Genomic DNA, 57,671 nt, shown 5'->3' with positions numbered 1-57,671 from the left:
TTTAAATCGTTGGGTGAAAGATTCGCAAAAAGCGAGTACATTGATCGGTGGTTCCAAGTTTGAAAAAGTCGATGACTACACAGTGAAGATGACTGCTAATGAAGCAGCATCAGATATTATCACTGTGCTTGCGAATCCGATTATGTTTGCGGCGATTTACCCTGCGGAAGTCGTAGAGGAAGCTGGAGAAAAAGGGATTAGTGAATACATTGGAACCGGTCCTTATAAATTAACGAAGTGGAAGCAAGACCAATTTATTCAATTGGATAAATTTGATGACTACAAAGTCAGAGAGAATGCGACGACTGGTCTAGCGGGTAAAAAAACAGCGGCTACAAAGACGCTGACTTTTGAAATTGTAACAGATGCGTCAACCCGAATCGCCGGTGCGAAAAATGGACAATATGACATTGTGGAAGAGATTCCACAAGATAATTATGAAGAGCTGGAAAAAGCGTCTAATCTAAAACTGGACGTGACTAAAGGCGGAACACTGAACCTGTTTCTTAATACGACTGTTGGAATAATGGAAAAACAAGAGATGAGACAAGCTATATTAGCAGCACTTAATATGGATGATATTCTTCTGGCAAGCTATGGAAACAAAAAGCTTTATGAAGTAAATCCAGGCTGGTTCGACCCAGAGGATAAACAATGGGGCAGCGATGCTGGGAAAGAATACTACAATCAAAATGATTCTGAAAAATCAAAAGAATTGTTGAAGAAAGCTGGCTACAATAATGAGAAGCTGGTCATGGTAACAACTCAGGACTATCCAGAGATGTATAATGCTACATTGGTCGTACAAGAGCAGCTTAAGAAAGTAGGAATAAACGCCGAAGTAGAAAGCTATGACTTCAGTACGTTCATGGAGCATCGTGCGGATCCAAATCAAAACAGTATGTTCATCACCAGCAATGCCTATAATGTTTTTCCAATCCAATTAACCGTACTTGATAAGACTTGGGCTGGGATGGACAGACCAGAGGTTACTGATGGGATCAAGGCAATGCGTTTTGCGGATTCCCAAGAGGACGCGAAAGCAGCTTGGGACGATTTGCAAGGATACATCTATGAATATGGCGGCGCAACAGTCCTTGGTCATTTTACTGGAGTGAATACGGTCAGTAATGACGTAAACGGCTACGAATATATGAGATTCCCGATTTTCTGGAATGCAACGGTCTCAAAATAAAAGATAGACGCGGTGAGATGCGACAGCGGCTCGCCGTTTTTTTAAAGAAGTATAGTTAAAAAGGAGCACATTATGTTTTCTTATATAGTAAAACGAATACTATCATTGATTCCAGTCTTGTTTATCGTATCGCTCATCACCTTTCTAATTGTCTATCTGACACCTGGAGGACCAGCTACTGCTATTCTTGGGATGGAAGCGACGCCTGAACAGATCAATCAGATGAACGCACAGCTTGGGTTTGATCGGCCGTTTCTCGTTCAATACGTTGATTGGTTGGGCGGGATTGTTAGAGGGAATGGAGGGGAATCCTATTTTCTGCGACAATCAGTGATTTCTGCAATTAGTGAGTATTTTGGACCAACGCTGAGCTTGGCGATTATGGCTCAAATTTTTGCGGTGATTATTGCGATTCCCCTCGGTATATTAGCTGCTTATAAGCGGGGAACTGTCATCGATGTAATGGCGGTATCTGTGTCGCTACTTGGCTCAGCCCTTCCTGGTTTTTTATTGAGTATGTTTTTGATGTTGGCATTTAGCGTCTATAATCAATGGTTCCCCGTAGCGGGTTATGTCGATATTTCTTCAGGTATAGGGGAGTATTTTAAATACCTATTTCTTCCGGCGTTGTCATTAGGCATCGTACAAGCAGCCTATCTTACACGAATGATAAGATCTTCCTTATTAGACGTTCTACATAAGGGTTTCATTCAAACTGCTCGTGCCAAAGGATTAAAGGAAAAGAGCATCATCTTGAGTTATGGGCTGAAGAATGCTGCTCCGGTCATTTTAACTGCGATTGGTCAATCTTTTGGCAGTCTGATAACAGGAACAATCGTTACCGAAACACTGTTTAACATTCCAGGACTTGGGATGCTCACGATGTCCGCTATCAATCGGCGGGATGTTTTTGTGATTCAAGGAGTCGTTCTATTTGTGACGTTACTCTATGTCTTGATTAATTTGTTAGTAGACGTTTTATACGGATTTGTGGACCCAAGGCTTCAGCCGGGGCGTAAATAGGAGGTGAGAGCATGTATTTAACCAGGAAAAGTATATCTGAAGCGGGCGTGGCAATCGTCAAAGAGCAAAAGCAACTTCGCAAGGAAAAACTACTGACAAATCCAGCGCTTATCATTGGACTGGTTGGTTTTGCCGCAATCTTTGCCGCTGCAATGATTATTCCGATGTTTAATTCAACAGATCCTAATGCAATGGCCGTTACGGAACGTTTCAACGCGCCTAGTAGTCTTCATCGGTTCGGTACGGATAAATTTGGCAGGGATATTTTGATTCGCTTAATGTATGGAGCCAGAGTTTCGCTGTGGGTGGGCGGTTCTGTAGCTATATTTTCTTGCGTGATCGGGACGATTATTGGGCTATATGCCAGTTATTTCAAGCTGCTGGATCATTTCCTGATGCGGATTTGTGATGCGTTGATTGCAATTCCCGGGATTTTATTAGCGATCTCTTTCATTACGGTTTTCGGTACCTCCAGCTGGAATGTGGTATGGGCGCTCACCATCGTATATACACCAAGTGTTGCCAGGACTGTTCGGGCTAGCGCGATGGTGATTAAGGAGCAGCCGTATATCGAGGCTGCTAAAGTACAGGGCTTCAGTAGTTTCAAAATTTTGCGGAAGCTGATTTTACCTGGGGTTATTTCCCCACTGACGGTTCAAGCGTCATTTATTTTTGCGCAAGCGATTATTTCTGAGGCAGCCTTGAGCTTCTTAGGAGCGGGGGTACCAGCACCAGCGGCAAGCTGGGGAAATATGCTACAGGATAGTAAGCTAATCTTTTCGAAAGCCCCATGGACAATGATTGCTCCAGGGATTACAGTAGTCATTTGTGTGCTGAGCTTGAATCTTTTAGGTGATGGGATTAGAGATTACCTTGATCCAAGAGTCAAAGGAGGTAAAAAATAGTGGCTAAACAAGAGGTTGAAGCTAAAGAAATTCTAGAATTCAAACGTCTTAAAGTGAAATTCGCTATTCATAAGCAATGGCTTCCGGTAGTAGACGAGGTAGATCTAAAGATTCATGCGGGTGAGATCATTGGGATTGTTGGGGAGTCAGGTTCGGGGAAAAGTGTCATGGCGCAATCTGTTTTGCGGCTACGCGATCATGATACAGCCGTAAGATATGAAGGGGAGATTCTTTTTGAAGGTAATGATTTATTACAGAGTTCCCTTTCGCAGATCAGAGATATTCGCGGGAATAAAATTTCAATTATCTTTCAAGATTCATTGAATTCGCTAAGTCCTGTGCATACTGTTGAGAAGCAGCTAAGTGAAGTGATTACTCTTCACAAGCAGGTGTCAAAGAGTGAAGCAAAAAAACAGAGTATGGAAATGCTGCATCTGACCGGTATTCCTGATCCCTCAGGCTGCTTAAAAAAATATCCCTTTGAGCTGTCAGGCGGTATGCAGCAACGGGTAATGATTGCGATGGCACTGGCTTGCGAACCCAAACTCTTGATTGCAGATGAACCAACGACTGCATTAGATGTAACGATTCAAGAGCAGATTTTACGTCTTATTAAGAACCTGAACGAAACGATGGGAATGTCTGTCCTTTTTATTACACACGATATGGGCGCTGTTTCTAAACTCTGCCATCGCATTAAGGTGATGTATTTAGGTCAAATCGTTGAAGATGCTGAAACTGAAAAACTATTTGAAACGCCGTTACATCCTTATACCAAAGGGTTGATCGGTTGTATTCCCCATCTGAAAACCGAACGTGGTAATCCTCTCCCTACAATTCCTGGGACGGTTCCGGCGCTTTCTGAGATCCCCAAAGGCTGCCATTTCTGTACTCGATGTACCTATGCAGAGGAATGTTGTTTTCAAGAACAGCCGCCGATGATCGAAGCCAAGCAGGATCATTTTGTAAAGTGCTGGAGATATGGCAAATTCGCGGATTTAAAGGAAGATTAGTGATGGGAAATAATTTATTAGAGATTAGAAACCTTAAAAAATCATTTCCTATCCGCAGACAAAAGTTAGGCCTTTTTGGCCAACGTGAACAAATGCTGGCAGTCGATAACTTGTCATTCACGATAAAAGAAGGCGAAACATATGGACTGGTGGGAGAATCAGGCTGTGGCAAGTCAACGACAGGACGAATGCTCGTTGGGTTGGAGAAACCCAACAGCGGATCTATCATGTATGAGGGGAAAGACCTGAGTACGCTGAATGATAGAGAATTTTCCCCATTGAGAAAAGAGCTGCAGATGGTCTTTCAGAACACATTGTCTGCACTAAACCCAAGGCAAAGAATTGGCAGTATTCTTGAAGATATTTTAAAAGTACATGGCGTATCTGATGCCCGTGATCGTCGAGATCAAGTGGTTGACGTTTTAGAGAAGGTGGGATTGTCGGAATATCACTATTTTAGATATCCTTATGAGTTGTCAGGCGGGCAAGTCCAAAGGCTGGGGATTGCCGGTGCTTTGGTGATCAAGCCGCGCTTGATTATCTGTGATGAACCAGTATCCGCGCTGGATGTTTCAATTCAGGCGCAAGTTTTGAATACCTTGATGGCGCTGCAGCAGGATTTACGGCTGAGTTTACTCTTCATCTCGCATGATATCGGAGTGATCCGCTATATTTCTGACCGAATAGGAGTCATGTACCTTGGCACTTTAGTCGAAGAAGCGGAAACCGATGAGCTTTTTAAAAATCCACTGCATCCATACACAAAAGCGTTGTTTGCCTCCGTACCAGATCTTTATATCTGCCAAGAGACCGTTCCCGAGTTTAATGGAGAGCAGCTGGTTAGAACTGATACGTTTAAAGGCTGTGCCTTTTGTACCAGATGCCCTTATGCGATGAGCATATGTGCTGAGAAGACGCCGGAGTTTTTAGAACGATCTCCTGGTCATCGAGTGGCTTGTCACCTGTATGATAGCATGGAGTAAATTGATCTATGTAGGATAGTACCAAAAAAGAGGGATGTTAAACGTAACTGAAAAAGGGACTATTCGATGACTTGAAAAGGGGTTAAAAATCATTTTAGCCAATTCTCCGTATCTTCCACGTGGAAAGGTGAGCAACTAAGATTCAATACAGGGGCTCGATGAGCCGAACGGTCCACGATGGCCGCTGTAAGTATTGGATCTTAAAGGTTTTTTCTCATCAATTAAAGGAAAGATTAGTTGTAATAATCATCGAATCAGCAGCTGTTCGATTGGAGCGTAGATTAAAAAGAATCTCGCTCCAACTTGATCAAATGATATGTAATCAAGTTCATCCAAAATAACCAATCGTACTTTCCAAAACGTCGTTTATAAAAATGGAGTTAATTGGCGCTCATCGACTCTTTCAATTCAATGACTAGATTCGGAATATTTGTAAATAAAACACTTTTTCCTGAAAGATAAGCTTCCATTCCTAAGACAGTCGCTAAATGTGTTTTTCCATTACAAGTATCTCTCATTAGAATGAGCTTCTCTTTTTGTTCAATAAAGCGTAATGTCTTCTAAATGGATATCTATATAGCCGTCAGAAGCGGTTTTACTTGGTAGTTTTGATTGATGTATCAATGTTTGAATTCGCTTGTTTTGTCGCTGTTTAATCTATGCAAAAAATTACTTGTTTTTAGTGGATGATGCTTTTAAAGAGTTAGGGATGAATGTATTTTGGAGTGTCTTATTTTTCGGTTTTATTATCGTTAGTGTGGACATTCTCTGTATTATTTATATGTATACCAGTTTCTTGGCGCTTGTTTTGTATCCACTGTGTATTTTACTCGGGCCAATTATCGTCATTGTGGCAGCTTATTCATTGTATCTCTTAGTCAGAATAATGAAAGAAAGGAAACAGATGGCATATCCTCGCAAATAAATGACTCAATGAAAGGAAGAATGAATCATGATGAACAGAGTGGTACTAGTAGGACGTTTAACCAAAAAACCAGAGTTACGCTATACGCCAGCAGGTGTTGCTGTAGCTACATTTACGTTAGCGGTAAATCGTACATTTACTAACCAACAAGGAGAACGAGAAGCAGATTTTATTAATTGTGTTGTTTGGCGCAAGCCAGCAGAAAACGTGGCTAATTTCCTGAGGAAGGGAAGTATGGCCGGTGTGGATGGACGTGTTCAAACGCGTAATTACGAGGGGAACGACGGTAAAAGGGTGTATGTCACGGAAATTGTGGCAGAAAGTGTACAATTTTTAGAACCAAAGAGTGTCGCAAATGGTGGGGCTAGAGCTTCTTTTCCAGATGAACGTTCTGCCCCTCCTGAAAAAGAAACGAATCCAAGTTCGAACAATCCGCCAAGCAAGCCTTTGGAAGGAAGAAAGGGACCGATAACTGTTTCGGATGATGATTTACCATTTTGATTTATTGATAAGGTTAAAAATGTAGAAAGATTGTCAAAACAGCTCCAGATTTGTTATGATGTAACTGAAAAGAGAGCCATGCGCTAACATGATTCTCTCGTAGCAGTAGCACCGCGTAAAGACGGTAGCCATTGGTATCTAAATAGAAGTAACTATCTCCTCCCTCTCTGAAAGTGGTTTAGATGGTTACTTCTTTGGTTTATTAAAGTCTAATATCAGCACAATCAATGAGGCAAAAGCCGACATTAAAGTCATTGCTTCAAATACAGACATGCTTTATTTCTTTCTAGGAGTAAAACCTTTGTAAACCATAGGCATCACTCCCTAAATGGGATTTAGCCACCATCTTTCCACGATTACTACTGCAGTTATTATTGATCAAAAAGGAAAAAAGACAAATGTTGCAAAACAAGTCATTCGTGCTATAATAGAGTAGAAGATAGCAAGTCCATCTGGACACCCAAACACCCTAGTTGCGGTAACAGCTAGGGTGTTTATTTGGGGTTAGAATAAAGTATCGTCTACTTGTTGTTATTACGCCGATCTTCTAACATGTGTTTGAAAAACGCAATTGCGCATCCAACCACAACCGGCGCAATAATTGCTGAAAATAGCAAATCCATACTGTTCACCTACCTTCAGACTAGATGTTCGTCTGAAGGTAGACGACTTCATTATTATAGCACGTGCCTTTAAATTAGAGGGCAATTTAAAGGATAAATAATAAATTAAAACAATTAGTTGAATCTAACTTGATGGCATTGAGTTGGATTCGCCATTCATAGGCATTCTAAGAGAGAAGACAGATTTTTGGTCTTCTCTTTTTTGTAGCGCTGGATCTTAATGACTATTATAAGAACCTGATGTTGTATAAAATTGGGAAAACTATTTTTCAGGAAAAGGAGTGACAAACAAGTAAATAGAACATAGCTTAGATGAAGTAGGAAAAGCTTGCAAATAGAAAAGCAGGAATCGTTGTATAGAGCTATTGAAAAAGATAGCGGATACAAGTTTTTTAAAGTTATTTTTCTATAGATAACACCAAACGTCTGGAAGAGCACATGAAACGTATTTTTATAGTAGCTTAGTAAAAAATAATAGGCATGTGATAGCTTATTATTTTGAATGCTAGGAAGGAAATAGAAATTGAGGTTTTCGAGGAAAGAAAGAGAACAAACACAAAAAAATTGGCGTATGTGGAAAAAGGAAAACAGTGGCTTTGTGGGGCTGCTTTATTTTTCACAGTCGTTTCATCACCAGGTATGCTGGTTTTAGCAGATGAAGTAAATTCCAGTGATGCAACAGAGGTAATAGCAGGAGAAGAGGCGCCTCCTCTTTCAGAGGGATCTACTGAAAATGAGGTGGAAGGAGAAACAGAGGAAGATGGGACGTCTTTCTCTGAGGTTGTAAATCTGAATCAACAAGAAGAAAATACACCAAATACAACGGAGAATAACGAAGCGAAGGTTGAGGGAGGAAAGAAGGAAAGACCGAAGCAAGGGAGACTCATCACGACACCAACAGCAATCAGTGATATCTTTCCAGATGCTAATTTAGCAGAAGTAATACGAGTTCAATTAAACAAAGCTTCTGTTAGCGACTTGGTAACACAGAGTGATTTGGATAGTATTACTTATCTCTCTGCAACAACAAACAAAAACATTGCTGATATCAGCGGAATGGAAAACTTGACAAAAATGCAGATCCTGAATCTGAATGGTAATCAGGTAAGTGACGTAAGTGACGTAAGTGCGTTAGCTAGTCTGGTAGACCTAAAAGGCTTGACGGCGAGAGCGTGTCCCCAGTTAAATATTGCTAGCGTTAATGGCATAGCAAGTCTGGTCAGCTTAGACTTGAATGATAACCCACAGTTAAACGATGTAAGTTTGAATAATATGCCTGAGCTGAAGACCTTTAGTATGGAAGATACTTTCAATAATACCTCAGGAGGAAGTTTACGTTTAAGCAATATGCCTAAGCTAACGACTTTGGACTTGAGCACACAGAATTTAAGTGAAATTAACGTATCTAATCTATCATCCTTGACAGTGTTGGATGCAGAAAGGAATCATTTTAGCAATGTAAGCATAAGTAATATGTCAAGTTTGAGCACCTTGGACCTAGGGGATAACCAGCTAAGTGATATTAGTAATATATCAGACTTACCGAATTTGAAAACTTTGGTCTTGAATAATAATCAGCTAAGTAATATCGATAACATACAGAGCTTCCCTAATCTAGAAAGATTATTTTTGAGTGAGAATCAGCTAAGGGAGCTCAGTGGTGTACTAGGCATCCCGAGTTTGAAAAGCGTGGAAGCAACAGATAACCAGTTAAGTGATGTTAGTGATATATCTATATCAAGCATGCCGAATTTGTCTTTCGTGAACCTGAATAACAATCATATAAGAGATGTGTCCTCACTAGTAGGCTTTCTAGATAATACGGAGCAGTATTATGGTGGGGTATTGGTAGATAATCAAAGCATTGTCTTGCCTGAAATAAATTGGTCTCCCTCGCTAGAGATACCAGTTACAGAAACAAATGGGCAAAATGCAACTAATGTATCAAATATCTCTAATGATGGACAGTTCGCAGATGGTGCAATTACGTGGACAAACTTAGCTAATGCTGAGCAAGAGCTTGATTATTCGTGGAGCTCAAGGTACCAAAATGGTAATAGTAATAATGGTGGAAGTGTTAGTCATAGTGGGAAAACGACTGTACGTGTGACCCCTGTTGCGGTAAAAATTCTAGTAGATAGTGATGGAGATAGTCAAACAACTGGAGATCAAACGTTATTAGCGGAAGAATCAGATGATACATGGAATTCTTTAGAAGACATGTATAATTACGCAAAAGATCAATTAAATGGAACAGACTATGGGTTGATAAGTATTGCTCCAAATAGTGATGGAGAGTATGTCATTCTGGTATCCAAAGTAGGCTCGCTGAAAAAAGAAGATGCTAGTGGAACTGCTGTAGGAACAGACGTACCTTATACACCAACCTATACTGTTACAGGTACAGGAGATGATGCAGAACTTGTTGTTTCCTATGACGAAGTAGTGATTGATGCCCCACCAGCAGGCTATGTGTACATCTATGAGAAAGGGACGACACAAGAAGCTCGTTATACTGCTGATACATCAATTGCTATTCCGCTTACAGATACAAATGGTAATGGGATACCTCAATGGAAAGAAGATTATACGGTAAAGCAGTATAAAAAAGCAGGAGCTCTACATCCATCTATTCCAGGTGGAAATCTGGAAGTGATTGGCGTACCGGATGATGCCGTAGGCGGAGATATTGTGACGATACCGCCAGATACGATTACCGGATCAGATGGGAGAGAATATATTGTAGATCCAAGTATCGATATAGATCCCGATACCCCAGGAGTACAAATTACATTGACGGATGATGAGCAAGATATTCCATACCTTGATGTACTTTTATCTGAGAGTGAATCTACATCTGCATCGTTGAGTGAAAGTGAGTCTATGTCACTGAGTGAATCGGAATCGACATCATTGAGCGAAAGTGAATCCTCTTCCTTGAGTGAATCGGAATCAATCTCGCTGAGCGAGTCGGAGTCCATCTCGCAAAGCACATCGGAATCGATTAGTACATCGGAGTCCATTGAACAAAGTGAAAGTGAGTCCGGGTCTTCGACAACTGGAACGAATGCATCGGAAGTAGATGGAGCGAATGTGGAAGGAAGTAATCCACCTCTTCTAAATCCAGCACAAGATGGGAAACTAGCTAAAACAGGTGATACAAGTATGTTATCTCTACAAGGAATAGGGGCAGGATTATTAGCGTACCTATCCGGACTGTGGTTATGGGCAAGAAGAAAAAAGAAAGCATAAAGAAGTAAGATAGAAACACGAAAAATAACCAGGAACTGTCTCAAAAAGGGGGAGCTCCTGGTTGTTTTTTATGAATGTCTGTTAATATTAATGAGGTTTTCAACTGGCAGAATAATTAATAAAACGAACAAATGAATCTAACTTAATGACATTGAGTTAGATTTGCATACATAGCGTGAGTTATTGCCGTTTTATGAGAGAAGCCGATTTTTTTTGTTCTCTTTTTTTCATAGTGTTTGAATTTAAAATTCACTATAAGAACTGGTATGGTGTAAAAATGAAAATGTCTTTTTTTAAGAAGAAGAGTGACAAACGAGTAATTAGAATAAAGCTTAAATAAAGTAGGAAAAACTTGTTAATAGAAAAGTAGGAATCGTTGTATAGAGCTATTTAAAAAGATAGTGGATATGAGATTTCTGCTTGTTTTGATGTATTTTTCTAAGTTATTTCTATAGATAACAACAAACGTACGAAAAAGTGCATGAAATGTATTGTTAAGATTATGAAACACGAGATAATTTTATTGGCGTAAGCTAATTTTAAGAGGCAGGCGTGAGCTCAATGAAGGATAAAATAAGGATTTCTAGAGATTAATTAGATAAATAAGCGACAAAAGTTCTCCCGTATTTACAGTTATAAGAAAAAAAGACATTGTTTTGGTATATACAATATGCTACATTTCAGTTGTGTTATTTTGCTAGTAGCAATGATAACAAAGGGCAGGAATTATCGAATAAGCCGTATGAAGTATACAAAATAAACAACCCTAATTTCGCTAATACGGAGAATTACTATGTTAGGATAACGGCTTATGATGCAAATGGTGACACTATAGCGCTTCAAAACGCATCTCGATTCGCATTAGGTGATTCGAAGTTCCTGACTTTGAGGCGATAACAAATGAAGAGCTTGGTATTAAAGATGGTGATTACAATAATGAAGAAATGGAAGTAGTGGAGAAAATATATACTGCAGTGGAAGAAATTCCTGAATCTATAGTCAATAGTGGGGAGAGTAATACCATTGAATGGTTGGAAGAGGAGACAGGATATCCAGTTGCTGTTACAAATGATGAACAGTTACAATTCTATTGTACAAGATCCTAATCAAATAACGACATATGGCGCTATTGGGTGTGCTATAGCAATAGGTACAGCGATTGTTGCATTTGGTTTTCCGGCAGCTAAGATCTTAAAATTAAAAGCAGTTATGAAAGCCTTGGGTGGTGCTATGAAGTTTGCCAAACAATTTTATAAATCGTATAAATACTACTCAAAAAATAGGGGAAAGGGAGCTGCGCTTAAAAAGACGGTCAATTCAATAGGAAAAAAACTAAAGGCTAATATGAAAAATGCTTTGTTAGATTTACTGGGTATAGGGGCCATAATTGATCAGTGTAGGTAGCCTGCGAAAGGGGATAGTATGAAAAAAAGAAAAAAGAATATGATTTTTTTATATATGCGCTGATACTGATTACTGGTGTGTTATATCATCATGGTTTGAGCCACTGATAGGTGAAACAACTGTAACAGTAATACAAGCCATACTATTTTGCATATGTGCCCCTATTATCATATGGATGAGATGGCAAAATAGAAGGATGGATAAATAAAATGAAGATAAATAAAATCTTGTTACTATCAAATTGTATTATGTTGATTTTTATACTTGGAGCATGTGATGAAAAAGATAATTACGGTTTAGTAGAAGTAGAAAAGGAGAAGGAAATAGTTTCGTTGTTGGATTCGACAGAAACTAGTGGTGTTCATTATGTTTATTTCGGTAGACCGACTTGTCCAGAGTGTAAGGTATTTCAACCGAAACTAGAGGAAGTTCTTGATAGTAAGAAAATAAAAGTATTACAATACAGATACGTTCAAGGAGTCAGATACGTTCTTTAAGACTATTAGTATGTTTAATGTCTCATCAGTACCAAGCCTAGTTCGAATTGAAAATGGAAAAGTACAAGTGTACAACATCTTGTTTGAAGTAGGAAGTGTGGTGTCGTTTTTTCGTTAATGTAAGGTGCCTAAACCACCTTTTTCTGCTATTATTCCTCATTTTCCAACTATTGAAAACCAGGTATCTTAAATCATTGAGCAAGTGTGTTATAGCTGCTTTCGCATTTTTGATAAATTCCCATCACTTGTTTTTTAAATTCATCATCTCATCTTAGCTGATTAAAATACACTTCTAGAGTTAGGATATTTGTCTGGTCCTAGAGGTGTAATACGAAGCTGGTCTCTTTTAATATAAAAAGCCGAAGAGAAATTATCTCGTCGGCGATGTCATAATCGAATAAAATCAATAAGACTATTCGATTTATATTTAGAAGGGATGAATTTAAAATATATTGGCGGGAATGTGTGGGAATCGAACCCACCTAAGAAGCTCTTAACTCCTCATGCTGGTTTTGAAGACCAGAGGGAACACCAGAACCCATCCACTCCCAATAACTACAAAAATAACTTTAACATTGAACGCGGTAAAAATCAATTGTTAAATTTTATAGAGCTTCAATTGTCGGTTACTAAAATGTTTGATTTTATTAAAAAAATGATATAGTTTCCAATTTTTAAAAGTTGATGACTTCTGTATATTTTAATTTTTCAAGAAATCTTATTCTATTAATTATGATATATCTAAAGATTATGCATCTATTACGCTTTTCAATACCTTTTTTACCCGTCATGTCAAAAGGAAGTGTGGGTTAAAGAATGGTTTCAAATGTATTAAAACTAGCACTAAACGCACTGAGAATAAGAAGGGATATGGAATAATTAAGTGATATATATTTGAAAAGATAGCTTTGGACCCACACTGGGATTATTCTGACACTTAATCGTTATTCCTAAATTATTCGTATTTTAGAATGATAATGAAATATATTAATTTGTTTCTTGATGCTTTCTTAGCTAATGCTAACAATAATATTTTTTTGTGAAAATACGAACAAGAACATGAAAATGACTGTGATTTTCTTAACGACCATGTAAATAGTATTAATACACAGGATATTGAATTTGTTCAGGGGCTATTAGCAGAAAATACTACATTTATTTTCACTGATAAAAATTTGTGCAACTACGGAAAGGATTAGTACAGGTTTTAACTCCATTTGGAAAGATTTTTGTATTGGTAATACGAATTGTTTTTCAACAGTAATTCCTTTTTTATCAATTAAAGCAACTTCGTTATTCCGTTTACCAACATCAATACCAATAAAGAACATTAAATCAAGTTCTTTTGAGAATTTGTCAGATAGTGGTTATCATCCTCTCTACTCTTGAATGATGCAGCCTCGTTAGATATTCAAAAATATGATTTTATCTAGCTCATTCATATACTAGCTTCAAGAGAAGAAGCATCAGTCTTTCGAAGGAAGACTAAGGTGATGTATGACCTCTGCCTGCTTACTACAATTCTAAACCACATAGTGGTTTGAATATATAGAATCATTTTAATAAATGTTCTAAATACTAATATACGAGGAGGTGATAAAATGACAAATTTTCAAATACCATTAAAACAACATGTTGGTGCGCCGTGCAACCCAGTTATTGCCATTGGTGAGTATGTGGAAAAAGGGCAGTTGATTGCTAAACCGGCAGGGCTTGGAGCTAATATTCATGCAAGCGTTTCCGGTGAAATCATTGCCATTTCAGAAACGGCAATCGAAATTCAATTAGCTGAAGTTCAGTCTGATACTTTTGTACCGATTGCCGAGCAAACTGATCATTTAGCTATGATTGAGGAAGCGGGGGTTGTTGGTGCTGGTGGAGCAGGTTTTCCTACATATGTGAAATTATCAACAAAAATTATTGGCGGCTATTTAATTGCTAATGCAGCTGAGTGCGAACCGTTACTAGCACACAATATTAAGCAAATTGAAGAAAATGCTGAGCAACTTGTTCGGGGACTTAAGTATATGATTGAGATTACTGAAGCCAAGAAAGCTTATTTTGCGATTAAGACTAAATATCGAACAGCAATGTATGCTTTAGGGAAAGCTGTGAAAAATGAACCGTTGATTGAAGTTAAATACTTGCCAGATATGTATCCAGCAGGAGACGAGCGTGTGATTATCCGAGAACTTTTGGGGATTACACTTAAGCCGGGCCAATTACCGATTGAAGCGAATGCAATTGTCTCCAACGTTGAGACAATCAAGCATGTAGCAGAAGCCATTGAGTTGCGTAAGCCGTGTATTGAAAAGGATATAACTGTTTCAGGTCGGGTACAGCAAGGCTCGCACGTTTTTGAAAATGTTCCAATCGGTACACCAGTAAAACTATTGATTGATGCAGCAGGAGGCTATGTTGAGCCACATGGCGAAATAGTGATTGGTGGACCATTTACCGGTTCTAGTGGTGAAGAGGCGACACCAGTTAACAAAACAACTGGCGGTGTTTTAGTCTCTATGCCTTTTCCGCAAGAAAATCGAAAAATCGGTATCTTAATTTGCGAATGCGGTGGCGGAAAAGCACGTTTAGAAGAAATTGCACACAACATGGGGGCGGAAGTTGTTTCAGAACAACGATGCAAACGAATGGTAGAAGTAAATGGAAGATATAGATGTGACTTGCCGGGCGTTTGCCCAGGTCAAGCAGAAAAAGTAATGCAAATGAAAAAAGACGGTGCAGAAGTTGTTTTAACAGGCACTTGTCAAGATTGAACAAACACCGTTATGGGTGTAGCTCCTAGGTTAGGAGTTCCGGTTTATCATCATACAGATCATGTGCTACGGGCGGCAAGTCATAAACTATACAGACGATTGCCTACCAATTAAAAATTTAGGAGGTTTTGACTTATGTCAATTACAGTTGAAACTGCTAAAGAGCACGCAAGTGATCCAGCAGTATTATGTTGCCGTGCGGAAGCGGGCATTACAATTGAACCATCAAACTTAGAAGATCCAGCAATTTTTGCGGATTTAGAAGATTCTGGTTTACTAACGATACCAGATAATGGCTTGAAAATCGGCCAGGTTTTAGGGGCTAAATTATTAAAAACGACGGATGCTTTAGTACCTTTGACGGTTGATTTAGTAGAAGGTGTTCTGGAATCAGAAGAAGTAAGCGAATCCGCTGAACAAACAATAGTGGCAGAATCCAGTACGATGCAACCTGCTGCAACTGTCCAAGAAGGACAAGTGTTTTCCGGACAAACGATTAAAATTCACATTGAAGAAGGGAAAGGAATCAATTTAGAAGTCCCGATTCCAGCAATAGCAGCAGCTATGAAACCAACGACGGCATCGCAAGTACAAGCGACCGAAACCACAGCTTCTGTGACCGGTAATCTTGTGGGAGAAACTGCGCAGGAACAAAAAATTCGTGGTTTTATGCGTAAACACTTTAAAATTGAAAAAGTAGTTTTTGCAGAAGAAACGAAAATTGAAGGTACGACTTTATATCTACGAGCGGCAGAAGCTCTTTGTCAAGAAGCTGCAGCTACAGAAAAACTCGTAGAAGGAATGAAACTTGAAATTATCACACCGGATGCTTATGGTACGTACAGTGAGACAATTATGGATGTTCAACCGATTGCAACAAAAGAAGAAGGTGAAATCGGTGAAGGTGTCACACGTATTTTAGATGGCGTTGTTATGATTCTTACAGGGACTGATGCTAATGGCGTACAAATTGGGGAATTCGGTTCATCAGAAGGTGAATTAGACCGTAACATCATGTGGGGACGACCGGGTGCTCCAGATAAAGGGGAAATCTTTATTAAAGCACAGGTCACGATTAAAGCTGGTACTAATATGGAGCGAAGTGGTCCATTAGCAGCTCACCAAGCCGCAGATTATGTGACAGAAGAAATCCGCAAAGCGCTTAAACAAGCTGAAGAAACGCTTGTCGTTGATACAGAAGAGATTACGCAATATCGTCGTCCTAGTAAGAAAAAAGTGCTGGTGATTAAAGAAATCATGGGCCAAGGTGCGATGCATGATAACTTGATTATGCCAATCGAACCAGTTGGGACACTTGGGGCAAAACCAAATGTTGATTTAGGAAACTTACCTGTTATTTTAGCGCCTACCGAAGTGTTAGATGGGGGAATCCATGCGTTGACGTGTATTGGACCAGCATCTAAAGAAACATCGCGACATTATTTTCGCGAACCACTCGTGACGGAAGCGATGAAGGATGAAGAAATTGACTTAGTAGGGATTGCATTTGTTGGCTCTCCACAAGCGAATTCTGAAAAATTCTATGTTTCCAAACGGCTAGGCATGATGGTGGAAGCGATGGGGATTGACGGCGCGATTATTACTACAGAAGGCTTTGGAAATAACCACATCGATTTTGCATCGCACATTGAAGAACTTGGTAAACGTGGTGTGAAAGTGGTAGGAGAGAGTTTTTCAGCTATGCAAGGTGCTCTAGTTGTCGGTAATAAATATATGGAAGCCATGATTGATAATAACAAATCAAAACAAGGCATCGAAAACGAGGTATTATCAAACAATACATTGTGTAAAGAAGATGCAATTAGAGCGTTGGCAATGTTAAAAACATTGCTAGGTGGCGGACAAATTGATAAGCCAGAACGTAAGTGGAATCCTAATGTTAAACAAAGTAACATTGAGGTTATCGAAAAACAATTAGGAACAAAAATTGATTTGGTTGAAAATGAGCAAGTTCTCCCTAAAAGTGAAAAACGCCGAAAAATCTATGAAAAAGACGAAGCATAAGCAAACAAAAATGGAGATATGTTTGAGGTGTGTTTATGGAAGATAGAACAAATCAGTTGACATATATGTCAACTGAACGGATGTACGAAGGTATTTTAGTTGAGATTACAGATGCAAGTGTGACTATTGATATTAAAGGACGCTTAGGGCAATTTATGATTCCAAGGAGAATGATTATTTCAGCAGATCCTCTCCAATTAGGTCAAGAAGTAGGCTTTTTGCTATCTTATCCAGAAGTTTTGGAAGCAGAGCCGAACCAAAAGTATGTAGAGGCTATTCAGTCATATAAAGCAAAACAAGCAGAAATCAAAGCGAAATATAATCCAGAAAATAATTAGTTGAAAGGAGTTTTACCAAATGTCATTAACGGTATTTGAAGGTTTACAATCAGAGATTTTTGTACCAATTACACCAAAATCAATCTTTACACCTGTAAAAAAGGAATTAAAAGAAATGCGTGTTGCTCTAGCTACAGCGGCTGGCGTACATTTGAAAAGCGATCAACGTTTTAACTTAGCTGGAGATACTAGCTATCGTGAGGTCCCGGGAGATGCGCCGACTAGTGAGTTAATGGTATCACACGGTGGCTATGATAATGGAGATGTAAACAAAGATGTTAACTGTATGTTCCCGATTGACCGGTTACGTGAATTAGCGGAGCAAGGTTTTATTAAAGAAGTAGCACCTATTCATTACGGTTTTATGGGGGGCGGTGGGGACCAAGATGCATTTAGTCAAGTAACTGGTCCAGAAATCGCCCAGAAATTAGTAGAGGAAAATATCGATGCAGTTGTAATGACAGCCGGTTGAGGGACTTGTCATAGAACTGCCGTGATCGTGCAGAGAGCAATTGAGGAAGCAGGAATTCCTACTATTTTAATCGCAGCATTACCACCAGTGGTACGCCAAAATGGCTCGCCAAGAGCAGTGGCGCCACTTGTTCCAATGGGAGCAAATGCTGGTGAACCAAACAATATTGATATGCAGACTCATATCTTAAAAGATACTTTAACAGAATTAATTGCAATTGAAACACCAGGGAAAATTGTACCATTACCTTATGAATACATTGCACATATTTAATAATGCAATAAACTATGGGGAATTTTTCCCCATGGTTTATACGCTGTTTAGGTGAAAAAAATGAAAAAAAGTGAATTGGAAATTCGTACATTCCCTATAGATACAATAACAATAGCTGAACTGCCAATACTAACGTCAGGATGCCTAACCATTACACAAGCGCCACCTGCTGAGGTTGACTGGTTGGAAAAATTCACGGTGAAAATTATTTCACCAACCGAGCGTCATCAGCGAATCAATACGATTATGGATGTTTTACCAATTTCAACTAAGTCTTTAGGAGAGCTCGGTTATGGGATTACACATACGCTAACTGGTGTAAAAGTAGTACTTACTGGTGCCATCAAAAATGGTGAACAGCTTCATGAATTTGGTTCATCCGTAGGATTTTTAGATGAACAAATGGTATTTGGAAAAGCAGGGACACCGAATAATGCGGATCAGATTCTTTTGCTAGATATTTTAGTGAAAGAAGGAACAGTCTTTGATCGCAAACTATGTTTAAATGTATTTTCTTATGCGGATCAGTGGTTACAACCAATCCGAGAACAATTGAAAAAGCTTGAAATGAAACAAGCAAAAGAACGGCATTTTTTTAAAGCGAGCGATGCAAGTGGAAAACCAAAAGTTGTTTTGGTAAAGCAAGTTGCTGGGCAAGGCGCGATGTATGATAATCTGCTTTTTCCGAAAGAACCAGGTGGTTTTGCAAACGGAGTGTCTATTATTGATATTGGTAATATGCCGATTTTACTTACCCCCAATGAATATCGTGATGGAGCTATTCGAGCGATGGTTTAAGTGAAAATATGAACAAGTGAAGGTGATGATATGGGAATAGGACCATCTACAAAAGAAACAACGTTACACCACTTCCAAGATCCTATTGTTGCTGTATTAGGTGAAGATACTGATATTGATTTTCAAGGCATCTTAGTAGTTGGAACACCGCAAGATAATTATCTGAAATATTTGGTTGGTAAAAGAACAGCGGTTTGGTTACAACGCATGCAAACCGATGGTGTCATATTGTCAACGGATGGGTGGGGTAATTCGGATATTGATTTTGCCAATACGCTAGCCCAAATTGTTCAAAATGATATTTCAATCGTTGGTTTAAAGTTTATTGGTACACAAGCAGGTTTTGTTGTTGAAAACGAATATACAAAGATGGTTTTAGATATAAATAAATCGGAATCAGGGATAGAAACGCAAGTAGTTGGCGAAAATGCAGTTGATAAAATGGACGCAAAGAAGGCACTAGCTTTTATTAAACTAAAAATGCGCCAAAGTAAAAGTTGAAGGAGAGTGTAATAGAATGAAAGCAGCAAAAATGTTTTCGGCAATTGATACGCATACAGCAGGAGAAGCAGCACGTCTTATCACAGGGGGAATTCCCAAAATCCCTGGAAAAACAATGGCTGAAAAAAAACAATATTTAATGGAGCATAAGGATACATTACGGCAAACTTTAATGTTTGAGCCACGTGGACATAATGATATGTTTGGCGCGTTTATTTTGGAACCGACGACTGCAGAAGCGGACTTAGGTATTATTTTTATGGACACTGGTGGTTATCTTAATATGTGTGGGCACAATACGATTGCAGCAGTAACTGCAGCTGTAGAAACAGGGATGGTTGAAGTTAACGAGTCGGATCGGAAAGTATTTGTCACATTAGATACACCTGCAGGGTTAGTTCGAGCAACTGCATACTTAGATGAGCCGTTTCATGTTAAAGAAGTTTCTTTTGAGAATGTAGAGTCATTTCTTTATAAGCGTGATCAAGAAGTGGATGTTCCTGGTCTTGGAACAATAAAAGTGGATATTTCTTTTGGAGGTAGCTTTTTTGCAATCTTGCCTTCTAGTGTAGTTGGTTTAAAAGTAGAACCTAGTAATGTTGCGGAATTTGCTGCGTTTGGTGTTGAGATTCGCCAAGCAATTAATGAACAAATTACCATTCAACATCCTACGCTAACACATATTCAAACGGTTGATTTAGTTGAATTTTATGATGCGCCGACTAATCCTATGGCAACCTATAAAAATGTTGTTGTCTTTGGCAATGGACAGATTGATCGTTCTCCGTGTGGGACTGGAACAAGTGCTAAAATCGCAACGTTATTTGCTAAAAATGAATTGAAAGTAGACGAACCATTTGTTTATGAGAGTATTTTGGGGACCCTATTTATAGGACGTGTCAAAAGCGAAAGCAGAGTAGCAGATATTCCAGCAGTTATCCCTGAAATTACAGGGTCAGCTTATATTACTGGATTTAATAGCTTTCTGGTTGATGATAAAGACCCACTTAAGAACGGCTTTGTGCTGAAATAGAAAGGAAGTATATAAATGGCGACAATATTATTAGTAGTTTTAGGGGCTCTTACAATCTATTTTTTAAGTTACTTTATTAAAGATATCTATCGAAATAGGAATAATTTGGGCAAAGGAAATTATGTTGTTTCAATGGTTATCGGTTTTATTACGGACTTTTTGGATACCTTAGGGATCGGTTGCTTTGCACCGACCACATTAGCGTTTAAGCTTACCAAATATTTGAAATCGGATGCACTTTTACCAGGAACATTGAACATCGCGCATTCGATTCCCGTAATATTAGAAGCATTTATTTTCATTCGCGTCGTAGAAGTTTCGCCAGTTACATTAATATCACTAGTAATTGCAGCGATTATCGGATCTTTTGTAGGCTCTAGAACTGTAGTGAAATTGCCAGAGAAAAAAGTTCAAATGATAATGGGAATTGCTCTGATTATAACGGCAGTTCTCATGATATTGAAGCAGCAAGGCTTACTTGATGCTCTAGGTAAAGACAATACTGCATTAGGCTTGACTGGTATTCGCTTAGTAATAGGTATTGTTGGGAATTTTATTTTCGGAGCTTTAATGTCAGCGGGTGTGGGACTTTATGCACCTTGTATGGCGATGGTAGCATTGTTAGGATTAAATCCTCTTGTTGCTTTTCCAATCATGATGGCATCTTGCGCAGGATTGATGCCGGTTGCTGGTGTAGAATATATCAAGGTGGGTGAATATTCAAGGAAAGCTGCTATCGGAATTACTCTTGGAGGTGTTGTAGGTGTTGTAATCGCAGCAACGCTTGTCAAAAGTATGAATCTAGAGATATTAATGTGGGTTATTGTAGTGGTAATTATTTACACAGGTATTTCCATGTTGATTCAATCATTAAAAGGTAAGAAAGAAGTAATGGAGGTTTAAATCCAAGGTTTTCCTTGGATTTAAACAGGCGGTTTTGACTCTAGCCTAAGGAGCGGAAGTATAAATGATAGATAAGCGTAAAGCAGTAGCGTCAAAAGAAGAATTAATTATCTGCGGTGGATGTAATGCGAAAATTGGGCCAGGACATTTAGATGAGATTTTGCAGGGTATACCTAAGACAGAAAGTGATTCTTTGCTTGTCGGTTTTGATACAGCTGATGATGCAGCAGTGATTAAACTTTCTGAAGAGCAGGCGCTTATTCAGACGCTAGATTTCTTTCCTACGATGGTAAGTGATCCCTATTTATTTGGTAAAATTGCAGCTGCAAATGCACTAAGTGATGTATATGCAATGGGAGGTAAAGTATTATCAGCAATGAATATTGTTTGTTTTCCAGAAGACAAAAACTTAGCAATTTTGAAAGAAATCATCCGTGGTGGAGCTGAAAAAGTAAAAGAAGCAGGCGGCATTTTAGTGGGTGGACATTCTATCCATGATGCTTCGGTTAAATATGGTCTTTCAGTTACCGGTACAATTCATCCTAACAAGTTGCTAAGAAATAACAACTGCCAGTTAGGCGATCATTTGGTATTAACAAAACCCTTAGGTGTTGGGATTATTACAACTGCATATAGTGTAGGAGAGATGGATCAAAAATCATTTGATGAGGCAATAGGTTATATGCAAACTCTTAATAAAGATGCCAGCGAAATTATAGGTGATTTTCAGGCATCAAGTTGTACAGATATAACAGGTTTTGGCTTGCTTGGACATTTACACGAATTGCTGCATGGCACTTTTTCAGCGTGTTTGTTTAGTAGTGAAATTCCGATTTTAGCAGCTGCGAAACAAGCTGCTAATGAGTTTCTGTTGACTGCTGGTGGACAACGAAATCGTAATTATCTGGAATCTTTTGTTCACTTTGAGCAGAATGATTTCGGTTTAGAAGAAATACTTTTTGATCCCCAGACTTCAGGCGGCTTGTTAGTCAGTATTCCTGAAGCGGAAGCAGAACAATTGGTTGCCGCACTTCAGGAAGCGGAGATACCTGCAGTTGATTTTGGTAAAGTAATAACGAAAGATAGTTGGGAAATCCGTGTGAAATGAGGAGGGATTGCTGTGAGAATTGATGCACGAATGCTGGCCTGTCCACTTCCAGTAATTAAAACAAAACAAGCACTACAAACGCATACGACGGTAACAACGATTGTAGATAATAAAATTGCTGTTCAAAATTTACAAAAAATGGCAGCGAAGTTAAATCTTCATTGTGAACTAGTAGAAGAAGTTGATTCAACTTATTTAGTGACTATTCGACAATTTGATTTAGAAATAGCTACTAGTGAAGTAGAAAAAGTAGATTTAAAGCAACCGACTATAAGTAGTTATAGCATTGTGATTGATACAGATACTATGGGGCAAGGAGATAAGCGGCTAGGGCAAACATTGTTAAAAGGTTTTGTTTATGCTTTAACAGAACAGAGTGAACTGCCAGAACATGTTATTTTTTATAATGCTGGAGCCCATTTTGTGACAGCTGATTCGGTGTTATTAACGGATTTAAAAGCATTAAAAACAGCGGGAGTATTGATTTATGTGTGCGGTGCGTGTGTTGATTTCTATGGTTTGCAAGATAAAATAGCAGTCGGAGAAATAACGAATATGTATCACATTGTTGAGTTACTTCGCTTAAGTGCAAAAGTCATTAAACCTTAAAAATAGGAGCGATAGCAATGAAACAATTTTACTTATTTGTTTTTACTTCTACGCGTGCTGCTATGGAAAGCGAGCGTTTAGTACAAGTTGCGCAGATTCAAGCAAGATTAATTCCAACACCAGAAAAAATAATAGCGGATTGCGGTCTGTCATTGCAGTTCCATATTGAAGCTCTTGAGACAGTAACACAGTTGCTGAATCAACAACAAATAACGACACAAGGTCTGTACCAAGGAAAACAAACAGGTTTGCATACAACCTTTAAAAAAGTACTAGTAGATTGAGGTGGAGCAAATGTCAACAATTGTAGTAGGGACAGCAGGTCATATTGATCATGGTAAAACAACGTTGATAAAGGCGCTGACCGGGATTGAAACAGATACTACTAAAGAAGAAAAAGATCGCGGCATGTCGATCAACTTAGGATTTGCTTACTTAGATTTACCGAATGGTGAACGAGTGGGGATTGTAGATGTTCCGGGACATGAGAAATTTATTAAAAATATGGTCGCAGGTCTTCCGGGAATTGATATAGCATTGCTGATTATTGATGCAGGTGAAGGTATTATGCCGCAAACAAAAGAACATATTGACATCTTAACATTGCTTGGAATTCAGCATTTCATTATTGTTTTGACAAAAGTTGGAACACTTGACGAGGAGTTACGAGAACTTGTCATGGAAGATATACATTCTTATATCCAAGGGACGATTTTGGAACATGTAACTATAATTGAAACCGACGCAGTAGAGCAAATTGGTTTAGAAGTGTTGAAAGAAACGATTACAAAAATGAGTAGTGAAATTGAAAATAAACGCAATGTTAATGCAAGTCCGCGTTTGAATATTGATCGTGTATTTTCAGTAAAAGGCTTTGGAACAGTTGTAACAGGAACATTGATAGAAGGTGTCTGTTGTGTAGGTGATGAATTAATAATCTATCCTTCTGAGCGAAGAGCGAGGATTCGGGGTATTCAAATACATGAAAAGGCAGTGAAACAAGCGATTGCTGGTCAGCGAACAGCTTTGAATATTGCCAATTTGTCTACTCATGAAGTAGCTAGAGGGGAAGTTATAGCAGAAGTGAAACAACTTGCTGCTACATGGATGTTAGATGTGAAGCTGATGTGTTTACCAAGTTCTCCTAAAGGTTTGCAATTGTGGGAACGAGTTCGTGTTTTGATTGGAACAAAAGAAGTGATGGCACGCGTTGTACCGATTGGAATAGAACAACTTGAAGCGGGAGATGCTGGTTTTTTGCAATTACGATTAGAAGAACAAGTTGCGGTCAAAGCAGGTGATAACTTTATTTTACGTTCTTATTCTCCAATGAGAACGATTGGTGGCGGTGTTGTTTTAGATGCTAATCCAAGCAAACATCGACGCTTTCGTGCAGAAATTTTAGAGAGATTACAAGTGAAAGAAAAAGGGAGTTTAGAAGATGTATTAGCAGACTTTCTGAAAAATAAAAATGAAATTTTCACCCCTGTTTCACAAATGCTTACCTATACGAGTGAGTCACAAGCGAATATTGAAAAAATTTTAGCGGAGTGGGAAAATTCTAAACGCGTGTTTCATTACCAAAAAGGATGGATTCATCACGAAAAATATCAAATAGTGAGAGACAAGATTTTAGACCAACTTAATGCTTATCATAAGAAATATCGTTTGCGAATGGGAATGCCTAAAGAAGAAATATATACACTTTGGCAACAAGAGATGAGTTTAAAAGAATTACAATTTTTATTAACACAATTTGTAAAAGAAAAAAAACTTAAAGAATGCAATCAACTTTATGCAAATATGACGTTTAACGTAAATTTAAATAGTTATCAAGAAAAAGAAAAAGCGCGCATCTTAATGAGTCTTGAAAAAAGTCGCTTTACACCGCTCAAAGTAGAAGACTTACTCGCAAATAATCCAACTGCAGCAGAGGTCTTGGAGAGCATGGCAGATAAAGAAGTGGTTTATCTGACGCATGAATATGTTCTTTTGCAAAGCATGTACCAGCAAGCAATCAAGCAGGTACAAGTATATATTCATAAAAACGGGGAGATGACACTAGCTGATTTTAGAGATTTAACAAGTTCATCACGTAAATCGTCGATGCTGATTTTAGAAGCATTAGATAAAGCAAATATCACAAAACGTGTTGAAAATAAACGCAAACTGGTTTAAGAAAAGAGGTTTTGGATGTATTATTTTGATCATGCTGCTACAACCAATAAGAAACCAGATAGTGTTGCCCAAGCAGTTTATGCAATGCTTGCTTCAGCTGAATATGGGAATCCTAACCGTGGAGCAAATCGCTATTCTTTAAATAGTTATAAAAAAATTGAAGAAACTCGAAAAAAATTAAAAAGATTATTTGTAGCTGATGATGATTACGAAGTGATTTTTCAACAAAATGCCACAATGGCACTTAATACGATTATCAAGGGATTACTAACAGAAAAAGATCACGTCATCACGACTGTTACAGAACATAATTCCGTTTTACGACCACTCTATCAATTAGGATTAGCGATTTCATTTTTACCGCTTACTACAAACTATGAAGTAGATCTAACCATGCTAGAAAAGTTAAAACAAATAAATACAAAAGCAGTGATTGTTTCACATGTGTCTAATGTGACGGGATCGGCACTCAATTTAGAAAAAATCAGCCGTTTTTGTCGAATAAATAAGTTATTGTTACTCGTTGATGTTGCACAATCAGCAGGTGTCTTACCAATTAATTGTACCAAATATGCATTAGATGCAGTTTGTTTTACTGGACACAAGTCTCTGTTTGGTCCTCAAGGAATTGGCGGGATTTGCTTAAAAAAAACATTAGTTGTGGAGCCATTACTTTCAGGTGGAAGCGGAATACTATCAATGGCTAAATGTATGCCAATCGATTATCCAGAACATTTAGAAGCAGGCACATTGAATACTCCAGGAATCATGGGACTATCAGCGGGAATTGATTATTTATGCCAACAAGGTGAAGCGGTACTTGAAAAGAAACAACGAACGTGGGCTAATCTTTTTTATAATGGGATTAAAGATTTGGCTCAATTAACTTGTTACGCAAATCCAGTACTAGCAAAGCAAAATAATATCATATCATTCACATTAAAAGGAATAGACTCCGCAACGATTGCAACGTATTTAGAAGAACAGGAAAATATTATTGTTCGTTCAGGAATGCACTGTGCGCCGCTTATTCACCAGGAGCTTGGCACAAAAGCAACAGGAGTTGTGCGTTTTTCATTTTCAAGTATGAACACTGAATTAGAAGTAAGGCATGCTATTGAGGCTGTAAAAAAATTAGTGAAAATTATGTAAATGGAGGTAAATTCGGTGCAATCATTATTAGCTAATATCCCTGCGGTAGATCAGATTTTAAAGACAAAACCGATTAATAAATTACTAGCTACTCATTCTTCTGCATTAGTAAAAAAAATTGTTCAGACAGAAACTAGCGTATTACGGCAAGCCATTCTTGCTGGGACTTGTCAATCCATTTCGCAGGAAGCGCTAATTACCACAATTTGCGAAAAAATCCAGAAGCAGAGTGCCTGCTCGCTTAAAACTGTTATTAACGCAACAGGAACTGTTTTACATACCAATCTGGGCCGTGCTAATCTAAGCCAGCACATTGCTAATGAAGTTTTTGAAATTGCTCAACATGCCTCAACACTAGAATACAATTTTGAAACAGGTCAACGAGGCTCACGCTATGAACATGTTGAAGAGTTATTATGTCAACTTACTAACGCAGAAGCAGCGTTAGTTGTTAATAATAATGCTGCAGCCGTGCTTTTAGCGCTTTCGACAATCGGACAAGGCAAAGAGTTTGTGATCTCGCGAGGAGAGTTAGTGGAAATTGGAGGGTCATTTCGAATTCCAGATATTATTGAACTTAGTGGTGGTACACTTAAAGAAGTAGGAACGACCAATAAGACCCGTGCTGCTGATTATGAAAAAGGAATCAGTGAACAGACCGGAGCAATTTTAAAGGTACATACAAGTAATTATAAAGTGGTTGGCTTTACCGAAACGGTGGATTATAAAACAGTAGCAAAGATTGCTCGAAAATATGATTTACCACTTGTAAATGATTTAGGTAGTGGTTTGCTACTTAACATGGAAAAATATGGATTTCCATTTGAACCAACTGTCCAAGAAGTAGTACAATATTGTGATGTTGTAACGTTTAGTGGCGATAAATTGTTAGGTGGTCCACAAGCGGGGATTATTGTAGGTAAAAAAGAAGCAATTCAAGCAATGAAAAAACATCCGTTAACTAGGGCGCTACGAGTCGATAAAATGACAATAATGGCATTAGCAGCCACTTTAAAGTGTTATTTAGACGAAGCTACTGTTTTAGAAAAAATTCCAACCTTACAAAAACTTACTTGCTCAAAAGCAACTCTTCACCAAAAAGCAGAATATTTATTGCAAGAGCTAGCCACGTTATCCTTACCAATGGAATTTACAAAAACAGAAGAACCAGCAAAAGTAGGTGGTGGGGCATATCCAGAAGTTGCACTTCCGAGTGTTCAAGTTTGTATGAAAAGTAAAGTATTATCAGCAAGTGAACTTGAGAAACGATTAAGAAAAGCGACAATTCCAATCATTGTAAGAATTAAGAAAGATGCAATTTATTTAGATTTGCGTACAATTGAAGATGAGGAATTAGCTCTGATTACAGAACAATTTAGAGAATTATACAAAGTCTAAAACTCAGTTATTATTTATAATTTACAAAAGCTTGTGTAGGTTATAAATAGATTGGATTGTTAAATTTGGATAGCTTGAACCCCTCCCTGTAGATATTGACCTATTAAATGGGTGACACAAGATAAGGGGCATTGGGACATTCGTACAAAAATTAGCGGTAGGAGATTGAGTGAATAACGGACAATCAGGATTTTTTACCTAAGAATCTTCGTTGTATGATTAAATAGTCTTAAATAACTAAAAAGGTTAGGAAAGTAGTCACTATTTCTTAGCCGTATAGCAACTAAAAAAAGGGAGTGTCAATCAATGACTACAATTGCATTTAGAGTATCTGACAAAGAAAAAACATTTATTCGAGAAATGGCTAAGTTTAATAACATTTCTATTTCTGAACCTAGTTGCAAACAAATCATCGAAGGGTTAGAAAATCAAATTGATTTACAATTCTTACAAAGGAACCATTGGACAAGTTGCAAAAAACATATTCACCGGCGTTTTTATACAGTTTTTCCTCATCAAAAAGTAATCACGGATACAGCGGAATTCAAATATTACCATCGAATTAAAATGAAACTTGGTTGTAGTCCTATTCAGTACCGTGGTGAATGGATGAACGCATAAAAATACCAACCAGATTTCTCTGGTCGGCATTTGGTCTAACTTTTGTGTCTTACTACAAAATATCTTCTCTTTTTTATTGATGAGAGTGATTTTGTAAGATTGAAAGAGTGTAAAAAAGACACCAAGCTTTTGCTTGGCGCAGTTTATTTTATAGTTTCTCATCTAGAGAGATAGCTAGACATTCACGCAGTTTATGGCAATTTAAAATGGGATTAGTTAACTTTAGTGATTCCAATTGAAAAATAATCCACTATTAGATACAAGCATAAAGAAATTCCGTCCTATATGCAAATCAAAAAGTACTTTAATTGATTAAAATTTCTACGTTACACTCTTCACGCATAATGATACCTGCATGAAATAACTTCTATTTGCTCATTTTCTACTCTGTAGACTAACCGATGCTCTCGATCAATTCTTCTACTAGAAAATCCACTTAAATTTCCCTTCAACTTTTCTGGTTTGCCTATTCCATCTAACTGTCCATCTCTTTGAATGCTTTTAATTAATTCGTTAATCCGTTTTATTTGTTTTTTATCCGTAGATTGCCAAAACATATAGTCTTCAAAAGCATGGCTAGTAAATAAAACGTTTAACTTACTCATCTAGTGTTATCACTTTTAGCTTACCTGTTTCTAATTGCTCCATAGATTCATTAAGGCGCTTTGCGTTGGCAGGATTTTGTAATAAATAAATGGTTTCCATATATTTGTTATATTCGCTTTCTGAGATCAAAACGGCATTTTTATTTTCTTTTGTTGTAATAGTAACCGCATCATTATCTTCATTTACTTGTTTAATTAAGGATTTGAAATTTTTTCTGGCATTACTATAAGTGGTCACAGACATCTGCATTTCCTCCTTTTATTTTATTGTACAGTATTTAGTACAAACAATCAACTCTCTCTTATTATTGATTTACGTAAAAAATATAAAGAATGCGTCCTGAGACATCCATACAGAAAATAGCGGTAGTAGCATAACAAAAAATAATAGTCTACACCCTTGAAAAGAGAGATAGAGACTATTATTTTACGGGGTGCTTTTTGCGTTGTTTTTGATAACTATACAATTTATTTGTAAATGATGAAGTTTTTATGTAATAACTAGTATCTTATCAAATGATCCAAGAACTTTTAGTAATGTATTTAGTATAGGATTACTATCAAGATTTTTATCCTAGCTATTCGAGTTTGTGCCAGTCCGCAGTTTTCCGCTAATTCAGCTTGACTTCAATTATGTTGTTTTCTTAACTTAAGAATCTGAATAATCACTTCAATTTTCTTTTTTGTTCGTTAGGAACAGAAAATATGTTATTAAAGCTTCTTTCGTCATTTTTTGCAAGTTCAAAGGAATTTCTAGATAGCTAAGGTTCTCTTTTTTATGTATAAAACAAGTAAATATGCCGTATTATCATGAAAACAATAGAGTATACGAATATTTAATGGTTCCTAATTCAAAAAATATCTTCTACTTGCTTATAGGTAAGTAGAATGGGGTTTTATGTCTTTATGAATATTTATTACCTTTTCAAAAAAAGAAAGAATTTGCAAAGATGATACAGTGGTCCTGATTTCATTTATACTTTGTTTTTATGGTAATATTAAGAAAACAGATTTTAAAGGAGATTTGCATGGGAGAAATTCAGAAATCGATAAATATATTGTTTATAACATGTACTTTGATGCTGATAATGCTATTGATTTTACCTCCGGAAGTAGCAATAGCCGATGGTTCAAAAGGCGCCAGCTATTTATATGAATTTGGCGGTCCGGTGCGCTGGTTAACAGTGAGTAACAACATTGATAATAAAAGTAATTTTATTGATGCTGCTTTTAAAGGGAACACAGGTATTACAGTCCATTTGCTAGCTATGTTATACAGCTTTTTTATGTTATTTATAGGGATATATTTGGTTAGCTTTGTAATAAAAAACTTAGAGTGTTTTAGCAAAAAAAGCTCGAGCGGAAATAAGATGTTCTAATATTTGCATGCGTTTTATATGGATAATATAGGGAATGAAAGTTAGTGGAAGCGAGGCTTGAAACGATTCGATGCAGGCATTATCAGAAGGTATCCCTCTATGAGATATACTCATGGTAATACTTTTTAATTGAACTTGCTTGCTTTTGATATGAAGTATGAACGAAGTCTTAATCACTTACAATAAGCCATCGCACTCCTTAGGAAGCTGGTGTAATGTGTCTAAAACCAAGAAAACATCTTGCTTATCTTTAATGGTATAGGCAATAATCTTCCCGTTATACAAATCCATAATGGAAGATAAAAACAAGTTGTTTTTTCCAAAAAGGTAAGTAGGTAATGTTTGTTAAGAGGTTCATTAAATATTAAACTTTTCTGGAGTATATTATCGTATAAGTGATGATATTGCCCCGTTCTTTTCTTCTTTATCTTCGCTCGACATTGCTAATTATTTTTTGCATAATATGCTGTATGGTATTTTTACTTACTCGTCGTTCTCGGTTAATAAGCGTAGTAATTTTCTTATACCATATCTAAAGTGATTAGCGATACAGATTCGTTGAACGACTGCCTCTAATTCAGTAAGTTCTCCTACATTTAGGGGGGCCTCTCCATCGAAAATAAGTGGAGCGAGGAATATCAAAGAGTCAACAAATTTGAACGATGCTCATTTCTCCATGCCTATACCATCCCTACCAAGTTTCTATCTGCGTCTTATTTTTACTACCTAGTTCATCCATAATGAGACGGACTGCTATATTTTCTTTTTTCATCTTGAATTGCCATTTTTTTCACTTCTATTGGGTACATGACTCTTGTTACCATTCAAAAAGCATCTCCTGTTAAATTCATTTTACTCGAATTCAACAAGAGGTGCTTTTTTATTTTGTCCCACATTCGCGAGTCAGTTTCCAAATGCGAGGGCTTTTTTTGTTTAATAAATTAGGATACTTTTAAAGTTACAAAATAAGTTACTATAAAAGTATCCATTATTGTATCTGAAATATCATCCGAAAAACCCAATAAAAGTAGGTCTTATTAACTAAAAATGTTCGCTATAGGGGAACGAAATATGAATTTATGAGTATAAATCTTTCTTTTCTTTCTTGTTTAGGTTATTGTGTTATTAAGAGATAACGTTTTTTGATTGTGCAAAGTATCACATTTAAGCTATAATTATATATTATAGCTAGATGAAAGGGATACAGATATGACCTCAAGACGAGATGTGGATATTGTTATTGAGCAAGTTAAAAAGTCGTTTGAAAACAATGAATTCCAAATGTGGCAGACTAGAAAAAACGGGGATTTCATGAGAAAGCTAGGATGGACTTATACCCAGATACAAAGTTATATTTGCAAGAATCTTTGTTGCGATAATTATTATAAAGGACCTAGTGCAAATTTTAGTTCTACAGGTGGTAAAGGAGCTATTATTTGGGAATTTGGGATGGAAGTAGAAATTTATGAAGTGTACGTTAAGGTAAGTATATTGGAAGAAGATGGTGAATATAGGGCAGCTTGTTTGTCTTTTCATGAATGCGAATATCCAATTATATACCCGTTTAGGAAAGGAAGTGGTATAAATGGTTAGACATTTTTGCTTTGAATGTGTAAATGAGACCGAATTTAAAGAAGTAAAAGTTAAAGAAGATATTGAAATAAAAGGTGAAATATTTTCAAATACTCATCATTATTTAGAGTGCGAAAATTGTGGTGTTCAAATTGAAAATCCTACGAATATGGATAGAAATTTAGAATCTGATTATAATTTATATCGAAAAGCAAAGAATTGGCTTACTCCTGCTGAAATTAAATCTGTCAGAGAGCAATACGACCTAAGTCAAAGGAGTTTTGCAACGTTATTAGGGATGTCACATGCTACTTTGAGCCGATATGAAGGAGGAGCTTTACAAACTGATTTGCATAATACCTTGTTTATAATGGCAAATGACCCAAATGCATTCTATATGGCAATGCTTACTAATAAAATTAAAATAAGTGAGGATATTTACGAAAAAACTAAAAATAAAATTATCAACTTGATGAATGAAAGAGACGGCTTTGTTTACAAGCATGTTGAAGAAAATATTAAAAAAATGAATAACAAGGTTGCTATGATGGCGAATCAGTCAGAAATAGTTTTTGACTATGTAAATACTTTAAAAGTTGCAAACAATAGAAATGAAGCCATTGTACTTGAAAACAAAGCAAATGCTAAATTAAAAAGTAATGATAAAAACAGTTTGGCTTCTACTTTCGCAAGTCTATTAAAAGGTGGTAAAATACATGGAAATAACATATAAAGATACACAATTAAAATCTATAAATACTTCTATTGAAGGAATAAGTGGAGGAGAATTAGAACGTAAAAATAGTTTGATGTTTGATGCCATATACGAGGATGAAATACAAAATATTATAGTAAGAAATGAGGAGAGAATAGTTTTAGATGGAAATCAAGTGTTATTTCAAATAACTTTAGAATCCCATTTTACTTGTGATGAAAAAATCGAAGATATTCGAACTATTATAGATGTTTCGGAAGAAAGAGAACGGTTAACTATACCTGTTCTAAGCGAATCCTCTTTAATTATCGGTTTTATTACTGGAAAACTATTCGGTGTACCTATGGTTGTGGCACCAATGGAAACTGAAAATGATGAATAGTATCTTGCATTTATAGCCCAAACCTCATCAGTTAGGGCTTTTTTATGTAAAAATACCCCGAATAATATCGAGGTTGCTGTTATATTCATTATATGAGCGATGTCAAACAGCTAATAGTTGAATGAAATAATTGAACGATAAAATAGTTCATGTGAATATTATTGCATAATTTTTATGATGTTTCAATATATCGTGGTAAAACTTTTCTAAAACAATCTGAACTAAAAAATAAAAAATGTTACCTAATACCAAAATGGCTATTTTATACCAGTTTGCAATAGATAACATTTTCTAAACAAATGCAAAAAACGGAGAAATGGGGATTCGAACCCCGGTGCGACATACACCGCCTAACAGATTTCGAGACTGTCCCCTTCAGCCGGACTTGGGTATTTCTCCACTGTGTTATAGAATGCAAATAAAAAATATTATATAATACAATTAATAAAAATGCTAATTTTTTAATAAAAGGGATGGATTAATAATAAACACAACTAGTTAGAGAGTCTTTTTACAGGGAGCGAAAGTATAAATAAGTATTCAATGGATTCAAAGTTTTAATTTAATAGAAAGCTTTTTGTTAATATTTATAGGCGGCTAGACATAGGTTAAATGAAGCGGTAGCATAGAGGTGGCAAATCAAAATCAGTGGAATATTTAGCTGGTGGTAGGGTGAAAAGGCTAGATTCAAGGAGATAATATAGAAGTTTAAAACATGAGAAGGATTAGAACTAAAAAGCATTAGTAGCTATAAATATAAAAGTTATCAGCAGATATTGATAAAGGCTAAGGAGATAGATATTGTAAATGCGCCATTACTTAGTACATGGTGTGTTTTTATATGTATGTTTTTATATTGTGTCGAGGCGTTTGATTTTGAACAACAACTCCAAATGTGCAGAAGGGGATGAGAAATGTATTTTTATAAAAACGGAACAGTTAATAATTTTTTATAGCTTAATTTGAGCTTTTCGCAAGAAATAAGGGGGTGGAAAAATAATAGATGTGGATAACCGCTAAAAGCTCGGGCGTATAGAATATAGTCATTGTTTTTTAGATTAAATTTTTTATCTTGAATAGAATATTTCTTTTTTGAGTTGTTGGATTTGATGAGTTGCAAGGATCATTTTAGACTCAATCAGGACTTCAGAATATTACTTACCTAGAAAATGACAATAGGAATAGCAATACGGTATTCATTAGAGAGCATTTTAAAGCTTATTCTTTGATAGAAAATGCATACTTAAATTGGGTACACAATTCCAGCTTCAATTGTCTTCTTGATAGCCTAACTCGTTCAGCTGAAAAATCGAAGTTGATAGAATTTGGATAACAAAAACATGGGAAAAGTGACAAAACAGTGAATTTTCCAATAATAATTCCGCTCTATTATCAGATGATGTATACTAATAATAGACAGGGAAAAACGGAAGAAAGCTACGTTTGGACAGAGGTAGAGCGGAAACTCTATTTCTGGATTAACAAAAAATACCTTAGTTAGTACGGCAGAGGATGGTTCCACCCCTCTGTCCAAGCGCAGCTAAAACAAGGAAACATATTAGTATGCTTATAATTGCTGTATTTACATAGTGAGATAGTAATTGAGGAGGTGCTTCTTATGCTGGAAACAACATTAAGAAAACAAGAAAAAGCACTTACGATTACTATCTCTGCGAGTTTGAGGTAAAAGAGTGGCTAATACATTGCGTGGTGCAAGAAGTAGATGGATTGCTTTATTTTAGTATTAAAAAGGTAGAAGTTGATGCTTATGAATCAACAGTATCGGTCATCTCATGGAGGAGTGTATGAGGAGATTTTACCCATCTAATGGGAATGAAGTCGAAAAAGAACATCAGGCTTGGTAGTTAATAAAAACAATTTTAATCGCGGGATGCAATTTTGTGTTATTTATCCGATTACGATTCTAATATCCAAATACTAAACATATTTGCTTATTTTATTATCCTGAAAAGCTCTTTATTTATATTATCGCTGTTATTTATAGTTTTCGAATTAATAGTATTAATAACACACAAAACTCTATGTCATTTTCTCCTCTATAAAAAACCTCCACTCTCTTCAATAATTTATTCAATTAATTTGCTAATCCGTTCACTTACCTGAATGTTTTTTAATTTGTTTTGTAGAAAATGCACTCCTTCTTTAAATGCCTCTCTATAAAGATAAAGAAAAGCTTCAACTTGATATTTTTCCAAAGAATCAAGATATTTGCTTATTTCTGGTTTTCATAATTCTTCTAATTGATCACGTAATTTATAATAGCTTCTCCTTTTTTCTTGAAACTCTTCGTGATTACTCTCTATTCGAGCAAGACAGAACTGGCCAAAATCTTGTTCTATTGTATAACGTTCCATCATAAACTCACCTCTTTAGTAGTCAAATCAAAATAGCAGATACTATCCTGTATATTAAAACTATTAGTTATTAATTGTAGCTGATATGTTGCCAAAATAGTTTGTACTTCTAATTCCACCCTATCACTAACTTCACTTGTTTTTTGAAGATGTACAGATAAATCGGGTTTTACTAACGATGAAGAAACGAGTGTAAAACTTTTTGATGTAGAAAATAACAGTGATTCATCCAATTCCGATACTAATATTGTTGTTGTTATTAATTATCGTATACTTCACAATTTTCCGAAAGAATGGAAGCTAAGAAAACAAGAACTAAGCTAAGCGATGGAATAATTACAAAAAGCGAGTACACAGAATGGAAAATTAATTGTCCATACACTGCTGATGATTGTGGGGGAATTGAACCCAGAAAAATAATAAACAGTATCAGAGACTCCTATAAACGCAAAAAAACCCTTAAAATAAGGCCTTTTTTGTTTGCTTGTTTATTCCCACTCAATAATAGTTATGCTTCGTTATTTAAAGAGTTAAAATTAAAAGTTAGTTATTCAAATATGATTTTTGTGTTGCATGGATATCCATAGAGTTCACGTTATCAGCAAGCTGGAAATTAATTTCTTAAAAGGATGACATATGTACTAAAGTACACAAAATAGGCACATTTTATTGAAGAAATTAATGTTATACTGATAATTGAAAAAAGATTTAGTGAAGGAGGTTTTATGTAATGAATCCAAGAAAAACAGAATTTATCTTAACATTAATTGCTGGGATTACTGGTATTATTGCTGGTTTTACAGCCTTTTTAAGCGCTGGTTTTTTAACAGCTATTTCAGATAACTCAGATGCGGAATTAAATGGTTTAGATACAGCGACCTTAGCAGCTACTGGAAGTATGGTTATTGTTCTTGCAGTAATTACGTTAATTATCGCGATTGCATTAATTGTTTTTGCCGTATTTATAAAACGCAATGCAAAACTATTTGGTATTTTAACGCTGGTAGCAGGTGCAGTAGGTTTCTTCTTAGTGGGATTACTTTGGATCGTTCCAGGAGTACTTGCGATTATTGCTGGTATCATGTGTTTAGCGAGAAAAGTAACAGCGTCTTAAGGTGCAGTGTGTTTGTTATCTACAAAGTTTTGTTAGTAAGAAACTAAAGGATTTATGAGTATGATTGAATGGAAGTACTTATTGATTTGTTCCTAAAGATTAATATGCAAAAGAGACTAGAAGAAAAACTTCCTTTTTTCTAGTCTTTTTAAAAAGGTTCTAATTATTTTATCCTAGAAATAAAGCTCGTTACTTGTAGGGATACTATTAAGAAACAATGGCGCTTTGAAGAAAAAAGATATAGTGGTACACAGATATAAGTATATGGGTTTAACTTTTTATTCCTATATCAGAATACAATGAAATGGAGGGGAATTATGAGCAGAACAGTTAAATTAGCAAATGGGATCGAAATGCCTCGCGTTGGTTTGGGTGTCTTTCAAATGACACCTGCACAAGCAGAGAATGCAACCAAAGTGGCATTAGAAGCTGGATATCGCTCGATTGATACGGCTCAGGGTTATAATAATGAAGAAGCTGTTGGCAGAGGGTTGATTGCAAGCGGTATTCCACGCGAAGAAGTTTTTATCACAACAAAAGTTCGAGCAAGTTTGCTTGGATATGACACAACGAAAGCTGCTTTTTATGAATCACTTGGAAAATTACAATTGGAATATATTGATTTATTCCTCATTCACTGGCCTAAGACAGACTTATATAATGAAGCTTGGCGTGTCATGGAAGAACTTTATGAAGATGGTAAAATTAGAGCAATCGGTGTTAGTAATTTCCTACCTGAGCATCTTGACCAATTATTGACAACAGCTAAAATTACACCGATGATTAATCAAATCGAACTTCATCCTATGCTTAGTCAAGTGGAGGCTCGGAAATACAACGATTCATTAGGTATTATAACAGAAGCTTACTGCCCACTTGGTAGTGGCCGTCTGCTTCATCACCCTGCGCTCCTTAAATTAGCAGAAAAATACGGGAAAACAACGGCCCAACTCATGATTCGTTGGGAAATTCAAAATAATATTGTAACTATTCCGAAGTCGGTCAATCAAGATAGAATCAAATCTAATTTTGATGTTTGGGATTTTGAAATTTCCGATGATGATATTGAAATTGTCAATGGCTTGAACGAAAATAAACGTGTTGGTACAGATCCACATCACTTCATGGAAATTTTCTATGGTGATATGAAACAACCTGATTATGTACTGAGCGATTGGGAAAAAGCGTTAGAAAAATAGTAGGAAAAAGGGGTGTGGACATAATCCTGGACCATTTTCAACAAATATCCCCTTGCCTCATCTGATGTTGAAGAGGACTAAGTCCTCCTAAAGGTAACTTGATTCGCTGATTATTATATCAAGAGATGTAATTATCCAAATGATTCATAAACTGGTTGCTTGTCGTATTTTCCAGTTTCGTTGGTAAAACATTTCATTCTTTAAGCGTCCAAAGGATTCTTCGTATGCTGAGTTATCTGGTGAACAACCTTTTTTAGACTTGGAGTGCGACAAGTTTGCTTTATTCATTCGATCGATGATCCAACTAGGCCATCGATATTGGGCATCACAATCAGAATGACCGATTGAACTTTGTTTTGAAGGGTGGGGAATCCATCATCTAACCATTGTATTCACTAATTCTGCATTAGGTTTTGTTCCAATGGTCCAACTAATAATAGCGCCATCATAACAATCGACAAGTGGGGACAAATAAACTTTCCCTGCGGGAATTTTAAATTTAGTAATAAATGTGTAGCTATCCAAAACAATATAAAAAGTATTTCGCTAAAACAACAACTTATGCTCTTTCTTCCTTTTCAGGCATAAGTTGTTATTTTTTTGACCAATTATCACTTCCATGTCATACTAATTGTGTGAATATTTACTCGATTTCACTATATACTCATACCTTTTTATCAAGTATTGGGTTATTGGAATCAATGGGTTACTCCTGCTGTGTAGTATCTTTATTCATTCCAATAGCCGGCGCCAAGCGCGAAAGCTTGGCGTCTTTTTTACATGTTTTTCGCCTATACTCATCAAAAAGTAGTTCCATTTCCAAACATTTGTACTACACTTATAAGTAGGATCCATGGATCCTACTAACGTCAAAAGTATGAAAAGTTGCGTTAAATATATGTTCGGTAAAGGGGAATCATATAATAATATTGCTATATAGGAGTGACTGTTATAAAAATAATAAATCAGGACTATAGACTCGTTTTCGCTGTATCATCCTACAAATGGATATAGTTAGTTTTATCTCTAGTGAGTTTTTTGAAAATAATCACAACAATAGTAAATAACCCAAAAATTAATAGGGACGACTAAAGAGTAAAAGGTATATTCACTTGGCAATAAATAAAAAGCAATTATCGCTGGAATTATAAGTAGTACATATAGTTTTTATTCACATCCATACCTCCTTGTTGTCCATAGTTTTAGTATAATCTTAACTTAACCACTTAAATAAAAAGAAAGATTCCTAATGTTTCTCTTCCTACCACTATTTTCTGTACGAATGTTCCAGCGCCTCCTAAATTTACTCTTTTGCTATACTAGCTTTGTGATATTATGAACTAGATCAAAGGCACAGCCAACACATCCCAAAATGGTCTCTATGCTTTATTACCCTATCGGGTTTAAGTATAGGAGCTGTTTTTTATTATACGTTCATACCGAGCACGCAAAATGAGACGGATATTTTGAACACACCATTTATTATTTAATAGATGGTGTGGCTTTATTTTGGGGAAAGAAAGGAACAGTTGATTTGTCTCAAAAGATTTCTTATTGTAACGGCAGTTTGTAATGTAGCCTTTCTTAAAGAGAGAATTCAAATGTGATAAAATACATAAATAGACGCATTTTTAGAGATAATCAATGCAATATATTGATAACTGAAAAATATATTTTGTAAGGAAAGGTAGAAAGGGTGAAGAAATAGAAAAAACATTAGAATTTTTGTTAAAGGATTCTAATTATAGATATGGAACAATATAAAAAATATCATACAGAAAACTAGTGTATCAATAGAGATATCATTAGGAACGACATTCAGTACTGTAGCAGGTGTTTTTTAGGATGAAGTCTTATGACATTAGTGAAGAAGTTTATATAAAAATCTAATTACATCGTATCGCTTAAAATATCTAATACATAAAGATTATCCTTTTGATTGAAAATAAATACAGTATCGGAGGAAAAAGAATTGAGAAAAGTAAGAAAGGAAGATTGGCTAAATGGGATATATGTGCTTTTGGGTATTCTATGTATTAGTATATATTTAGAGATAAATAATATATTGATATTAGCGCTCGGCTTTATAGCATTTCACTTCATGGAATAATGTTCCTGTTTTTTATTTCTGATATATATAGAAAGAAGTAGAAAAGTCGTGAAGAGAGGTTGTTTTTCCGATATAATAGAATGAATTGTTTTTAAATCAAAAAGGTGGGTTGCAAAGTGGAGGATATCACACAATGTATTAGAAGTCGTTTTGGAGATATAGCGCCAAATGAGTTAGCAGAAATACTGCAAATTCCTGTGGTAGAAAGTCGCTATATGGAAAGTGGGTCGGATTTAGTCTATATGGATCAGAAACCCATTATTTATCTAGGGTGGAACATAAATATGTTATTTAAGCAATCATTTATCAAACGAGAGATAGTGAAGTATTTAATAGATAATCCAGAATGTTTGGAGGCTTGGTTAAACAACTAAAATGCTTGTTTAAGTCAATCGCATGGAGTTTGCGTTCTGTAAGTGACACTTTATAACTTTTAACCAATAGATTGCAAGTTGCTTTCGGTTTAGAAGTAACTCTACAAAGTTCTTCTTTTTCATGTTTTTGCATTATAATTACCGGAAGCTAAAAGTATAGAATTTGGAAGAGGTGTTTATTTAATAGTTACAATTATATTTTGTGTAGCTGAAGAAGAAAAAGAATTTATTCAAAATATGACGAATTATATGGTGTGATAATTTCAGAACTAATGAGAAAGAACATCTTTGAGAGTTTAGGGAATCCAATAGATACAGAAATATATGATTGTATTTCTCTTCATGAGATGAAAAAGCACTTGGTTTATGAGTAAAGGGTTATTATAGTAAGCAATCGAAAGGATTGTCGAAATGACTAAAAAGGTGTTTTTTAGATTAATCTAAATTGTAACTTGGATTGAGAAGTACATAGAAGGAAGCCTTTGATTTGGATAATCTTTGAATAATGGATTAATTGATAGCTGCATTTGTACGTTTTTAATTTTGAAAGATTTCTGCCCATTGAGATAATGGGTTATTTTTATATACAAAATACAGTTAATAAAAGGTATGCATTGTTCTGGAAAAGATTTAGATCAGAGATAATATTTTTTATTTGTATGAAGTGTTTTTTACTTTATTAGAAGTTTAAATATATAGTTTTAAAAGAGAATAAATGTAATGAAGTACACAAAATAGGCACATTTTCCAGAAGAAATTGATGATATACTGATAATAAATGAATATTGTTTTAAGAAGGACGAGGTTAAATATGTAGCAAAGAACACAAATGAAATTGTGGTTTTATGAACAATTATTACAATGATGAGGAGGGGAATTATGATAAAGAAACTTTTGTTAGTATTTTTGTTGGTATTTGTTTTTAGTATTGTTGTGCCTTCTGGAACAAGTGCATTTGGTAGTTATTTGAGATTAGGGAATAATTGGAATGCGCGCTTTGATCCTCCCCATGAAGCTAAAGGGAAATATCACATTCATATTTATGAAAGAAAGACTCAAAAAGGAGCTACCAATATGGATGGTACTAATCATGGTGGTAGAAATTTAGCGAAAATTCCTAAAAAAGTGCAAAAAAGATTAAAAAATAGTACAAAGTATAAGAAGCATGCGAAGAAGAGTATAAAATTTGAAAGAAAGAAAAGGAGGCTTATGCTTTCAAAGTGATTAAAATGAGAAAAAACATAATTTAGTTATTTTTGCTTATTGATTTATCAAAATATTTCGTGAAGTAGGCTGGGAAAAGATGGGTAATATAAGGCTTTTTCTAACTCTTAATCAGTAAGGATAGTTGAAGTCGCTTTATTATATAGAGAAAAGAGGAGAGAGAATGAAAAATATTAGAAAAAAGGTTTTTATTCTAAGTGTGTTACTCGGTATAATTGTAAGTTTATCTGGCAATGGAGGTTATGCTGCGACTAAAGATGCTAAAAATTATAAGCCGGTAGGAGAGGCAACCACTATAAAGCCTAGCGGGATTGAAGGTGTGGATTATATTGTTTTAAACCAGCATTTTTTACCAGAATGGAATTCAAAAGATATAACTTATCAACCAGATTCCACTATTGAATATATAGAAAAAGGTAGTGCGGATGATGGTAAACAAAATCTAGCTAGATTTTGGAAAGAAGAAACGATGCAAAGAGCGGATGTTTCTTTAAGGCAAGTACAAGAAGATTTAGCTAGAGGCTATACTGTTAGGGATGATGACGGAGTGCAAATAACAGATATTGATGACTTAGTCCCTAATAATGTAGAAACAAGAATATCTCCATTAGATTTTAATGCGGAAAATGAAAACGAGTATCTGGAAGGATATTTACAAGAAACTAATCTAGATTTAGCTCCTGGAAAGCACATTAAAGCAGCATATGAATATCTTCCAGATGAAGTAAAACAAAATAGGAATAGTTATACTAAAAAAACGGTATATATCCGTGATTTGTATGACGCACAAGGGGATTTAGATACCTCTAAACTTGTAGGGCAACAAAATCTAGATTGGGAATATACGTATGTATTAAATAGTAATAATTCAAGAAAAATGGTTACCTCTGCCAATTTACATGAAATCAATAATCCTCAATCTGTTGCGCAAGAAAATGGCGGTAGAGTAATAGATGGGGAATTATATGAGTATTGGGAAAAGGACGGGGCGACGTATAGAAAAACAAATTGGAAATATATTGCTATGGCACCATTAAATATCGAATTTCATGAACATGAACTGGATTCAACACAGGATAGTTATAATTTTGGTGTCGGAACGATTAATTCTTGGTATGTTCTGAATCAACCTGATAATCAGGGGGCATTTCAAAATTCTGTAAATCAACATATACAGTCTGGGCTTGGGAATTCAGGGATAGCCAATGGATGGGCTTCTGGCTTTGGGTTTAAAAAAGTCCTCAATGAAAATGGACCTTTAGATAGTGGTGTGTCAGGAACTATTAATGGCTCAGGAGTATATAGAACCACCGTGCAACAATATCCGTTAACAGCTACTCCATATTCTGAAATTATTAATAATATGGTATTTATGGATATCTATCCATATAAAGATGTCTATGGAAACAATGTTTATGATGCTGCTGGTCAACCGGTATATCAATGGAAGAAATATTATTTTACGGATAAAGAAGAATATTATGCGCTAGAAAGAATTTCAGCTTATGATTATGGTTATTTTGTGGAAGAAACGGAATTTTTCACTTATACAGCAGATAAAATAGCTTATCAAACTAGAAAAACGCAACCTTTATATCAACGAATTTCGCTTGTTTCAAGGGAAGAACAGACTTCTAATAATGCTGTTAGGAACGACAGTCCAAAAAAGGATGCTGTATTATCAAAAGAATCCCATCAGAAACAAACAACAAAAGCGAAAAAGTTAGTGAAGACAGGAGATGAGTCGTTGATTGTACTCCAAGGAGTTGGTGTAATGCTATTGTGTCTGTTAGCTATGTGGAGGTGGGGGAAACGTAAAAAGAAAAAGGGGGCAGTTTAGTAGAACGGAGAATGTTTTTTGTAATGCTCGGCTATGCGACATTGAGTAAGAAAGTTAATAAGTGGTCTTGAAAGCTGATGGGTATTACTTTAGATGAACGATAGTATTAAATGATTGTTGTATAAGTGTTTGTTAATAAGGTGCTATTTTTGAAACACACCATTTAATTAATAGATGGTGTGTTTTTATGTTGAAAAGGATGCTTGATTATTTTAGAGCATAATTAGTTACCCCAAAGTTTTTAAGAGGAAGCGTTATTTTTCTTGGATTAATTTGAATACTGGGGATATTTCCGATTGTTAAAAAGAGAAATTGATCTAGTTCGCTTTATAGACCTGTCTAAGGATATTAAAGGTACATGAACCAACTAGTTTATTAGCTCAGTAGTTTTTTTAATGGTGAATTATTCAGATTAGAACCTTCGGAACTAAATAAGTCAAATAGTGGTGAAATAGTTCATAAAAATACTTTGACAGAAAAGATGTAAAAAAGAGAACTGCATAATATGATAGACTTCATGAATAATTATGAACTATCTGACCTTCATAAAATTGCCATAGCTCATTTCATGTTTGGGTATTTATATCTTTTTTATGATGGAAACGGCCGAACAAGTAGATGTATATCGAGTATGTATTTAAGAGGTTTATTAAATTCAATAACCGCATTGTCGCTATCGAAAGCATGTAAGGATAACTTGAAAATTTACTTAGACTCATTTTCTAATACTACTAATTTTAAGAGTGCAGGGGATTTGACCAATTTTATTGATTCTTTTTTTGAAATAGTGACTCTTGAACCATAGTATTTTAGTTTTTAAGGTTACCTAACAATTTTATTAGGGAGAAAACTTAGATAAGAGAGTGTCCAAGGTTGTCGTTATATTTATTGTAAGGATAGCAATGGCAAGTGTATTATGATAGAAAATAACTTGAATTTTATGTGAGATAGTGGTAAATAAGTTTATTATTCACAAGAAGAGTATTATGCGAGAGTTATAGGTGAATAAATCAATTTTACTGTTTAATTTGACTTTTCATTTTTTCTCCCAACCGCTTAAATAGAACTTAAAGTATTTAATGATTTATTTGATAATGGAAGTAAAAACATAAGAAGCGGTATATTTAGAGTTAGTTATATACAATTACATGCTAGAATACCAATTTAGAAGAAACTGTTTTGGAGATATAGAATTAATTAGTGGATTGATGGAAAGACTCCCGATTTCTTTAGAAAAGAGTTGCTGTATGAAAGCATACAGCGTTAGCGAGATAGAGATATGTTAGAATGTTTTAAAATAACTGATACATCATGAAGCAATAGAAATTTTTAAGCGACGTAGTAAAGAGCCAGCATAGGTGAAGTAATACCTGTTTTAAGCGATGGCTTTGAGGTAGCAGAGGAAGGGGAAACGACTTCAGCTGAGGCTAGCGCATCAAGTCAACAAGAAGAAAACACCCCAAGTACAGCAGGAAATAATGAAACAAAGGCTGTTGAAGGAAAGAAGGAAAGACCAAAACAAGGAAGAGAAATCACGGAAGCGAGAGCGATCAGTGAACTATTCCCAGATGCTGTTTTGGCAGAAGAGGTAGCATATGAGTTAAGGGAAGTAACTGGTGATGGTAGCTATACACCAAGTAGCCTGGTAACGCAGAGTGAGTTGGATCTTATTACTGGTGAGATACATCTATATGCGGAGATAAGTGATGGAAATGTCATTTTAGAACAAGAAGAATCTGTAGATGTCAGTGGTATAGGGCATTTGCGGAATCTGAGTAGCTTGACTATAGATGAGTATGGTGTTGTTGGTGGTTGGAGCGAGATAACTACTTTAGCCAATTTGACTCAATTGCACTTTGTAGATTGTTGGAATATAGAGGAACAAGAGCTAAGTCAGTTAACGAACTTACCTAATCTGACTGATTTAGGTATTTATAATACGTATGAAGAATTATTGGGTATAAGCGATGTGAGTTCATTAGCAGGTTTAACCAATTTAACTAATCTGCTTCTAGAGGGCAATCAGATTAAGGATATTAGTCCGTTAGCAGGACTGACGAGCACAAGGATCAACGCAACGAATCAAAAAGTGATAGACAGCGTAAAATGGACACCTCTAGTAGAGGTAGCAAATGAGATAACAGGAATGAGCGGTCAATTAGAGACACCGTCATCTATCTTTTTTAGAGGACTCTTTCTCACGATATACTATCTTATCGTAAAGAGGCAAGTTATCACGACTAGTTTTTAATACGAAAATGAAACGAACTATTTACGTATCTCATACAGTAAATAGTTCGCATAAATCATTTTTTGGATACTTTCTTTTTAAAGCTTGCTAGTGAATTCGCAACTTTTAAAGTTAATTTGACAGATTTTCGATTCAATGTTCCTTGGTAGTACCTATTTTTATTGGTTAGTTCGTTATTTTTATTTATAGTAAACTGTAATTTTTGCTTGGTTTGTGCAAGTTCATTTTCTAATTGGTTATTTTTCTTTTGGAAGGCAGTTATTTTTTGTTGATCTATTTTAGTTTGTGCTGCACTTGTTTTTTTCAATTGTGTTAGTTGATTATTAACAAGATTAACTCGATACCTTGTGTTATAATCATGTCTTTCTTTTAATAGATTAGCAGAAACACTCACTCGGTTTAGCATTTCTGTTGAACTTAGAATCGAAATCGGTTCTGGGCTAGCTGGAAAATCAATGGCTTGAATGAGTTCATCTAGAGGAGTAGATTTTCTGTCCTTATCTTGTTTGTATATATGATCGAGTCCATTTGCATCTAGAAAGTTAATATAGTTGTCAAAATTGCGTGCTTGTACTTTTTCGGCAGATTTTAAGTCCACTTTACTTAGTAATTCTTGGATGTCATTTATATTTTCTAATTCATCTATTGTGACATGTGTAAGTGCATGATAAGAAGCGAGTTCACGCATTCTAGCGTCTTGAACGAAAGAAACATTGGGTGTCCCGACAATAGTAGGAATAACGTTTCCATGTAGTCGAGAGCCGATGCTAAAATTAATATTTTTCACATAATTATACCAGCTAGGCATATTAGTAAAATATTTTACACGACCTTCTGAATAATATTTATGTTCGATATTTGTAGGGTACCCCTTGATATCGCTAGCAATATCTGGGCCACCTGCAAACATTAAGTGGAATTCATCTAAGTGTTGCGGAATGAAGTTATAATCAGTGTAGGTTGTAATCATGTTGTTTAAGAAGTGAATAGCAATTTCTGAGGATACTGGAGACGCGTTGATAGCGATGGATGAATGTTCTGTTAGGTGAAGATCTCTTATTTTTATTTCGCGTCCAAATGTATATAGTGAAGGACAACCAATTACTTGATAGTCGGTGTTTTCATTAAATCCAAGTTTTCTTAAATAATCTGCTGTAATTTGTCCACGGACTCCAATTTTTGAGGATTTTTCTAGAACTGCTTTTACAAAATTAGTAACATCCTCATCAAAAGCAAAACCTTCTTCTAGTTGTGGCTCATAATTAGCTCGTAAACCTACACCTGTAACTACAACAGGGATTTTTAGCTTACGAATAAGGTTTGTGTAATTACGAAGAGATGTTCTAAAGTCTTCTCGGAAAGCATCTGCTAGTGGAATTACATAAACATCATAATTTTCATTGATTTTTTCAGCTAAATTAGGATTAGATGATAGCCCATCCGCATGAATTTCCACATCGTTCTTCCATAAAGCTCGGTAAATGCTATATTGATAAGCAAGATTACCGTTATTAAATCCAGTACGATCTTTCAAATAAATATCTTCAGGTGTGTAAATGTTGGTAGGGCGCATGCCTGAACGAATGAGTATTTTCATCTGTAAACCTCCACTTTTTAGGTATATTTAATATAAAATTTATTATATCATTTTATATTAAAGTGTACACTATAAAAAGGAGGGCGCTACCTGTATTAAATCATTTTCAATCTCCGTTTAATTGCGGAATAATTTAGTGGTTTCTATGAATAAAAAAAGAAAATATTCCATAGCAAATATACTAATGTTTCGAAAATTTCTCTCGCTAAATTAGTTGTATAAAGCTTCACTTTCCAAAATTTTATATAGTTATAGCATATTTCTTTGTTTGTTATAAAACCTTTGTGATTCTTTATCAAAAGAATAGTTTATATGCTTTCACCGGATAGGTTTAAGTACATAGACTTTTGTTTTCTGCCAATAGAAAAGAGATCCCTTCTATCTAACTAGCAACGCATTTAGTTACCTTTAAAGTTAAAATTTCAACAAGAAATATAGGAACTATCTTAGTAAACGTTAAAAACAGCTAGTAAATTCCTATATGAGTTCCGATTTTAAAAAGAATATTTTAACGGGATAAATGGTATTTTCGGTGTTAGTCACTTTATTATTAGTTTCAATTATAGTACTTTGTTTATGAAATGGCACGAAATGTATAGAAGGAGACGCGAAACGACCTTTTTTAATAGTCATATACCTAATAATATTATTGGTATGAAATTTAGATATTAAAGATGGGAGTGAAAGGAATTTGAGGTTTTCGAGAAAAGAAAAGGAAGAAATACAAAAAAATTGGCGAATGTGGAAAAAAGGAAAACAATGGATTTGTGGAGCAGCTTTATTTTTCACTGTAGTTGCATCACCAGGTATGCTGGTTTTAGCAGATGAAGTAAATGCTGGTGATGCAACAGAGGTCACAGCAGGAGACGAGACACCTCCTCTTCCAGAAGGATCTACTGAAAATGAGGTGGAAGAGACAACAGCAGAAAGCGGAACATCTTCGCCTGAGAGCGCAGATCCGGATCAACAAGAAGAAAATACACAACATCCAGCGGAGAATAATGAAACGAATGCTGGTGAAGGGAAGAAGGCAAAGCCTAAGACGGGAAGGACCATCACGCAACCAACAGCAATCAGTGATCTCTTTCCAGATGCTAATTTAGCAGAAGTAATACGATCTAAATTAGGAAAAGCCTCTGTGAGTGATACGGTAACACAGAGTGAACTGAATACGATTTATACGATTAATGATTGGATAAACGATGGCTATTACGAGGTCTACGGTGTTACTAATCTTAGTGGAATGGAGCATTTGATCAACCTGACACACGTGAATTTGGGGGGCAGTAACCAGATAAGTGATATAAGCCCATTATCGGGTCTGGTAAATTTGCGGGAGTTGTGGTTGGATCATAGCCAGATAAGTGATATAAGCCCATTATCGGGTCTGGTAAATTTGCGGGAGTTGTATTTGAACAATAACCAAATAAGTGATATAAGCCCATTATCGGGTCTGGTAAATTTGAATTGGTTGGTTTTGGACCGTAACCAGATAAGTGATATAAGTTCATTGAGTTCATTAAGTTTGTTATACGCAAGCTCTGATGATAATGATATTTATAATGAGTCAAGGCTGTCTGTAGCGAATCAACAAATCACCTTATCTGGAATAAATTGGTCTAATCCATTAGAGGTACCATTTATAGTAAATGATACGGATTATCATGATGAAATAGCTCCAAGTAGCATCTCTAATAATGGTCAATTCGCTGATGATATCATTACATGGAATGGATTGCTAAATAACTCGCAGGAGCTAACTTATAGTTGGAACAGAGTTAGTAGTGCTGTAAGTGGTGCAAGCCCTGAGTTTTCGCAGTGGCATGTGTTTTCAGGAACAGTTACCGTGCAAGTGGAACCTGTGTCTATTTCTGCTGTGAAGATTTTAATAGACGCCGATGGGGATAGTCAAACGGCTGGAGATCAAACTTTATTTGCAGAAGAAGCAGACGAGGACTGGGATTCTGCGGAAGATGCATATAATTATGCGAAAGAACAATTGAATGGAACAGGCTATGGTTTGATGAGTATAGAAACAGATAGTAATGGTGATTGTGTTATTCTAGTATCACGAGTAGGGGCACTGAAAAAAGTAAATACGAATGGAACTGCGGTAGGAACAGAAGTTCCTTATACACCTACTTATACAGTTACGGGGACAGGAGATGAAGCGGAGCTGGTTGTTTCCTATACAGCATCAATAGATGCACCGCCAACAGGATATGTGTATATCTATGGGAAAGGGACAACACAAGAAACGCGTTATATCGATAATACACCCATCACTATCCCACTTACAGATACAAATGGAAATGGTACACCTCAATGGAGAGAAGATTATACCCTAGTGCAATACCAAAGAGCAGGAGCATTAAACCCTACCTTGCCAGATGGAAGTCAAGTTTCTGGAGGAACTATTTCTATCCCAGATGATGCGATAGCAGGAGATATTATCACGGTACCTGATACGATTACTGGATCAGATGGAAGAGACTATGGTGTAGATTCAAGTGTAGATACAGATTCCACTACTCCAGGAGTACAGATTACATTAACAGAAGATGATCAAGATGTTCCGTATTTCGATATTCTTTTATCAGAATCTATTTCGCAGAGCGCATCTGAATCAGTATCACAAAGTACATCCGAGTCAATTTCACAGAGTACGTCTGAATCTATTTCGCAGAGTGAATCTATTTCGTTAAGCGAGTCCGAGGCGCCATCGTTGAGTGAATCGTTATCTACATCTTTAAGTGAGAGTGAGGCAAGTACGTCGGAGTCCGTTTCCTTAAGTGAGTCTGAGACTTCGACAACAGGAACGAATGCATCGGAAGTAGACGGGGCGAATGCGAGTAATCGACCATTTCCAAGCCAAGCACAAGATGGGAAGTTAGCAAAAACAGGAGATAAGAGTATGTTGTCTCTACAAGGAATAGGTGCAGGATTATTAGCGTACCTATCCGGAGTATGGTTATGGGCAAGAAGAAAAAAGAAAGCGTAACGAAGTAACGTAGTGACTCAGAGAATCAACCAAGAACTTCTTCAGAGATGAAGCATTCTTGGTTGATTATTCTTTTTATTCCTAACGAGCATATAATAAGAATAAAATTGTATTTTTATTTTGTTTCATTTTATATTAATTGCTCGAAAACACCCACTTTAAACATTTTTGATATATTCCATTATTTTCCTAAAGTTAGTGAGTAATAATATAAAAGCTTTTTCATGCTATCAGTTGCATATTATAATAGATCTATTGAAGTATTAGCAACCTTTACTTTCACTTATTTATGCATTTTATTAAAACGTATTTACTATTTTATAACCTATTGTTAATTATTGATGTTATAATAAAATCTAAATTGTATCAAAGGCTTTTCCTGGGAAAACTGTTTTAAAATAGTAGGTTTACAGTTTTTGATCGACATTATACATCATAAATACTATTTTTAAACAAAAGGAGATGGTAATGTGTATATCAACATTGGAAATTTTAAAAAAAATATATTTTCATTAAAAGAATATTTTCTTTTTTCAAATGAAGATTTTAAATGCTTTTTTCATTTTGACTATGAAAGTCTTATTAATATGACAGAAGAAGATCTAAATTATCAAGAATGCTTAGAAAAAAGTGTGATGCTTACAGATCCTTTTGCAGGTCATAGTAGTGATTATCGCTTAAAACATCTAATCGAAGTTTTGCATGTAATATATAGCTTATCTTACGAAACTATTTCGCGTTTTTCAGGTATTAAACAGGAAGAAATTTTGAACTATTTAAAAGACAGCCATACTATAACAGAAGCTCAGAAGTTCGAATGCTGTAGCAGATTAACTTTATTAGATAGAATTATTTCAAGCATGGTGCCAACTAAATATATTTTAGAAGATGAATAATCTAAATGATTTTTTTCATAGCCATAAAACTCCTCTTGCTTAGTGTATAACTCAAAATATCGATAATATATAAGAGAATATATTTGGTGAAAAGTAGCCAATTTAATTCGTATTAGAAAATAATTAGGATTCATTTTAATCATAAAAATATAAAAGTTGTTAGATTTATATGTTGGGTATTTCATGGCAATCAACATTCTTTCGTTTTGTGTCGAAGTATTTGGAGAGAAGTAGTTGAACCGTACATTAACTGATTAATACTAAGAAATCAAACTGTACCTGCCTTAGAAGATGAATTTCTATCTAAAAAGGAGATGTTTGAAAAAACTTGGTTTTATATTAAATGTAAAAAAAGCAGGATCAACAGGTGAAATTCAATCCGCATATGATTTAAAATATAAAACAGTGATAAATAAAGTTGATTCATACTCGTGTAAAAGAGTATCTAGCAAAAAAGCTCAAGCGGAAATAAGATTTTCTAATATTTTCATGAGTTTTAATGGCTACCATGGAGTGAAAGTTAGTGGAAGCAAACTCATTGGTTATAGTGATTGATAAAGAATAGGAGTTGGATTTTTATGTCATTTAGTCCGATAGCTGCTTTTATTACAGTGGTGTGCATTGCTGGTATAGTTGCATTAGGAATTTATATCATTGGACAAGTCAATAAAAAATAAGCAATATTTATAATAGTTCTGCAAGAGAAATCAAATAGTAAAAGCAGATGAGGCTAGTGATAAAGTGCATGGAAATAGTTAATTTTTAAAAGTATAATAATCAGTTCGAATGACAAGTATTATTATGATAGATTGATCAAATTAAGCCATGAGGTGATTTTTTGAAAAGAAAGAAGAAAAAGCAATGTGTTCTCTGTCAGGAATATTTCGAAAATTCAAATATGAGTGAAGAACATTATCCTGCTAAAAGTACTGGTAATGATGATATAGTCGCTTTAGATTTAGTTAAAATGATAGATTCAATGATGTCAGGAGAAGTTAATAAGCATATTTATGACCAAAAAAACAAAGGGAAATCGATTGAAGAAATTAGTGGAGATTATTTTGATAGTGAGTTATCATATCCTCTTTATCCTAAAGGTAGAACAACTCGTTCGTTATGTAGATCTTGTAATACTTTTTTAGGGAAGTATGATGAAGCTTATAAGAAATTTTTTGATAATGAGGGAAATCCTGCAATAATAAAAGGATTTCAAATTTTGACGAGGCTTAAAATTGTTAAAGCTATATATGCTAAATTTTTATCTGTCCCTGAATGTAAAGGATGGGAGTTTGATTTTATCCATTTTTTAAGAGATGAAAAAGCTGAAATCTATAACGGAAAGTGGCAAGTTTATTGTCTTAAGAGAGATCATAGTACTGATATGATGGGTTTAGAAAGTTTGGAAACTGGAAAAATGGACTGGGATGAAGGAGTAATTTTTGAATTATCAGATGAAAAATTTATTTTTCACCTAATGAACTTTGATCCTCATGAATGCTATAAATCAATAAATATGATGGATATTCTAGGTAAAAGCTATAAACTGGTCAGTGGCCATGAGGTTCAGGGAGGCTATCATGGGCAATTTATGCTACAGAATATGTTTGGAGTGTTAAACGCAACTGAAAAAGGGCTCTAGATTTCTTACAATATTAGAGTCATGGATTGACAGGAAGTTGCTACGCTGAAAATCTAACGTACTGTTTTAAAATAGTCCTGCAAGCCTTTTATTTTGGGATAGGAAGTAAACTAGTGGTACAAGTATTTCCGCCATTAGTTACCGTGTATGATTTGCCTAACTATTTTTCGAAAGCCTATAAGCCACAACAAGTAAAATACTTTAAATAAATCTAACCAAGTGGGAAGTGTTCGGGATGAAAAAATATAAAAAGTGGTGGATAACGTTAGGTGTGTTGTTGGTTCTTTGTTTCATCGGATATCTATTTTTATCGGTGATTCCAAGGCATAAGGCGAATGAAGCTGTCAATGATTACTTAGCAGCGCAGAAGGTGGAGTCTAATCAAATTAAGACGAGAGCTACTCAGAAGGATTGGACGCAGGGAGGGTACTATATTACGATAGTATTCAAAGATGATCCAGACTTAGTATATAAATATTATTATTATGAGGATAATAGAAAGGATCCCTATCATATCAATCTACTTATATTTAAAAACGGGTCGGGCCAATTGGATAATCAAGTGAAGCATCCCCCATTACCGGAACAAGAAGGGTTTATAGAATGAATCCAAGGAAAATAGAATTCATTTTAACCCCTTAATTGCTGGAATTACAGAAATCGCTAGCGGAGGTATTCTGCTGCAGGTGGTTTAACAGTAATCTTTTCATCTGTTTTTAAGTAAATCTTTTAGGATTTTTTGCTGTCTAGGTTCTAATTTTGTGTCTACTCAATGTTCTAGTAAAAGATTAATTAACTCATATTGTTTTAATTTCATTTCAAAGAAATTATGGGCAATGGTGTCAAGTAAAAGCATATCGTCTGGATTAATTTTGATATTTTTTCAATCCGTAGCAGAAATTTTTTGTTGTTTTTTCTAGTAGTACTAACTTGTCTAGTAGTAGCCGAAAAAAATAGAGCAACATGGCCAACCGTTTATAGAATTAAAAAGGGTTTAGAGAAGCAAAAATACGAATAAATATGCGTATTTATACACGGCTTATTTTTTCGGAAAAATATTTTAATGGTGTGAAAATGCCTTTTTTGTGCCATTGTATTTTTAAATGTATAAAATAGTGTATATAAACACATAATGTGAATTTTTGAGCATTGATAAATATGTTTCACTCAGATTGTGGTGACAGAAAGTGCTTTTTTAGGTAAAAACAGGTCGTTCATGACAAGAATCGGACATTTCATTACTTTTTTGGTTATACATTGGCTTTTTATGATACACTCATTTTGAAAGCTAGACTATACATAAAAAGGAGAGAAATGAGCTTATGAAAAAGACCGTTTTAAAGCCAGTGATAGTACCCGTAATTGTCGGACTTTTGGTAATAACTCCGATTACACATGTATCTGCAGCTGTAAAGGATGTTGATGTAACTCCAATTCTTACGCAAAAAGAAGTTGAAAGTGGTGTGCAAGATAATAGCAATGAATTACCAGATGAATTTATTGTTAAAGATCAAATCAGTCCAAGTATGCCCGTTAATCAAGAAAGACCGCTATTAAGAAGCGCTACCCTAGGTTATGAGAAATGGACGAAAGTATCGACGACAAGAAAAGTGTCAAAAGGGTTTATTGATTGGCACCCAGGATGGAAAAACTATCAATATAATATTTCTGCTTATTATTTCAGTAAAGCGACAATGAATGTTAGTGCGAGTATCGGTTATGGTAAGTTTAGTATGTCTGTTTCAAAAGCAGGTTCAAACGGACAAATTATTAAAGCAAATCCTAAAAAGTGGACAAGACCTGCCATATACGGAAATGTAGATGTTACAAAGTATACGGTTAAAAAATATAATGGTGCTGGAATATACACAGGCTCGACAACAAAATACGCAAGTACTGCTTCGAGTACGTACGTCCAAAGCCGGAATAAATAAATCGAAAAGAGAGCTAATCGAATGAAGAAAAAATGGTTAATACTAATACTGTTAATAATAGTTATTTGCGCTTCATTATTCGGAATAAAGTGGTTGGTCGATAGGAATAACATTGTAGGAATGATACAAGTTGACGGACTTGTGTACGTTATGACGAATGAACCAGCAGAGAAAGAAGATGTTATAGAGGAAATTGGAGAGATAAAGCAGAAAATAAAAAGACATAAAACGCCAGATAAAGACTTCACTTCTAACTTATTAGAAGAAGGATCAGCGCTTTATAAAGCAAAAGATGGGGACGATTATCCTAGAACCATTTTGTATAAAGAGGATGGCAAGTATTACATTGCATCAGAAGCTGCAGAACAACCTAATCAAAAACAATAGTAAATATGTATTTAAAAATAGATCAAGTCAAGAGAATAACCAGATGAAACATCTACCATTACCGGAACAAGAGGAAGAATAAAAGAATGCTTTCCATCCTATAAAGTTGTCAGTAGATAGTGATAATGGCCAATGAGATGAGAATAAGGTAGGCACACCATTTAGTTACTAGATGGTGTGTTTTTGTGATATAGGGAATATCCAGCGTCTTATGTTAACTGAGGTTAGGAAGTTAACATTTTTAAAAGGATAATAGCTGTAATAAGGTACACAAAATATACATATTTTCTAGAAAAAATTAATGTTATACTAGCAATTGACTACTATATTTAACAAAAACAGTTGTATTTTTATTCTAGTGAGTATATGAAGGAGATGCTATGAAAAAACAAGTTATTACCAGTTTAGTTATATGCTTATTATTTTTACTAGTAGGAAGTTTGCTATGGATTTATAACGTAAATAATAAGACAAAAGAAGAAGCAGTTGTAACGGAAAATGCTTATAATAAGGTAAAGAAGGAACCGATAGTCATTAAAAAGACCCATAATTTTTTGCAATACAGTTTGGAAAAAGAAGGTTATTTTTACAGTTTTGTAAATAATCAAGATGTATTATACGCTTTGATTGATGAAAAAGAGGAATTACTTTCTACGGATGTGTTTGCCTTAGATAAAAACAATCGATTGAAAAGCTCCATCTATAAAACTAAAAATGGGGAAGATGGAGAGATTAGTGTGCTGGGAGGAAATGAAGACTATCTAGTGTGGCTAGATGGAAGCTACACTAGTCATTTATATACAATGGTGGTCTATAATATTGCGCAAGAGAAGGTAGTGACAACGATAGAAAGTACAGATGAAAACTACTTTGATACATTTATCCTACAGGGAGATACTATTTATTGGATAGAAGAAGATACTACTAAAAAAACAGAAGATGAGATAACGGGAGAAGACAAAGATACGATGATTATAGGTAACCATATGGGGGAAATAAAGTCTTATAACATTGTTAGTAGGAACTATCAAACGATAGATACGATAAAAACGGTAAACCACCCTAATGAAGTGCTAACAGTGAGTGAGGATAAGCTTTGGTATATAGATAATCGCGGATTTGAAGAGACTGCCTTAATAAAAACGTATGATTTTACTACAAAAGAAATAGCTGCATATGATTTAAAAGAGCAATTCTTAGGGCATCTTAAACCTATAAATAACCACAGTGTAGCGTTTTTTAAGTATTCTATCCATGAGGGGCCAAAGGGATTATATTTATATAATACCAATTCAAAAAAAATAACCTTAATAAATGCTCAGGAGACAGATTATCTTGCTGTGTATAACGGGAAAGGTAAGATTATTTCTACAGAAATGACATATGAGATTAATCAAGAAGGACAAATAAAATTTAGTGATACGATGCAGCAAACATTTTATAAGGATTTTTATCTTTTTTGTGTGGGACCGTTTTCATCTCTAAGCTTTACTTCTTCTAGAGGAGTAGAGTTTGATTCTATTATTGAGTTTAATGAGAATTCATTAGAATGGAGAGATGAATTGTAGTCAGTAAAGCTTTAAACAAGGTTAATTTGATTTTTATGGAATTTAACAAGGCCAGTGGACGCTTATGCCTCTGCATCTGTCGTCCTTAACTCAGTAGTATCATCAGATAATAATCCACTACCCAAAACACCAGTAATTAACGTTAAAGTATATTTTGTTTTTCTTGGATTCTTAATGTATAAACCTCCCTTACACATTAAGAATTAGTTCATCAGAATTTATATTTAAAATAACGCAAAGACATAAGACATAAAACATCTATCTAAACTATTAAACCAGTCTAATTTTAAACAGAATTAAAAAGCCTTGTCTATATACACAATAAATGGATTATAACCTAAACTACTAAATCTTGTGAGAAGATATGCGCTCCATACTGTTACGATATTTTCTTTCAACTCGCAAACAGTTATCTTGCTGAGGAATCGTTAATTTTATATTGAAGAAAATCAGATATATTTCAAGTTTCTTCAATATTATATAAATCCTTTTTAATTCGATAAACTGTTGGACTTGTTACTCTACTTTTTTCTGCTATTGTTTTAATGACCATACCTTCTTCTAACATATGAACAATCTGATAATAGACTGCTTGTTTTTGTTGATCTCTTGCATTTGGTGAATAAAGGTGTGGTCGCCCTTTATAAACGCCTACTTCTTTTGCGATAGCTATTCTTTGTGCTTGCCTTCTTTTACTTTCTTCTCTTTCTTGTTCAACAATCATCATCAACAGCTGAAGCAGTAAATTTTTCACCAATCGATCTAACAATGGGTCTAAGATTGGTTCACTCAATAAAGATGAATATTTTACAGCAAATGATGATGTTATTTTTCAACTTGTAAAAGATTCTCGGATTAAATTTATATCAAGATAAAAAAGCATATAACGCTATTAAAAAGCAACTTGAAGTCCTAGCCGAATGGGAGTTCATCAAGTTGCTTTTTGGAATAATTACTTTATTGATTATTATTTTAAATAATTATTCATATAACTTCATCCTATAG

The 57,671-nt window shown here is 35.4% G+C and carries 53 protein-coding genes and 2 tRNA genes (1 of these 55 running past the window's edge); 44 read left to right on the top strand and 11 right to left on the bottom strand.

Annotated elements, in window-relative coordinates:
* The 5 genes from HCB45_RS13230 to HCB45_RS13210 all read left to right on the top strand — a co-directional run.
* Positions 1-1,195: the 3' portion of an ABC transporter substrate-binding protein gene (locus HCB45_RS13230; RefSeq protein WP_185561858.1), read on the top strand. The gene continues 380 nt to the left of window position 1, outside the view; 1,195 of the gene's 1,575 nt are visible here — the last part of the coding sequence; the start codon falls outside the window, past its left edge; it ends in the stop codon at positions 1,193-1,195.
* A gap of 72 nt (positions 1,196-1,267) precedes the next feature.
* The gene (locus tag HCB45_RS13225; protein ID WP_185620250.1) at positions 1,268-2,218 is read left to right on the top strand and encodes an ABC transporter permease; all 951 of its coding nucleotides are present in this window, start codon (positions 1,268-1,270) and stop codon (positions 2,216-2,218) included.
* Between the two features lie 11 nt (positions 2,219-2,229).
* Positions 2,230-3,123 (top strand): ABC transporter permease, encoded by an 894-nt coding sequence (locus HCB45_RS13220; RefSeq protein WP_185620249.1) that lies wholly within the window; start codon positions 2,230-2,232, stop codon positions 3,121-3,123.
* Positions 3,123-4,136 carry an ABC transporter ATP-binding protein gene (locus HCB45_RS15435; protein ID WP_312026333.1) on the top strand — a complete coding sequence of 338 codons (1,014 nt, stop codon included), beginning with the start codon at positions 3,123-3,125 and terminating at the stop codon, positions 4,134-4,136. The genes HCB45_RS13220 and HCB45_RS15435 overlap by 1 nt, the downstream gene beginning before the upstream one ends.
* A 2-nt stretch (positions 4,137-4,138) precedes the next feature.
* Positions 4,139-5,119, top strand: coding sequence for an ABC transporter ATP-binding protein (locus tag HCB45_RS13210; RefSeq protein WP_185620248.1), 981 nt, complete (start codon positions 4,139-4,141; stop codon positions 5,117-5,119).
* Between the two features lie 380 nt (positions 5,120-5,499).
* Here the strand turns inward: HCB45_RS13210 and HCB45_RS15220 are convergent, their stop codons facing one another.
* The gene (locus HCB45_RS15220; protein ID WP_312026335.1) at positions 5,500-5,664 is read right to left on the bottom strand and encodes an ATP-binding protein; all 165 of its coding nucleotides are present in this window, start codon (positions 5,662-5,664) and stop codon (positions 5,500-5,502) included.
* Between the two features lie 407 nt (positions 5,665-6,071).
* Between HCB45_RS15220 and ssb the strand changes: the two genes are divergently transcribed.
* Positions 6,072-6,545, top strand: coding sequence for a single-stranded DNA-binding protein (ssb, locus tag HCB45_RS13200; RefSeq protein ID WP_185620247.1), 474 nt, complete (start codon positions 6,072-6,074; stop codon positions 6,543-6,545).
* Between the two features lie 186 nt (positions 6,546-6,731).
* Here ssb and HCB45_RS15495 read toward each other — a convergent pair whose 3' ends face one another.
* Complete coding sequence (locus HCB45_RS15495) at positions 6,732-6,818, bottom strand: putative holin-like toxin (protein ID WP_221771116.1); 87 nt, start codon at positions 6,816-6,818, stop codon at positions 6,732-6,734.
* A gap of 248 nt (positions 6,819-7,066) precedes the next feature.
* Positions 7,067-7,168: a type I toxin-antitoxin system Fst family toxin gene (locus HCB45_RS13195; protein WP_185342505.1), complete on the bottom strand. Its 102-nt coding sequence runs from the start codon at positions 7,166-7,168 to the stop codon at positions 7,067-7,069.
* Between the two features lie 573 nt (positions 7,169-7,741).
* On the opposite strand from HCB45_RS13195, the gene HCB45_RS13190 reads away from it, so the two are divergent.
* The 3 genes from HCB45_RS13190 to HCB45_RS13180 all read left to right on the top strand — a co-directional run bounded on the left by HCB45_RS13190 (position 7,742) and on the right by HCB45_RS13180 (position 12,321).
* Complete coding sequence (locus tag HCB45_RS13190; protein ID WP_185620246.1) at positions 7,742-10,420, top strand: leucine-rich repeat protein; 2,679 nt, start codon at positions 7,742-7,744, stop codon at positions 10,418-10,420.
* A 1,023-nt stretch (positions 10,421-11,443) separates the two neighbouring features.
* Entirely contained in the window at positions 11,444-11,824 is a 381-nt protein-coding gene (locus tag HCB45_RS13185; RefSeq protein WP_185620245.1) for a hypothetical protein, read from the top strand.
* A gap of 209 nt (positions 11,825-12,033) precedes the next feature.
* Positions 12,034-12,321: a DUF6568 family protein gene (locus HCB45_RS13180; RefSeq protein ID WP_185620244.1), complete on the top strand. Its 288-nt coding sequence runs from the start codon at positions 12,034-12,036 to the stop codon at positions 12,319-12,321.
* 453 nt (positions 12,322-12,774) lie between these two features.
* Here HCB45_RS13180 and HCB45_RS13175 read toward each other — a convergent pair.
* Positions 12,775-12,871 (bottom strand) — tRNA-Sec (locus HCB45_RS13175).
* Positions 12,872-13,457: 586 nt separating this feature from the next.
* Entirely contained in the window at positions 13,458-13,652 is a 195-nt protein-coding gene (locus tag HCB45_RS13170; RefSeq protein WP_185620243.1) for a hypothetical protein, read from the bottom strand.
* 252 nt (positions 13,653-13,904) lie between these two features.
* On the opposite strand from HCB45_RS13170, the gene prdC reads away from it, so the two are divergent.
* The 16 genes from prdC (at position 13,905) to relB (ending at position 28,504) form a co-directional block, all read left to right on the top strand.
* The gene (prdC, locus tag HCB45_RS13165) at positions 13,905-15,209 is read left to right on the top strand and encodes a proline reductase-associated electron transfer protein PrdC (protein ID WP_312026334.1); all 1,305 of its coding nucleotides are present in this window, start codon (positions 13,905-13,907) and stop codon (positions 15,207-15,209) included.
* Positions 15,210-15,230: 21 nt separating this feature from the next.
* Positions 15,231-17,120, top strand: coding sequence for a D-proline reductase (dithiol) proprotein PrdA (gene prdA / locus HCB45_RS13160; protein ID WP_185620241.1), 1,890 nt, complete (start codon positions 15,231-15,233; stop codon positions 17,118-17,120).
* Positions 17,121-17,155: 35 nt separating this feature from the next.
* Positions 17,156-17,458 carry a CBO2463/CBO2479 domain-containing protein gene (locus HCB45_RS13155; protein WP_185620240.1) on the top strand — a complete coding sequence of 101 codons (303 nt, stop codon included), beginning with the start codon at positions 17,156-17,158 and terminating at the stop codon, positions 17,456-17,458.
* A 19-nt stretch (positions 17,459-17,477) separates the two neighbouring features.
* Positions 17,478-17,930, top strand: coding sequence for a glycine/sarcosine/betaine reductase selenoprotein B family protein (locus HCB45_RS15565; protein ID WP_221771113.1), 453 nt, complete (start codon positions 17,478-17,480; stop codon positions 17,928-17,930).
* A 27-nt stretch (positions 17,931-17,957) separates the two neighbouring features.
* Entirely contained in the window at positions 17,958-18,203 is a 246-nt protein-coding gene (locus HCB45_RS15560; RefSeq protein ID WP_200830385.1) for a hypothetical protein, read from the top strand.
* 60 nt (positions 18,204-18,263) lie between these two features.
* Positions 18,264-19,001: a proline reductase cluster protein PrdD gene (gene prdD, locus HCB45_RS13145; protein WP_185620238.1), complete on the top strand. Its 738-nt coding sequence runs from the start codon at positions 18,264-18,266 to the stop codon at positions 18,999-19,001.
* Positions 19,002-19,031: 30 nt separating this feature from the next.
* Positions 19,032-19,502: a glycine/sarcosine/betaine reductase component B subunit gene (locus HCB45_RS13140; RefSeq protein WP_185620237.1), complete on the top strand. Its 471-nt coding sequence runs from the start codon at positions 19,032-19,034 to the stop codon at positions 19,500-19,502.
* Positions 19,503-19,518: 16 nt separating this feature from the next.
* The gene (locus HCB45_RS13135; RefSeq protein ID WP_185620236.1) at positions 19,519-20,535 is read left to right on the top strand and encodes a proline racemase family protein; all 1,017 of its coding nucleotides are present in this window, start codon (positions 19,519-19,521) and stop codon (positions 20,533-20,535) included.
* 15 nt (positions 20,536-20,550) lie between these two features.
* On the top strand, positions 20,551-21,438 hold the full coding sequence (locus tag HCB45_RS13130) for a sulfite exporter TauE/SafE family protein (protein ID WP_185620235.1): 888 nt from the start codon (positions 20,551-20,553) through the stop codon (positions 21,436-21,438).
* Positions 21,439-21,502: 64 nt separating this feature from the next.
* Complete coding sequence (gene selD / locus HCB45_RS13125) at positions 21,503-22,546, top strand: selenide, water dikinase SelD (RefSeq protein WP_185620234.1); 1,044 nt, start codon at positions 21,503-21,505, stop codon at positions 22,544-22,546.
* Positions 22,547-22,558: 12 nt separating this feature from the next.
* Positions 22,559-23,155, top strand: a complete 597-nt coding sequence (yedF, locus tag HCB45_RS13120; RefSeq protein ID WP_185620233.1) for a sulfurtransferase-like selenium metabolism protein YedF — start codon at positions 22,559-22,561, stop codon at positions 23,153-23,155.
* 17 nt (positions 23,156-23,172) lie between these two features.
* Entirely contained in the window at positions 23,173-23,439 is a 267-nt protein-coding gene (locus tag HCB45_RS13115) for a putative Se/S carrier protein (RefSeq protein ID WP_185620232.1), read from the top strand.
* A 10-nt stretch (positions 23,440-23,449) separates the two neighbouring features.
* Positions 23,450-25,333, top strand: coding sequence for a selenocysteine-specific translation elongation factor (gene selB, locus HCB45_RS13110; RefSeq protein WP_185620231.1), 1,884 nt, complete (start codon positions 23,450-23,452; stop codon positions 25,331-25,333).
* Positions 25,334-25,348: 15 nt separating this feature from the next.
* On the top strand, positions 25,349-26,485 hold the full coding sequence (locus HCB45_RS13105) for an aminotransferase class V-fold PLP-dependent enzyme (protein WP_185620230.1): 1,137 nt from the start codon (positions 25,349-25,351) through the stop codon (positions 26,483-26,485).
* Between the two features lie 15 nt (positions 26,486-26,500).
* Positions 26,501-27,883: an L-seryl-tRNA(Sec) selenium transferase gene (gene selA / locus HCB45_RS13100; protein ID WP_312026332.1), complete on the top strand. Its 1,383-nt coding sequence runs from the start codon at positions 26,501-26,503 to the stop codon at positions 27,881-27,883.
* A 306-nt stretch (positions 27,884-28,189) separates the two neighbouring features.
* On the top strand, positions 28,190-28,504 hold the full coding sequence (gene relB, locus HCB45_RS15490; protein WP_185620261.1) for a type II toxin-antitoxin system RelB family antitoxin: 315 nt from the start codon (positions 28,190-28,192) through the stop codon (positions 28,502-28,504).
* A 335-nt stretch (positions 28,505-28,839) separates the two neighbouring features.
* Here the strand turns inward: relB and HCB45_RS13090 are convergent, their stop codons facing one another.
* The gene (locus HCB45_RS13090) at positions 28,840-29,109 is read right to left on the bottom strand and encodes a Txe/YoeB family addiction module toxin (RefSeq protein WP_185620228.1); all 270 of its coding nucleotides are present in this window, start codon (positions 29,107-29,109) and stop codon (positions 28,840-28,842) included.
* Positions 29,102-29,353 carry a type II toxin-antitoxin system Phd/YefM family antitoxin gene (locus tag HCB45_RS13085; RefSeq protein WP_185620227.1) on the bottom strand — a complete coding sequence of 84 codons (252 nt, stop codon included), beginning with the start codon at positions 29,351-29,353 and terminating at the stop codon, positions 29,102-29,104. Before HCB45_RS13085 ends, HCB45_RS13090 begins: the two co-directional genes overlap by 8 nt.
* A 784-nt stretch (positions 29,354-30,137) precedes the next feature.
* On the opposite strand from HCB45_RS13085, the gene HCB45_RS13080 reads away from it, so the two are divergent.
* The 4 genes from HCB45_RS13080 to HCB45_RS13065 all read left to right on the top strand — a co-directional run bounded on the left by HCB45_RS13080 (position 30,138) and on the right by HCB45_RS13065 (position 33,157).
* Complete coding sequence (locus HCB45_RS13080) at positions 30,138-30,488, top strand: hypothetical protein (protein ID WP_185620226.1); 351 nt, start codon at positions 30,138-30,140, stop codon at positions 30,486-30,488.
* 1,209 nt (positions 30,489-31,697) lie between these two features.
* Positions 31,698-32,081 carry a hypothetical protein gene (locus HCB45_RS13075; RefSeq protein ID WP_185620225.1) on the top strand — a complete coding sequence of 128 codons (384 nt, stop codon included), beginning with the start codon at positions 31,698-31,700 and terminating at the stop codon, positions 32,079-32,081.
* On the top strand, positions 32,074-32,793 hold the full coding sequence (locus HCB45_RS13070; RefSeq protein ID WP_185620224.1) for a type II TA system antitoxin MqsA family protein: 720 nt from the start codon (positions 32,074-32,076) through the stop codon (positions 32,791-32,793). Before HCB45_RS13075 ends, HCB45_RS13070 begins: the two co-directional genes overlap by 8 nt.
* Positions 32,777-33,157: a hypothetical protein gene (locus HCB45_RS13065; RefSeq protein ID WP_185620222.1), complete on the top strand. Its 381-nt coding sequence runs from the start codon at positions 32,777-32,779 to the stop codon at positions 33,155-33,157. The genes HCB45_RS13070 and HCB45_RS13065 overlap by 17 nt, the downstream gene beginning before the upstream one ends.
* A 309-nt stretch (positions 33,158-33,466) precedes the next feature.
* On the opposite strand, the gene HCB45_RS13060 is transcribed toward HCB45_RS13065, so the two are convergent.
* Together HCB45_RS13060 and HCB45_RS15290 are read right to left on the bottom strand one after the other, a co-directional pair.
* Positions 33,467-33,556: transfer RNA gene (locus tag HCB45_RS13060), tRNA-Ser, on the bottom strand.
* A 1,847-nt stretch (positions 33,557-35,403) separates the two neighbouring features.
* Positions 35,404-35,535, bottom strand: coding sequence for a hypothetical protein (locus HCB45_RS15290; protein WP_260508447.1), 132 nt, complete (start codon positions 35,533-35,535; stop codon positions 35,404-35,406).
* Between the two features lie 727 nt (positions 35,536-36,262).
* Between HCB45_RS15290 and HCB45_RS13050 the strand changes: the two genes are divergently transcribed.
* The 7 genes from HCB45_RS13050 (at position 36,263) to HCB45_RS13015 (ending at position 45,644) form a co-directional block, all read left to right on the top strand.
* Positions 36,263-36,646: a DUF4064 domain-containing protein gene (locus HCB45_RS13050; RefSeq protein WP_185620219.1), complete on the top strand. Its 384-nt coding sequence runs from the start codon at positions 36,263-36,265 to the stop codon at positions 36,644-36,646.
* Between the two features lie 317 nt (positions 36,647-36,963).
* Entirely contained in the window at positions 36,964-37,845 is an 882-nt protein-coding gene (locus tag HCB45_RS13045; protein ID WP_185620217.1) for an aldo/keto reductase, read from the top strand.
* Between the two features lie 2,226 nt (positions 37,846-40,071).
* Positions 40,072-40,329: a hypothetical protein gene (locus tag HCB45_RS13035; protein ID WP_185620215.1), complete on the top strand. Its 258-nt coding sequence runs from the start codon at positions 40,072-40,074 to the stop codon at positions 40,327-40,329.
* A gap of 879 nt (positions 40,330-41,208) precedes the next feature.
* Positions 41,209-41,553, top strand: coding sequence for a hypothetical protein (locus HCB45_RS13030; RefSeq protein ID WP_185620212.1), 345 nt, complete (start codon positions 41,209-41,211; stop codon positions 41,551-41,553).
* A 163-nt stretch (positions 41,554-41,716) separates the two neighbouring features.
* The gene (locus HCB45_RS13025) at positions 41,717-43,393 is read left to right on the top strand and encodes a hypothetical protein (protein ID WP_185620210.1); all 1,677 of its coding nucleotides are present in this window, start codon (positions 41,717-41,719) and stop codon (positions 43,391-43,393) included.
* Positions 43,394-43,898: 505 nt separating this feature from the next.
* Complete coding sequence (locus HCB45_RS15485; RefSeq protein WP_376740642.1) at positions 43,899-44,198, top strand: Fic family protein; 300 nt, start codon at positions 43,899-43,901, stop codon at positions 44,196-44,198.
* A 549-nt stretch (positions 44,199-44,747) separates the two neighbouring features.
* Entirely contained in the window at positions 44,748-45,644 is an 897-nt protein-coding gene (locus HCB45_RS13015; RefSeq protein WP_514130538.1) for an internalin N-terminal domain-containing protein, read from the top strand.
* Between the two features lie 55 nt (positions 45,645-45,699).
* Here HCB45_RS13015 and HCB45_RS13010 read toward each other — a convergent pair whose 3' ends face one another.
* Entirely contained in the window at positions 45,700-47,217 is a 1,518-nt protein-coding gene (locus tag HCB45_RS13010) for a polysaccharide pyruvyl transferase family protein (protein WP_185620259.1), read from the bottom strand.
* Positions 47,218-47,932: 715 nt separating this feature from the next.
* On the opposite strand from HCB45_RS13010, the gene HCB45_RS13005 reads away from it, so the two are divergent.
* The 8 genes from HCB45_RS13005 (at position 47,933) to HCB45_RS12970 (ending at position 56,666) form a co-directional block, all read left to right on the top strand.
* Positions 47,933-50,242, top strand: coding sequence for a leucine-rich repeat domain-containing protein (locus HCB45_RS13005; protein WP_185620205.1), 2,310 nt, complete (start codon positions 47,933-47,935; stop codon positions 50,240-50,242).
* A gap of 470 nt (positions 50,243-50,712) precedes the next feature.
* A complete protein-coding gene (locus tag HCB45_RS13000; RefSeq protein ID WP_185620203.1) occupies positions 50,713-51,138 on the top strand; it encodes an HTH domain-containing protein in 426 nt (141 codons plus the stop codon).
* A 318-nt stretch (positions 51,139-51,456) separates the two neighbouring features.
* The gene (locus HCB45_RS12995; protein WP_185620201.1) at positions 51,457-51,693 is read left to right on the top strand and encodes a hypothetical protein; all 237 of its coding nucleotides are present in this window, start codon (positions 51,457-51,459) and stop codon (positions 51,691-51,693) included.
* A 283-nt stretch (positions 51,694-51,976) separates the two neighbouring features.
* Positions 51,977-52,777, top strand: coding sequence for a hypothetical protein (locus tag HCB45_RS12990; protein WP_185620199.1), 801 nt, complete (start codon positions 51,977-51,979; stop codon positions 52,775-52,777).
* A gap of 235 nt (positions 52,778-53,012) precedes the next feature.
* Entirely contained in the window at positions 53,013-53,384 is a 372-nt protein-coding gene (locus tag HCB45_RS12985) for a DUF3139 domain-containing protein (RefSeq protein ID WP_185620198.1), read from the top strand.
* 715 nt (positions 53,385-54,099) lie between these two features.
* Entirely contained in the window at positions 54,100-54,711 is a 612-nt protein-coding gene (locus tag HCB45_RS12980) for a hypothetical protein (RefSeq protein ID WP_185620196.1), read from the top strand.
* 21 nt (positions 54,712-54,732) lie between these two features.
* Entirely contained in the window at positions 54,733-55,098 is a 366-nt protein-coding gene (locus HCB45_RS12975; protein ID WP_185620194.1) for a hypothetical protein, read from the top strand.
* 380 nt (positions 55,099-55,478) lie between these two features.
* Positions 55,479-56,666 (top strand): hypothetical protein, encoded by a 1,188-nt coding sequence (locus HCB45_RS12970; protein WP_185620192.1) that lies wholly within the window; start codon positions 55,479-55,481, stop codon positions 56,664-56,666.
* A gap of 460 nt (positions 56,667-57,126) precedes the next feature.
* On the opposite strand, the gene HCB45_RS12965 is transcribed toward HCB45_RS12970, so the two are convergent.
* A complete protein-coding gene (locus HCB45_RS12965; RefSeq protein WP_312026330.1) occupies positions 57,127-57,420 on the bottom strand; it encodes a helix-turn-helix domain-containing protein in 294 nt (97 codons plus the stop codon).
* Between the last annotated feature and the right edge of the window lie 251 nt (positions 57,421-57,671).

Source organism: Listeria farberi (assembly GCF_014229245.1).
Taxonomy (GTDB): Bacteria; Bacillota; Bacilli; order Lactobacillales; family Listeriaceae; genus Listeria; species Listeria farberi.
This window is presented reverse-complemented; position numbering and strand designations above follow the sequence as displayed.

What these genes read in the sequence shown, in the direction of transcription:
- HCB45_RS13225 (WP_185620250.1), top strand. Translation starts at nt 1,268, where the DNA reads ATGTTTTCTTATATAGTAAAACGAATACTATCATTGATTCCAGTCTTG.
- HCB45_RS13220 (WP_185620249.1), top strand. Translation starts at nt 2,230, where the DNA reads ATGTATTTAACCAGGAAAAGTATATCTGAAGCGGGCGTGGCAATCGTC.
- HCB45_RS13210 (WP_185620248.1), top strand. Translation starts at nt 4,139, where the DNA reads ATGGGAAATAATTTATTAGAGATTAGAAACCTTAAAAAATCATTTCCT.
- ssb (WP_185620247.1), top strand. Translation starts at nt 6,072, where the DNA reads ATGATGAACAGAGTGGTACTAGTAGGACGTTTAACCAAAAAACCAGAG.
- HCB45_RS15495 (WP_221771116.1), bottom strand. Translation starts at nt 6,818, where the DNA reads ATGTCTGTATTTGAAGCAATGACTTTAATGTCGGCTTTTGCCTCATTG.
- HCB45_RS13195 (WP_185342505.1), bottom strand. Translation starts at nt 7,168, where the DNA reads ATGGATTTGCTATTTTCAGCAATTATTGCGCCGGTTGTGGTTGGATGC.
- HCB45_RS13180 (WP_185620244.1), top strand. Translation starts at nt 12,034, where the DNA reads ATGAAGATAAATAAAATCTTGTTACTATCAAATTGTATTATGTTGATT.
- HCB45_RS13170 (WP_185620243.1), bottom strand. Translation starts at nt 13,652, where the DNA reads ATGTTCTTTATTGGTATTGATGTTGGTAAACGGAATAACGAAGTTGCT.
- prdA (WP_185620241.1), top strand. Translation starts at nt 15,231, where the DNA reads ATGTCAATTACAGTTGAAACTGCTAAAGAGCACGCAAGTGATCCAGCA.
- HCB45_RS13155 (WP_185620240.1), top strand. Translation starts at nt 17,156, where the DNA reads ATGGAAGATAGAACAAATCAGTTGACATATATGTCAACTGAACGGATG.
- HCB45_RS15565 (WP_221771113.1), top strand. Translation starts at nt 17,478, where the DNA reads ATGTCATTAACGGTATTTGAAGGTTTACAATCAGAGATTTTTGTACCA.
- prdD (WP_185620238.1), top strand. Translation starts at nt 18,264, where the DNA reads ATGAAAAAAAGTGAATTGGAAATTCGTACATTCCCTATAGATACAATA.
- HCB45_RS13140 (WP_185620237.1), top strand. Translation starts at nt 19,032, where the DNA reads ATGGGAATAGGACCATCTACAAAAGAAACAACGTTACACCACTTCCAA.
- HCB45_RS13135 (WP_185620236.1), top strand. Translation starts at nt 19,519, where the DNA reads ATGAAAGCAGCAAAAATGTTTTCGGCAATTGATACGCATACAGCAGGA.
- HCB45_RS13130 (WP_185620235.1), top strand. Translation starts at nt 20,551, where the DNA reads ATGGCGACAATATTATTAGTAGTTTTAGGGGCTCTTACAATCTATTTT.
- selD (WP_185620234.1), top strand. Translation starts at nt 21,503, where the DNA reads ATGATAGATAAGCGTAAAGCAGTAGCGTCAAAAGAAGAATTAATTATC.
- HCB45_RS13115 (WP_185620232.1), top strand. Translation starts at nt 23,173, where the DNA reads ATGAAACAATTTTACTTATTTGTTTTTACTTCTACGCGTGCTGCTATG.
- selB (WP_185620231.1), top strand. Translation starts at nt 23,450, where the DNA reads ATGTCAACAATTGTAGTAGGGACAGCAGGTCATATTGATCATGGTAAA.
- HCB45_RS13105 (WP_185620230.1), top strand. Translation starts at nt 25,349, where the DNA reads ATGTATTATTTTGATCATGCTGCTACAACCAATAAGAAACCAGATAGT.
- relB (WP_185620261.1), top strand. Translation starts at nt 28,190, where the DNA reads ATGACTACAATTGCATTTAGAGTATCTGACAAAGAAAAAACATTTATT.
- HCB45_RS13090 (WP_185620228.1), bottom strand. Translation starts at nt 29,109, where the DNA reads ATGAGTAAGTTAAACGTTTTATTTACTAGCCATGCTTTTGAAGACTAT.
- HCB45_RS13085 (WP_185620227.1), bottom strand. Translation starts at nt 29,353, where the DNA reads ATGTCTGTGACCACTTATAGTAATGCCAGAAAAAATTTCAAATCCTTA.
- HCB45_RS13080 (WP_185620226.1), top strand. Translation starts at nt 30,138, where the DNA reads ATGGGAGAAATTCAGAAATCGATAAATATATTGTTTATAACATGTACT.
- HCB45_RS13075 (WP_185620225.1), top strand. Translation starts at nt 31,698, where the DNA reads ATGACCTCAAGACGAGATGTGGATATTGTTATTGAGCAAGTTAAAAAG.
- HCB45_RS13070 (WP_185620224.1), top strand. Translation starts at nt 32,074, where the DNA reads ATGGTTAGACATTTTTGCTTTGAATGTGTAAATGAGACCGAATTTAAA.
- HCB45_RS13065 (WP_185620222.1), top strand. Translation starts at nt 32,777, where the DNA reads ATGGAAATAACATATAAAGATACACAATTAAAATCTATAAATACTTCT.
- HCB45_RS15290 (WP_260508447.1), bottom strand. Translation starts at nt 35,535, where the DNA reads ATGATGGAACGTTATACAATAGAACAAGATTTTGGCCAGTTCTGTCTT.
- HCB45_RS13050 (WP_185620219.1), top strand. Translation starts at nt 36,263, where the DNA reads ATGAATCCAAGAAAAACAGAATTTATCTTAACATTAATTGCTGGGATT.
- HCB45_RS13045 (WP_185620217.1), top strand. Translation starts at nt 36,964, where the DNA reads ATGAGCAGAACAGTTAAATTAGCAAATGGGATCGAAATGCCTCGCGTT.
- HCB45_RS13030 (WP_185620212.1), top strand. Translation starts at nt 41,209, where the DNA reads ATGATAAAGAAACTTTTGTTAGTATTTTTGTTGGTATTTGTTTTTAGT.
- HCB45_RS13025 (WP_185620210.1), top strand. Translation starts at nt 41,717, where the DNA reads ATGAAAAATATTAGAAAAAAGGTTTTTATTCTAAGTGTGTTACTCGGT.
- HCB45_RS15485 (WP_376740642.1), top strand. Translation starts at nt 43,899, where the DNA reads ATGATAGACTTCATGAATAATTATGAACTATCTGACCTTCATAAAATT.
- HCB45_RS13010 (WP_185620259.1), bottom strand. Translation starts at nt 47,217, where the DNA reads ATGCGCCCTACCAACATTTACACACCTGAAGATATTTATTTGAAAGAT.
- HCB45_RS12985 (WP_185620198.1), top strand. Translation starts at nt 53,013, where the DNA reads ATGAAAAAATATAAAAAGTGGTGGATAACGTTAGGTGTGTTGTTGGTT.
- HCB45_RS12980 (WP_185620196.1), top strand. Translation starts at nt 54,100, where the DNA reads ATGAAAAAGACCGTTTTAAAGCCAGTGATAGTACCCGTAATTGTCGGA.
- HCB45_RS12975 (WP_185620194.1), top strand. Translation starts at nt 54,733, where the DNA reads ATGAAGAAAAAATGGTTAATACTAATACTGTTAATAATAGTTATTTGC.
- HCB45_RS12970 (WP_185620192.1), top strand. Translation starts at nt 55,479, where the DNA reads ATGAAAAAACAAGTTATTACCAGTTTAGTTATATGCTTATTATTTTTA.